At 69.4% G+C, this 56,062-nt stretch carries 59 protein-coding genes (1 of these 59 only partly in view); 13 read left to right on the plus strand and 46 right to left on the minus strand.

The window, feature by feature from the left end; genetic code table 11:
• The 5 genes from glmM to ACWPXV_RS12050 form a co-directional block, all read right to left on the minus strand.
• Window positions 1-158 carry the start of a phosphoglucosamine mutase gene (gene glmM, locus ACWPXV_RS12030; protein WP_454085452.1) on the minus strand. The gene continues 1,195 nt to the left of window position 1, outside the view, so only the first 158 of its 1,353 coding nucleotides appear in the window; the start codon lies at window positions 156-158; its stop codon lies beyond the left edge, outside the window.
• 206 nt (window positions 159-364) lie between these two features.
• On the minus strand, window positions 365-856 hold the full coding sequence (gene rpsI / locus ACWPXV_RS12035; RefSeq protein WP_454085453.1) for a 30S ribosomal protein S9: 492 nt from the start codon (window positions 854-856) through the stop codon (window positions 365-367).
• Between the two features lie 44 nt (window positions 857-900).
• Window positions 901-1,344, minus strand: a complete 444-nt coding sequence (gene rplM, locus ACWPXV_RS12040) for a 50S ribosomal protein L13 (RefSeq protein WP_251304001.1) — start codon at window positions 1,342-1,344, stop codon at window positions 901-903.
• Between the two features lie 223 nt (window positions 1,345-1,567).
• Entirely contained in the window at window positions 1,568-2,032 is a 465-nt protein-coding gene (locus ACWPXV_RS12045; protein ID WP_454085454.1) for a DUF5709 domain-containing protein, read from the minus strand.
• Window positions 2,033-2,082: 50 nt separating this feature from the next.
• On the minus strand, window positions 2,083-2,982 hold the full coding sequence (locus tag ACWPXV_RS12050) for a tRNA pseudouridine synthase A (RefSeq protein WP_454085500.1): 900 nt from the start codon (window positions 2,980-2,982) through the stop codon (window positions 2,083-2,085).
• A gap of 18 nt (window positions 2,983-3,000) precedes the next feature.
• Between ACWPXV_RS12050 and ACWPXV_RS12055 the strand changes: the two genes are divergently transcribed.
• Entirely contained in the window at window positions 3,001-3,798 is a 798-nt protein-coding gene (locus ACWPXV_RS12055) for an ROK family protein (protein WP_454085455.1), read from the plus strand.
• Here ACWPXV_RS12055 and ACWPXV_RS12060 read toward each other — a convergent pair.
• From ACWPXV_RS12060 to rfbF, 14 genes are all read right to left on the minus strand, one after another.
• Entirely contained in the window at window positions 3,776-4,513 is a 738-nt protein-coding gene (locus tag ACWPXV_RS12060; protein WP_454085456.1) for an alpha/beta fold hydrolase, read from the minus strand. The genes ACWPXV_RS12055 and ACWPXV_RS12060 overlap by 23 nt on opposite strands.
• Before the next feature lie 169 nt (window positions 4,514-4,682).
• Entirely contained in the window at window positions 4,683-5,300 is a 618-nt protein-coding gene (rplQ, locus tag ACWPXV_RS12065; protein WP_454085457.1) for a 50S ribosomal protein L17, read from the minus strand.
• 30 nt (window positions 5,301-5,330) lie between these two features.
• Window positions 5,331-6,347, minus strand: coding sequence for a DNA-directed RNA polymerase subunit alpha (locus tag ACWPXV_RS12070; RefSeq protein WP_454085458.1), 1,017 nt, complete (start codon window positions 6,345-6,347; stop codon window positions 5,331-5,333).
• Between the two features lie 136 nt (window positions 6,348-6,483).
• Window positions 6,484-6,891, minus strand: a complete 408-nt coding sequence (gene rpsK, locus ACWPXV_RS12075) for a 30S ribosomal protein S11 (protein WP_152187683.1) — start codon at window positions 6,889-6,891, stop codon at window positions 6,484-6,486.
• 73 nt (window positions 6,892-6,964) lie between these two features.
• The gene (rpsM, locus tag ACWPXV_RS12080; RefSeq protein WP_110851946.1) at window positions 6,965-7,339 is read right to left on the minus strand and encodes a 30S ribosomal protein S13; all 375 of its coding nucleotides are present in this window, start codon (window positions 7,337-7,339) and stop codon (window positions 6,965-6,967) included.
• Between the two features lie 137 nt (window positions 7,340-7,476).
• A complete protein-coding gene (rpmJ, locus tag ACWPXV_RS12085) occupies window positions 7,477-7,590 on the minus strand; it encodes a 50S ribosomal protein L36 (protein WP_110851912.1) in 114 nt (37 codons plus the stop codon).
• A 58-nt stretch (window positions 7,591-7,648) separates the two neighbouring features.
• Complete coding sequence (gene infA, locus ACWPXV_RS12090) at window positions 7,649-7,870, minus strand: translation initiation factor IF-1 (RefSeq protein WP_110851913.1); 222 nt, start codon at window positions 7,868-7,870, stop codon at window positions 7,649-7,651.
• 564 nt (window positions 7,871-8,434) lie between these two features.
• Window positions 8,435-8,578: a hypothetical protein gene (locus ACWPXV_RS12095; RefSeq protein WP_454085459.1), complete on the minus strand. Its 144-nt coding sequence runs from the start codon at window positions 8,576-8,578 to the stop codon at window positions 8,435-8,437.
• Between the two features lie 526 nt (window positions 8,579-9,104).
• The gene (locus ACWPXV_RS12100) at window positions 9,105-16,145 is read right to left on the minus strand and encodes a DUF7927 domain-containing protein (RefSeq protein WP_454085460.1); all 7,041 of its coding nucleotides are present in this window, start codon (window positions 16,143-16,145) and stop codon (window positions 9,105-9,107) included.
• 295 nt (window positions 16,146-16,440) lie between these two features.
• A complete protein-coding gene (lhgO, locus tag ACWPXV_RS12105; protein ID WP_454085461.1) occupies window positions 16,441-17,670 on the minus strand; it encodes an L-2-hydroxyglutarate oxidase in 1,230 nt (409 codons plus the stop codon).
• Window positions 17,667-18,974: an NAD(P)H-dependent oxidoreductase gene (locus tag ACWPXV_RS12110; RefSeq protein WP_454085462.1), complete on the minus strand. Its 1,308-nt coding sequence runs from the start codon at window positions 18,972-18,974 to the stop codon at window positions 17,667-17,669. Before ACWPXV_RS12110 ends, lhgO begins: the two co-directional genes overlap by 4 nt.
• Window positions 18,971-19,513 carry a dTDP-4-dehydrorhamnose 3,5-epimerase gene (gene rfbC, locus ACWPXV_RS12115; protein ID WP_454085463.1) on the minus strand — a complete coding sequence of 181 codons (543 nt, stop codon included), beginning with the start codon at window positions 19,511-19,513 and terminating at the stop codon, window positions 18,971-18,973. The genes ACWPXV_RS12110 and rfbC overlap by 4 nt, the downstream gene beginning before the upstream one ends.
• Window positions 19,510-20,538: an NAD-dependent epimerase/dehydratase family protein gene (locus ACWPXV_RS12120; RefSeq protein ID WP_454085464.1), complete on the minus strand. Its 1,029-nt coding sequence runs from the start codon at window positions 20,536-20,538 to the stop codon at window positions 19,510-19,512. The genes rfbC and ACWPXV_RS12120 overlap by 4 nt, the downstream gene beginning before the upstream one ends.
• A gap of 1 nt (window position 20,539) precedes the next feature.
• Window positions 20,540-21,313, minus strand: coding sequence for a glucose-1-phosphate cytidylyltransferase (rfbF, locus tag ACWPXV_RS12125; protein ID WP_454085465.1), 774 nt, complete (start codon window positions 21,311-21,313; stop codon window positions 20,540-20,542).
• Window positions 21,314-21,556: 243 nt separating this feature from the next.
• Here rfbF and ACWPXV_RS12130 point away from each other — a divergent pair, with 243 nt between their 5' ends.
• The 3 genes from ACWPXV_RS12130 (at window position 21,557) to ACWPXV_RS12140 (ending at window position 24,933) form a co-directional block, all read left to right on the plus strand.
• A complete protein-coding gene (locus ACWPXV_RS12130) occupies window positions 21,557-22,522 on the plus strand; it encodes a glycosyltransferase family 2 protein (protein ID WP_454085466.1) in 966 nt (321 codons plus the stop codon).
• A gap of 89 nt (window positions 22,523-22,611) precedes the next feature.
• Window positions 22,612-23,879 (plus strand): IS3 family transposase gene (locus ACWPXV_RS12135; protein WP_454085467.1). Its coding sequence is split into 2 segments (ribosomal slippage): window positions 22,612-22,954 and window positions 22,954-23,879, totalling 1,269 coding nucleotides; the frame shifts between segments, so codons are not numbered across the junction.
• Between the two features lie 256 nt (window positions 23,880-24,135).
• Entirely contained in the window at window positions 24,136-24,933 is a 798-nt protein-coding gene (locus tag ACWPXV_RS12140; protein WP_454085468.1) for a glycosyltransferase, read from the plus strand.
• A gap of 15 nt (window positions 24,934-24,948) precedes the next feature.
• Here the strand turns inward: ACWPXV_RS12140 and ACWPXV_RS12145 are convergent, their stop codons facing one another.
• The gene (locus tag ACWPXV_RS12145; protein WP_454085469.1) at window positions 24,949-26,487 is read right to left on the minus strand and encodes an oligosaccharide flippase family protein; all 1,539 of its coding nucleotides are present in this window, start codon (window positions 26,485-26,487) and stop codon (window positions 24,949-24,951) included.
• A gap of 231 nt (window positions 26,488-26,718) precedes the next feature.
• Between ACWPXV_RS12145 and ACWPXV_RS12150 the strand changes: the two genes are divergently transcribed.
• From ACWPXV_RS12150 to ACWPXV_RS12190, 9 genes are all read left to right on the plus strand, one after another.
• On the plus strand, window positions 26,719-27,357 hold the full coding sequence (locus ACWPXV_RS12150) for a hypothetical protein (protein ID WP_454085470.1): 639 nt from the start codon (window positions 26,719-26,721) through the stop codon (window positions 27,355-27,357).
• Window positions 27,358-27,409: 52 nt separating this feature from the next.
• Window positions 27,410-28,390 carry a glycosyltransferase family 2 protein gene (locus ACWPXV_RS12155; RefSeq protein WP_454085471.1) on the plus strand — a complete coding sequence of 327 codons (981 nt, stop codon included), beginning with the start codon at window positions 27,410-27,412 and terminating at the stop codon, window positions 28,388-28,390.
• A 288-nt stretch (window positions 28,391-28,678) separates the two neighbouring features.
• Window positions 28,679-29,206, plus strand: a complete 528-nt coding sequence (locus ACWPXV_RS12160; protein WP_454085472.1) for a hypothetical protein — start codon at window positions 28,679-28,681, stop codon at window positions 29,204-29,206.
• Window positions 29,203-30,546 carry an O-antigen ligase family protein gene (locus ACWPXV_RS12165; RefSeq protein ID WP_454085473.1) on the plus strand — a complete coding sequence of 448 codons (1,344 nt, stop codon included), beginning with the start codon at window positions 29,203-29,205 and terminating at the stop codon, window positions 30,544-30,546. Before ACWPXV_RS12160 ends, ACWPXV_RS12165 begins: the two co-directional genes overlap by 4 nt.
• Complete coding sequence (locus ACWPXV_RS12170) at window positions 30,543-31,241, plus strand: acyltransferase (RefSeq protein WP_454085474.1); 699 nt, start codon at window positions 30,543-30,545, stop codon at window positions 31,239-31,241. Before ACWPXV_RS12165 ends, ACWPXV_RS12170 begins: the two co-directional genes overlap by 4 nt.
• Before the next feature lie 32 nt (window positions 31,242-31,273).
• Entirely contained in the window at window positions 31,274-31,816 is a 543-nt protein-coding gene (locus ACWPXV_RS12175; RefSeq protein WP_454085475.1) for an acyltransferase, read from the plus strand.
• Entirely contained in the window at window positions 31,813-34,014 is a 2,202-nt protein-coding gene (locus ACWPXV_RS12180) for a glycosyltransferase (protein WP_454085476.1), read from the plus strand. Before ACWPXV_RS12175 ends, ACWPXV_RS12180 begins: the two co-directional genes overlap by 4 nt.
• Before the next feature lie 257 nt (window positions 34,015-34,271).
• Window positions 34,272-35,539 (plus strand): IS3 family transposase gene (locus ACWPXV_RS12185; RefSeq protein WP_454085467.1). Its coding sequence is split into 2 segments (ribosomal slippage): window positions 34,272-34,614 and window positions 34,614-35,539, totalling 1,269 coding nucleotides; the frame shifts between segments, so codons are not numbered across the junction.
• A 675-nt stretch (window positions 35,540-36,214) separates the two neighbouring features.
• Window positions 36,215-37,657, plus strand: a complete 1,443-nt coding sequence (locus ACWPXV_RS12190) for a sugar transferase (RefSeq protein ID WP_454085477.1) — start codon at window positions 36,215-36,217, stop codon at window positions 37,655-37,657.
• On the opposite strand, the gene ACWPXV_RS12195 is transcribed toward ACWPXV_RS12190, so the two are convergent.
• The 26 genes from ACWPXV_RS12195 to rpsJ all read right to left on the minus strand — a co-directional run bounded on the left by ACWPXV_RS12195 (window position 37,658) and on the right by rpsJ (window position 55,182).
• Window positions 37,658-40,171 (minus strand): LuxR C-terminal-related transcriptional regulator, encoded by a 2,514-nt coding sequence (locus ACWPXV_RS12195; protein ID WP_454085478.1) that lies wholly within the window; start codon window positions 40,169-40,171, stop codon window positions 37,658-37,660. It lies immediately after the preceding gene.
• A 5-nt stretch (window positions 40,172-40,176) separates the two neighbouring features.
• Window positions 40,177-42,561, minus strand: coding sequence for a LuxR C-terminal-related transcriptional regulator (locus ACWPXV_RS12200; RefSeq protein ID WP_454085479.1), 2,385 nt, complete (start codon window positions 42,559-42,561; stop codon window positions 40,177-40,179).
• Between the two features lie 115 nt (window positions 42,562-42,676).
• Complete coding sequence (gene map / locus ACWPXV_RS12205; protein WP_454085480.1) at window positions 42,677-43,504, minus strand: type I methionyl aminopeptidase; 828 nt, start codon at window positions 43,502-43,504, stop codon at window positions 42,677-42,679.
• On the minus strand, window positions 43,504-44,076 hold the full coding sequence (locus tag ACWPXV_RS12210; protein WP_454085481.1) for an adenylate kinase: 573 nt from the start codon (window positions 44,074-44,076) through the stop codon (window positions 43,504-43,506). Before ACWPXV_RS12210 ends, map begins: the two co-directional genes overlap by 1 nt.
• Window positions 44,073-45,377: a preprotein translocase subunit SecY gene (gene secY / locus ACWPXV_RS12215; RefSeq protein WP_454085482.1), complete on the minus strand. Its 1,305-nt coding sequence runs from the start codon at window positions 45,375-45,377 to the stop codon at window positions 44,073-44,075. Before secY ends, ACWPXV_RS12210 begins: the two co-directional genes overlap by 4 nt.
• Window positions 45,378-45,533: 156 nt before the next feature.
• The gene (gene rplO, locus ACWPXV_RS12220; RefSeq protein ID WP_251838717.1) at window positions 45,534-46,010 is read right to left on the minus strand and encodes a 50S ribosomal protein L15; all 477 of its coding nucleotides are present in this window, start codon (window positions 46,008-46,010) and stop codon (window positions 45,534-45,536) included.
• 2 nt (window positions 46,011-46,012) lie between these two features.
• The gene (gene rpmD, locus ACWPXV_RS12225; RefSeq protein ID WP_110852546.1) at window positions 46,013-46,195 is read right to left on the minus strand and encodes a 50S ribosomal protein L30; all 183 of its coding nucleotides are present in this window, start codon (window positions 46,193-46,195) and stop codon (window positions 46,013-46,015) included.
• Complete coding sequence (rpsE, locus tag ACWPXV_RS12230) at window positions 46,195-46,872, minus strand: 30S ribosomal protein S5 (protein ID WP_152187629.1); 678 nt, start codon at window positions 46,870-46,872, stop codon at window positions 46,195-46,197. Before rpsE ends, rpmD begins: the two co-directional genes overlap by 1 nt.
• A gap of 34 nt (window positions 46,873-46,906) precedes the next feature.
• Window positions 46,907-47,278, minus strand: coding sequence for a 50S ribosomal protein L18 (gene rplR, locus ACWPXV_RS12235; RefSeq protein ID WP_251304043.1), 372 nt, complete (start codon window positions 47,276-47,278; stop codon window positions 46,907-46,909).
• Window positions 47,278-47,817, minus strand: coding sequence for a 50S ribosomal protein L6 (gene rplF / locus ACWPXV_RS12240; protein WP_454085483.1), 540 nt, complete (start codon window positions 47,815-47,817; stop codon window positions 47,278-47,280). The genes rplR and rplF overlap by 1 nt, the downstream gene beginning before the upstream one ends.
• 18 nt (window positions 47,818-47,835) lie before the next feature.
• Window positions 47,836-48,234: a 30S ribosomal protein S8 gene (gene rpsH / locus ACWPXV_RS12245; protein WP_110852542.1), complete on the minus strand. Its 399-nt coding sequence runs from the start codon at window positions 48,232-48,234 to the stop codon at window positions 47,836-47,838.
• 54 nt (window positions 48,235-48,288) lie between these two features.
• Window positions 48,289-48,474: a type Z 30S ribosomal protein S14 gene (locus ACWPXV_RS12250; RefSeq protein WP_110852541.1), complete on the minus strand. Its 186-nt coding sequence runs from the start codon at window positions 48,472-48,474 to the stop codon at window positions 48,289-48,291.
• A gap of 1 nt (window position 48,475) precedes the next feature.
• The gene (gene rplE, locus ACWPXV_RS12255) at window positions 48,476-49,042 is read right to left on the minus strand and encodes a 50S ribosomal protein L5 (protein ID WP_454085484.1); all 567 of its coding nucleotides are present in this window, start codon (window positions 49,040-49,042) and stop codon (window positions 48,476-48,478) included.
• 1 nt (window position 49,043) lies between these two features.
• Window positions 49,044-49,385 (minus strand): 50S ribosomal protein L24, encoded by a 342-nt coding sequence (gene rplX, locus ACWPXV_RS12260; protein WP_152187621.1) that lies wholly within the window; start codon window positions 49,383-49,385, stop codon window positions 49,044-49,046.
• A 1-nt stretch (window position 49,386) separates the two neighbouring features.
• The gene (rplN, locus tag ACWPXV_RS12265; RefSeq protein ID WP_110852538.1) at window positions 49,387-49,755 is read right to left on the minus strand and encodes a 50S ribosomal protein L14; all 369 of its coding nucleotides are present in this window, start codon (window positions 49,753-49,755) and stop codon (window positions 49,387-49,389) included.
• A 73-nt stretch (window positions 49,756-49,828) separates the two neighbouring features.
• Window positions 49,829-50,113, minus strand: a complete 285-nt coding sequence (gene rpsQ, locus ACWPXV_RS12270) for a 30S ribosomal protein S17 (protein ID WP_152187619.1) — start codon at window positions 50,111-50,113, stop codon at window positions 49,829-49,831.
• A gap of 8 nt (window positions 50,114-50,121) precedes the next feature.
• The gene (rpmC, locus tag ACWPXV_RS12275; protein ID WP_110852537.1) at window positions 50,122-50,361 is read right to left on the minus strand and encodes a 50S ribosomal protein L29; all 240 of its coding nucleotides are present in this window, start codon (window positions 50,359-50,361) and stop codon (window positions 50,122-50,124) included.
• Window positions 50,361-50,780, minus strand: coding sequence for a 50S ribosomal protein L16 (rplP, locus tag ACWPXV_RS12280; protein WP_110852536.1), 420 nt, complete (start codon window positions 50,778-50,780; stop codon window positions 50,361-50,363). The genes rpmC and rplP overlap by 1 nt, the downstream gene beginning before the upstream one ends.
• Before the next feature lie 5 nt (window positions 50,781-50,785).
• Window positions 50,786-51,613, minus strand: a complete 828-nt coding sequence (rpsC, locus tag ACWPXV_RS12285; protein WP_251304047.1) for a 30S ribosomal protein S3 — start codon at window positions 51,611-51,613, stop codon at window positions 50,786-50,788.
• Window positions 51,613-52,011, minus strand: a complete 399-nt coding sequence (gene rplV / locus ACWPXV_RS12290; RefSeq protein ID WP_110852534.1) for a 50S ribosomal protein L22 — start codon at window positions 52,009-52,011, stop codon at window positions 51,613-51,615. The genes rpsC and rplV overlap by 1 nt, the downstream gene beginning before the upstream one ends.
• A gap of 50 nt (window positions 52,012-52,061) precedes the next feature.
• Window positions 52,062-52,343, minus strand: coding sequence for a 30S ribosomal protein S19 (gene rpsS, locus ACWPXV_RS12295; RefSeq protein WP_110852533.1), 282 nt, complete (start codon window positions 52,341-52,343; stop codon window positions 52,062-52,064).
• Between the two features lie 18 nt (window positions 52,344-52,361).
• Complete coding sequence (rplB, locus tag ACWPXV_RS12300; protein ID WP_152187613.1) at window positions 52,362-53,198, minus strand: 50S ribosomal protein L2; 837 nt, start codon at window positions 53,196-53,198, stop codon at window positions 52,362-52,364.
• 34 nt (window positions 53,199-53,232) lie between these two features.
• The gene (rplW, locus tag ACWPXV_RS12305) at window positions 53,233-53,538 is read right to left on the minus strand and encodes a 50S ribosomal protein L23 (RefSeq protein WP_110852531.1); all 306 of its coding nucleotides are present in this window, start codon (window positions 53,536-53,538) and stop codon (window positions 53,233-53,235) included.
• Window positions 53,535-54,191 (minus strand): 50S ribosomal protein L4, encoded by a 657-nt coding sequence (gene rplD, locus ACWPXV_RS12310; protein ID WP_110852530.1) that lies wholly within the window; start codon window positions 54,189-54,191, stop codon window positions 53,535-53,537. Before rplD ends, rplW begins: the two co-directional genes overlap by 4 nt.
• Before the next feature lie 2 nt (window positions 54,192-54,193).
• Window positions 54,194-54,862 (minus strand): 50S ribosomal protein L3, encoded by a 669-nt coding sequence (gene rplC, locus ACWPXV_RS12315; RefSeq protein ID WP_454085485.1) that lies wholly within the window; start codon window positions 54,860-54,862, stop codon window positions 54,194-54,196.
• An 11-nt stretch (window positions 54,863-54,873) separates the two neighbouring features.
• On the minus strand, window positions 54,874-55,182 hold the full coding sequence (gene rpsJ, locus ACWPXV_RS12320) for a 30S ribosomal protein S10 (RefSeq protein WP_110852528.1): 309 nt from the start codon (window positions 55,180-55,182) through the stop codon (window positions 54,874-54,876).
• Between the last annotated feature and the right edge of the window lie 880 nt (window positions 55,183-56,062).

A 56,062-nucleotide genomic window follows, 5' to 3' on the forward strand; every position in this document is an offset into this window, starting at 1 on the left:
GTGTCGCGGCCGATGACGGCGCGGGGGCGGCGTCCCTCAGCGCCGGCGGTGGCGGTGAGGACCCGTGCCGCTGCCGCTCCGAGGCCGAGGGCGAGCTCCGCGGAGATGTCGCGGTTGGCGAGCCCGCGCACGCCGTCGGTTCCGAACATTCGGGGCATAGCTGTGTTCCTCACATGTATAGGTCAGTGGTGCCAGTCCCATGGTGCCAGGCCAGTCCCCAGCACCCCCTCCCCCCTGTCCGCATATGCGGGCTTTCTGCCGCCCTCAGCCGCGAGCGACCGCAGAATTCGCGCATATGCCGACCAGTGGAGGGGAACGCGGAACGGCCCCGCCTGACGACGGGGCCGTTCCTTCCAGCGCTGGATCAGCGCTTGGAGTACTGCGGGGCCTTACGGGCCTTCTTGAGGCCGGCCTTCTTGCGCTCGACCGCGCGGGCGTCGCGGGTGAGGAACCCGGCCTTCTTGAGTGCCGGGCGGTTGGAGTCCTCGTCGATCAGGTTGAGGGCGCGGGCCACGCCGAGGCGCAGCGCACCGGCCTGGCCGGAGATGCCGCCGCCGTGGATCCGCGCGACGACGTCGAAGCGGCCCTCGATGTCGAGCAGCGAGAACGGCGAGCTCACCAGCTGCTGGTGGAGCTTGTTGGGGAAGTAGTCCTCGAGCGAGCGACCGTTGATGGTCCACTGGCCCGACCCGGGGACGAGTCGGACGCGCGCAACCGCTTCCTTGCGGCGGCCGAGCGCCTGCCCGGGGGCGGTGAGGCTCTGACCGGCACCCGCGGCGGGTGCGTCGGTCTCGGTGGTGTAGCTGCTGGGGACGTTCTCGTCGTCCAGCTCGATCTCGGGAGTGGTCTCAGCCACAGTTCTCCTCGTGTCCTGGTGAGAGGCTGCCGAGTCCTTGCGGACTACTGGGCAACCTGGGTGATCTCGAAGGCCTGCGGCTGCTGCGCGGCGTGGGGGTGCTCCGGGCCTGCGTAGACCTTGAGCTTCTTCAGCTGCTCGCGACCGAGGGTCGTCTTGGGAACCATGCCGCGGACAGCCTTCTCGATCGCGCGCTCCGGGAAGCGCTCGAGGAGCTGGGCGTAGCTCGTGGCCTTGAGGCCACCCGGGTAACCCGAGTGACGGTAGGCCATCTTGTCGTCGAGCTTGCTGCCGGTGAGGGCGACCTTCTCCGCGTTGATGACGATGACGAAGTCACCGTTGTCGACGTGCGGTGCGAAGCTCGGCTTGTGCTTCCCACGGAGCAGGGTGGCGACGTGGGTCGCCAGTCGGCCGAGGACGACGTCGGTAGCGTCGATGACGTACCAGTTCTTCTCGACGTCGCCGGGCTTCGGTGTGTACGTGCGCACGGGCGTAGCCTTCGTTTCTCTGTCGTCGGGCGGCGTCGTGCGCGTTGGCGCAAGGGCCGTCCATGGTCTGGTGGTGCTCGCTGAGCGCATCCGCGCCGCTGCGCCGGCGAGTGGGAGCACCGGGGAGCGCAAAGGGATGCACAACGACATCCAAGAGTACCGCCGTCCGCCGCGCTGGGTCAAAGGCGGCGGACGACGGCCTGAGTGAGACGTGCCACGCGGGTCAGCCGGGCGTGCCGCCCTCACCGGTGAGTCCGATGGGGTCGTCCTCCTCGCGGATGCGCATGGCGGCCTCCTCGGCCGTGGCCGCGCCGCCGGCGACGCCGACGTCCTGGGCCATCACGTCCTGCTCCCGCTCACCGAGCGGCCCGACGGCCTCCTCGGACACGGACTCGATGCGGCCGGCGCGGTCGGGCTCGCGGTGCGCCTCCGGCTGCTGCGGCTCCTCCCACACCTCGGGCTCCTCCTGGTCGAGCCGCTCGGCGATCGTGTCGCCCTCGATCTGCTCGGCCTGGGTGAGGTTCTTGCCGCGCAGCGGGTCACGGTCCAGCGGGACGTAACCCTCGTCCATGACGTCGTCGACGCCACGCTGCTCGAGGGTGTCCTCCTGAGGCAGCTTGTCCGTGTCTCCCTCGCCGGGCAGCGACGGGTCGGGGCTGGTTGCTGGGGTGTCTCCTGGCTCGGTCATGCCCTCCAGGCTGCCACCGCCCTCCGCGTGCCGCACGGGGAGAGGAGCGGCTACCGGGCGGGGAGGGTGCGGACGTTGCGTGCCTGCGCGGCCCGGGTGGCGAGCTCCTCGTCGGCGGGGTAGCCGACCTCCTCGAGGGTGAGCCCGTGGGCCGCGACGACGGTGACCCCGGGGTCCCGGCGCCCGGCAGCGAGGACCGCCGCGGGCCAGTCCACGGGCCGGCGTCCCTCCCCCACGGCGAGGCTCGCGCCGACGAGCGCGCGCACCATGGAGTGGCAGAAGGCGTCCGCGCGGACCGTCGCGACGACCAGCCCGTCGGCCCGCCGCTCCCAGCGCAGCTCCTCGAGGGTGCGGATCGTCGTGGCCCCCTCGCGAGGCTTGCAGTACGCGGCGAAGTCGTGCTCCCCGCGCAGCCACTGGGCGGCGACGTCCATGGCGTCGACGTCGAGCGGGCGCCCGTGCCACAGGACGTCACGGCGCCGCAGCGGGTCGCGGGCCGCCGGGGTGTCGGCCACCCGGTAGACGTAGCGCCGCCACACGGCGGAGAAGCGGGCGTCGAAGCCGGGCGGCGCGACCCGCACACCGTGGACGACGACGTCACCCGCCCCGCGGGGGCGCGCGTCCCGGCCGAGGACGCCGGCGAGGCGGGAGACGAGGGCCTCCTCGGGCGGACGCTCGCTGCGCCCGGGCACCGCCCGCCACGCGGCGGCGGGCACGTCGAGGTGGGCGACCTGGCCGCGCGCGTGCACCCCGGCGTCGGTGCGCCCGGCGACCGTCAGCCGCGCGGGCGCCGGCAGGCGCAGGACGGTGGTCAGTGCCTCCTCCACGGTCCCCTGGACGGTCCGCAGACCGGGCTGGGTGGCCCACCCGGCGAAGTCCGTGCCGTCGTAGCGGAGGTCCAGCCGTAGGCGGACCGTCTCGTCCTCGGGGGCAGCGCTCACGCCTCGCAGGCTAGTACCGTCCCCCGGGTGGACCCCCTGAGCACCGCGCGCCGCGGCCCGACCACGCTCGCCGTCGACTGCGGGGGCGGCGGGATCAAGGCCTCGGTGCTCGACGCGGCCGGCACGATGCACGCCCAGCCGGTCAGGGCCGCTACGCCCTACCCGTTGCCCCCGCAGCGGCTCGTCGACACGATCCGGTCCCTGGCCGACCAGCTGCCGCCCGCCGAGCGCGCCACCGTCGGGATCCCCGGGATGATCCGGCACGGCGTCGTCGTCACGACCCCGCACTACGTCACGCGCGCCGGTCCCAGGACCAAGGTGCTGCCCGACCTCGTCGAGGCGTGGGAGAACCTCGACCTCCAGGAGGCCCTGAGTGCCGAGCTCGGCATGCCGGTGCTGCTCCTCAACGACGCGGAGGTGCACGGTGCGGGCGTCGTCGCCGGGGCCGGGCTCGAGCTCGTCGTCACCCTCGGCACGGGCCTGGGCAACGCCCTGTTCGACGGCGGCCGGCTGGCTCCGCACCTCGAGCTCTCGCGGGCACAGGCCCGGTGGGGCCTCACCTACGACGAGTACATCGGGGAGCACGAGCGGCTGCGGCTGGGCGACGCGATGTGGTCGCGGCGGGTGCGGCAGGTCGTCGACTCCCTGCGCCCGGTGGTCCTGTGGGACCGGCTCTACCTCGGTGGCGGCAACTCGCGCCGCATCACCGGTCCGACCCTGGACCGGCTGGGCGACGACGTCGTCATCGTCCCCAACAGCGCAGGGATCGTCGGCGGGGTGCGGGCCTGGGAGCTGGGCGGGATCACGCCGAGCGGGCGGTCCTGACCGACCCGGGTGCGACCTCCTCGACGAGGTCGAGCATGATCTGGCTGAACTCCTCGGGGCGCACGAGCGAGACGAGGTGGGTGGCCCCGGGAACGATCTCCAGGCGCCCGTCGCGACAGGCGGCGAGGAAGCGCCGCTCCTGGGTGCGGAAGTGGTCCCAGCGGCCGTTGACGAGCCGCACGGGCGCGTCGATGGCGCGCAGGTCGGCGATCGGGTCGAGGCCGCCGACGGCGGCGAGCGCCGCGTCCATCACCCCGAGCTCCATGCCGCCGTCGTGGAGGTCCGCGAGCGCCGCGGGCGGCAGGGCCACCCGGGCGAGGGTGTCGTTGAGCCACCGGCCGCCGTCGGGCAGGCGCGCGATGAGCGCGGCGACCCGCCGGTAGGCGGCCAGGCCGGGGCCGCGCGGCTGCGTGGAGCACCCCGCCGCCAGCACGCCTGCCACCCGCTGCTCGGTCCGTGCCGCCCAGTGCAGGGTGAGGTAGCCGCCGAGGGACAGGCCCACGACGACGACGGGACTGCCGACCGAGCGAGCCGCCTCCTCTACCGCCTCCACGGCGCCGTCGAGCGTGAAGGTCTCCCCCGCGCGCTCGCCGTGGCCGGGCAGGTTCGGGGCGAGTGCCGGTACCCCGGCCTCCTCGAGCGCGGCGAGCTGGGGGCGCCACATCGTGCGCGAGGCGCGGATGCCTTGGACGAGGACGACCGTGGGTTGTTCCATGGCACAACCGTGCCACCAGACGTCTGCCCGGGCTCTACTCCCGTCGCACCCTGCCGTCGTGGGTGCACGCGAGGCCCCACACCCGGGTGAGGGTGAGGGGCCTCGCGACTCGTCGGGGTGACCTCGTGGGTTCCCCGAGCAGGTGGACCGGCAGGGCGCCGGTCGTCAGTCAGCCGCGCGGATTGGCGTGCCCCGTGGGGGACTCGTCGGCCTGCGCGTCGGTGGCGGCGTCGGTCGCAGCCTGGGCGGAGGACTCCGCGGCGGCCTGCTGGGCCTCCTGCGTCTCCTCAGCCTTGGCGTCCTCGACGGCGTCGGCGGCCTCGTCGGAGACGGTGGTCTCGGGGGCCTCGACGGCGGGCGTCGTGGCCTCCTTCGCGGCGCGCTCGACGGCCTTCTCGGCCTCACGGACGGTGGCCTGCTTGGGGCTCACCGGCTCCATGACGAGCTCGATGACCGCCATGGGGGCGTTGTCGCCCTTGCGGGGAGCGGTCTTGGTGATCCGGGTGTAGCCACCCTGACGCTCGGCCATGGCCGGCGCGATCTCCGTGAAGAGATCGTGGACGACGCTCTTGTCGCGGATGGTGGCCAGCACGCGGCGGCGGGCGTGCAGGTCGCCACGCTTGGCGTGCGTGATGAGGCGCTCGACGACCGGGCGCAGGCGCTTGGCGCGGTGCTCCGTCGTCGTGATGGCGCGGTGCTCGAGCAGCGCAGTGGCGAGGTTCGCAAGCATGTGGCGCTCGTGAGCCGGGCTGCCACCAAGACGGGGGCCCTTAGCGGGAGTGGGCATGATCTCTCCTGTTGTGAATCGTTGGTGGCGTCAGTCGCGCGCGTCGTCGCTGAACTCGACGTCGCCCTCGTAGTCCGACTCGTCGTCGACCTGCGAGATGTCGAAGTCGACCGGGCTGTCCTTGAGACCGAGGCCCAGAGCGGCCAGCTTCTCGCGGATCTCGCCGATCGACTTCGAACCGAAGTTACGGATGTCGAGCAGGTCGGCCTCGCTGCGGGCGACGAGCTCGCCCACGGAGTGGATGCCCTCGCGCTTGAGGCAGTTGTACGAGCGCGACTGCAGCCCGAGCTCCTCGATCGGCAGGGCAAGGTCCGCGGCGAGGGCGGCGTCGGTCGGCGAGGGGCCGATCTCGATGCCCTCGGCCTCGACGTTGAGTTCACGGGCCAGGCCGAAGAGCTCGACGAGCGTCTTACCGGCGGAGGCGAGCGCGTCCCGCGGGGTGATCGCGTTCTTCGTCTCGACGTCGACGATGAGGCGGTCGAAGTCGGTCCGCTGCTCGACACGCGTGGCCTCGACCTTGTAGGTCACCTTGAGGACCGGGGAGTAGATCGAGTCGACCGGCACGCGGCCGATCTCCGAGTCGAAGCTCTTGTTCTGGCTCGCCGAGACGTAGCCGCGGCCACGCTCGACGGTCAGCTCGACCTCGAGCTTGCCCTTGGCGTTGATGGTCGCCAGGTGCAGGTCCGGGTTGTGGACCTCGACGCCGGCCGGCGGGGTGATGTCACCGGCGGTGACGACGCCCGGGCCCTGCTTGCGCAGGTACATCACGACGGGCTCGTCGTGCTCCGAGGAGACGACGATGCTCTTGACGTTGAGGATGATCTCGGTGACGTCCTCCTTCACGCCCGGGACGGTCGTGAACTCGTGGAGGACACCGTCGATCCGGATGCTCGTGACGGCAGCGCCGGGGATCGAGGAGAGCAGGGTGCGACGCAGGGAGTTGCCGAGGGTGTAGCCGAAGCCGGGCTCGAGCGGCTCGATGGCGAACCGGGAGCGCTGAGGGCTGACGACCTCTTCGGTCAGGGTGGGGCGCTGTGCGATGAGCACGATGTGTTCCTTTCAGCAGGCATCCGCTATATGACGCCGTGCAGGGCACCCGCCGGGCATCGGTCCGACCGGCGGGAGGGTGAGACGGGGTCTCATGCTGCACGCCGCCCCGTGGGGGCGGCGTGCAGCGTGGGACTCAGACGCGGCGGCGCTTGGGGGGGCGGCAGCCGTTGTGGGCCTGGGGGGTGACGTCCTGGATCGAGCCCACCTCGAGGCCGGCGGCCGTGAGGGAGCGGATCGCGGTCTCACGGCCGGAGCCGGGACCCTTGACGAAGACGTCGACCTTCTTCATGCCGTGCTCCTGGGCGCGGCGAGCCGCGGCCTCCGCAGCCATCTGGGCGGCGAAGGGCGTCGACTTGCGCGAGCCCTTGAAGCCGACCTGGCCCGAGGAGGCCCAGGCGATAACGGCGCCGCTGGGGTCGGTGAGCGTGACGATCGTGTTGTTGAACGTGCTCTTGATGTACGCGTGGCCGTGCGTGACGTTCTTGCGCTGATTCCGGCGCGGCTTGCGGGCCGTGGACGCCGAGCGGGTCTTGGGGGGCATGCGGTGCTTCTCTCCTGGTCGTCGGACCGGTGGCAGTCGGCGCGGTGAGCGCCGGGACGTGCGACCGGACTACTTAGCGGGCCTTCTTCTTGCCGGCCACGGTGCGCTTGGGACCCTTGCGGGTACGCGCGTTGGTCTTCGTGCGCTGGCCGCGGACCGGCAGCCCACGACGGTGACGCAGGCCCTGGTACGAGCCGATCTCCACCTTGCGGCGGATGTCGGCCTGGACCTCACGGCGCAGGTCTCCTTCGACCTTGAAGCTGCCCTCGATGTAGTCACGGAGAGCGACCAGGTCGCTGTCGGTCATGTCCTTGACGCGAAGGTCAGGGCTGACGCCCGTCGCCTCGAGCGCCTGCTTGGCGCGGGTGCGCCCGACGCCGTAGATGTAGGTGAGCGCGATCTCGAGCCGCTTTTCGCGGGGGAGGTCGACGCCGACGAGTCGTGCCAACTTGTGCTCCTTGTGCTGCTCGGAGGTCTTCCGCACCACCTTCCCGTCCGAGCCGGACGGGCCCCGGCCTCCGAGCCGGGGGTTGCTCCGTGGGAGCTAGTGATGCGTTTGGCGGCAGGGTTGCCGCCGTCGTCAGATCAGCCCTGACGCTGCTTGTGACGAAGGTTGGTGCAGATCACCATCACGCGGCCGTGACGACGGATGACCTTGCAGTTGTCGCAGATCTTCTTGACGCTGGGCTTGACCTTCATGGCATTCCTCCGCCGCCGCGCCGGTGCACGGGGCACCGCGACGGCGATTGTCGAGTGGTTACTTGTAGCGGTAGACGATGCGACCCCGGGTGAGGTCGTACGGGCTCAGCTCAACGACGACCCGGTCCTCGGGGAGGATCCGGATGTAGTTCTGACGCATCTTGCCCGAGATGTGTGCGAGCACCTTGTGGCCGTTGCTCAGCTCCACCCGGAACATCGCGTTGGGCAGCGCTTCGACAACGCTGCCCTCGATCTCGATGACGCCGTCCTTCTTCGCCATATCCTCCGCTAACTCTTCTCTCCTGCATGGCCACCGTCGTACTACGACGCCGGCGGGGCGTACCGTGGAACACGCCCGTCCCCCAGGTTCCAGGCAGGGAAGTGGCAGGCACGCTCGTCCAGCGCTCCATCATACGACATGACGCCTGGTGCCGCGTGCATGACCTCCCTCACAGGTGGGGCACGGACGGGGCCGTCCGAGGACGGCCCCGCCCGGCTGGGGAGGCGGGTCGCGCGGCTCGCCCCCGAGACCGATCACAAGCACCGGGGATTCGCGCGACCCTGCCTCACCCTTCACCCCGACCGGTCGGGCAAGACCGGCCGGGGTGGTCTAGTGGCCGAGCGACTGCCCGGCGGTTGCGGTCCGGCGGCGGCCGGCACGCAGCGGACGGCAGTCGTCCCGCTCAGCGCGGCGCCGGAAGGAGGCCGCGGGTGCGGCGCCGGTTGTCGGCGTCGGGACTGCGACGGTCGTGTCCACGGTGCTCCTTCCTCAGGGCGTCTCGGGTGTGGATGGAGGGAGGTGGGGGCACGCCGGGCGGTGCGTGCCCCCACCGTTCGGGGCCGCTCAGGGGCGGCTATTGGCACGCAGCTGCGTGAGCGTGACGTGAAGCTCCTCGAGCTCGGCCTGGGAGAGGCCCTGCAGGCCCTGCCCGGTGACGTCCCTGTGGAAGGTCCGCCCCGCCCAGCCGGTTGAGGCTTGGCACCTCATGGTGTGGCGCTCCGCCCGTGATCGATGCACAGGGAGAGCACACCACCCCCGGACCACGAATCCCGACGCGTCAGCGGCTGACCGGGAGGGGACGTGGCCGCCGGCTTCGGGCTAGCCCCTCGGGCACCAGTCGGCGGGAGGGCGACCACGGACGTCGATGGGCGCCGCAGATCCCGCGGACTCCTGCGAAAGTCGGAGAGGTGACCCCTTCTTTGGGACGGCTCACCCCCTCTCACCCTGTCCGGTCAGCCAGCCGTCCGCGGAGACCTCCGCGCGCCGGACCCCAACGGACGTCGCCGACCCCGCACGTGCGGGGTCGGGACGCGCGAACGGGGCCGTCCAGGGGACGGCCCCGTTCGCCGGCCACCGGGCCGGTGCGGGCCTCGAGCTCGGCGCCGATCACAAACGCCGTGCGGAGGGTCGCTGGCCGTAGGGGCCGCCCGCGTCCCCACCGGCCGGGCGGTGCCGATGGGGCGCGGTGCGCGGGGGTTCCGGCTGGGTCATCGGCCGGGAACCGAGGAGCGGCTCATGCCTCCTTCCGGCGCCTGGAGGTGGCAAGGCTCAGCCCACCCAGGGACACGAGCACCGCCAGCAGCGAGGCGCCGACGACCGCCGCACCGGTGGGCGGCAGCCCCGGCGTGCGCGGCGGGGTGATGTGCGTCGTCGTGCACTCGATGCAGAGGGGCGGCGGGGTCCCGTCACCGGTGACGACGTTGAGCAGCCGCACGTTCCAGGCGTCGTCGTCGACGATCACCCGGTAGGTGAGGGTGGCCGTCTCGCTCAGGCGCGGGACGTCCCACACGAGGTCGTCACCGTCCCAGTCGACGCTGCCCACGCTCGCCTCGATCGCGCCGGTGGTACGGGCGTGCTCGAGGACGTCGGACAGGTCGTCGGTGATCGTCAGGTCCGTCGGGTCCACGTCACCGGTCGGGGAGGCGGTCAGCGTGTAGGTGATCGTGTCACCCGGGTCGACCGTGCTGCCCGACACGGGGTCCGAGCTCTTCGTCAACGTCCAGGCCGGGTCCCCGATCGGGCCGCAATCCTCGGCGACGATCGTGTCGTTTCCGGTGGTGAGCACGGCGCGGTTGAAGAACCCGCGGCCGGGGCCCTCGGGGCCGCAGACGAGGTTCTCGTCCGGGATGTCGGCACCGACCTCGACGACGAAGGTCACCTCGTAGCGCTGCACCTCGCCGGCCTCGATGGCCACGAGCTCGAGGATCGGCCCCTCACCGTCCCACTCGAGGTTCTCAGGGTTCTCCGAGTCGGTGACGTCCCACGCCTCCTGGTCCAGGATCGTCACGCCCTCGGCGAAGCGCGGGGCGTCGTCGAGCCGGTAGTACTTGCGCGCGGGGCTGTGGGAGTTGTCCACGGCCAGCGTGTAGCTGACCTCCCACGTGCCGTCGTCCAGCTCGACCGCCGAGTCGAAGATCTTCTCGAGCCGCTCGAGGGTGGGCGGAAGGCAGTCGCGGTCGGTGCTGTCCTCGCCGTCGACGGTAAGGGTGGCGGCGTTGAGGAACCCGCCCCCGTCGGTGCCGTCCTCACCGGTGCACTGCCCGGCCTCCGTGCCGACGACCCCTGCGGCGACGTCGGCGACGACGGTGACGACGTAGGTGTCGCTGCCACCGGCCGCGAGGGTGCGGTCGGTCGCGAGGGTCACGGTGAGCTCGTCGGGCAGGTCGGTCCACTCCCCTGCGACGTCCGAGCCCTCGAGGGTCCACGTCGCGCTGAGCGGCGTGATGCCCTCGCCGTACTCGAGGGTGTCGGTGAGGTCGTAGACCCCGGCCATCGACGAGGCGTTGGCGGCCACGACCTCGTACACGACCTGCCAGGTGCCGTCGGGCAGCTGGTCCGCGGAGACGGCGGTCTTGTCCACAGACAGCTCCGGCTCGGGGATCGGCACGCAGGCGTCGTCGTCGTACTCGTCGTCGCCGGACTCGATGGTCACCTCGTTGAAGAGGCCCTGACCGCCGGTCGAGCCGTCGTCGTCGCACTCGCGCACGTCCTCGTCCACGGCGACCTCGCTAAGGTCGATGGTGACGGTGACGATGTACGTGTGCGTGGTGGCCGCGGGCAGCGTCACGCCGGTGACGATCTCCGTCTCCTCGACGCCGTCCCAGTCGGGGTAGGTGGTGCCGTCGCGCTCGACCGCCGCGTCGAGGATGTCGACTCCCTCGGCGAACCCGGTGAGGTCGTCGGACAGGTCGTAGCTGACGGCCTGGTCCTCGTCGAGGTTGGCCACGGCGATCGTGTACGTGACGTCCCACGTGCCGTCGTCGTTCGCCACCAGGTCACGGGCCGTCTTCTCGACGGTCGGGGCGACCGGCACGTCACAGGCACGGTCGACTTCCGTGGAGCCGTGGGCGGTGAGGGTGACGGCGTTGAGGAAGCCGCCGCCCTCACTCAGCTCCTCGTCGTCGCACAGCCCGGCCTCGGTACCGACGACGCCGGTGGCGACGGCGGCGGTGACGGTGACGACGTAGGTGTCGCTGTCACCACCGGCCAGCGGCCGGTCGTTAGCCAGGGTCGCGGTGGGCTCGTCGGGCAGGTCGCCCCACGCCCCCACGACGTCCGTGCCCTCGAGCGCCCACCCCGCGGTCAGCGGCGTGATGCCCTCGCCGTACTCGAGGGTGTCGGTGAGGTCGTAGACCCCGCCGACGCTCGAGTCGTTGGAGGCCACCACCGCGTAGACGACTGTCCAGGTGCCGTCGGCAAGCTGGTCGGCGGACACGGCCGTCTTGTCGACCGTGATCTCGGGGTCGGGGACCGGGATGCACGCCTCGTCGTCGTACTCGTCGTTGCCCGAGACGATGGTCGCCTCGTTGAACAGGCCGTGCCCGGCGTCCGAACCGTTCACGCCGCACTCCCTGAGCCCCGTGTCACCAGGGTCGGTCACCTCGGAGAGGTCGACCGTCACGGTGACGGCGTAGACGTGCGTCGTGCTCGGGGGCAGTGCCACACCAGTGACGACGACCGTCTGGGTGACGCCGTCCCAGTCGGGGTAGCTGGTGCCATCGCGCTCGATCGACGCGTCGAGGATGTCGACTCCCTCGATGAAGTCGAACTCGTCGGACAGGTCGTAGCTGACGGTCTGGTCGTCGCTGGCGTTGACGACGACGATCGAGTACGTGGCCCGCCACGTGCCGTCGTCGTTCGCGACGAGGTCACCGGGTGTCTTCTCGATCGTCGGGGCCGCCGGCTCGGCGCACGCGCGGACGGTCTCGTCGTCGTCGAGCACGGCGAGGGTGGCGGCGTTGAGGAAGCCGCCGCCCTCGCTCAGCTCCTCGTCGTCGCACAGGCCGGCCTCGGTGCCGATGACGCCCGCGGCGACGTCGGCGGTGACGAGGACGACGTAGGTGTGCGTGGTGCCTGCGGCGATCTCGACATCGGTGGCCAGCACCGCCGTCGGGTTGTCCGCGACCGGCTCGGTCCAGGCGCCGCCGCCCGTCGGGTCGCCCTGCGGGAACCACAGCGCGCCGAGCGGAGTGATGCCGTCGCTGTACTCGAGGGTGTCACTCAGGCTGTAGACCTCGGTGAACGTCGAGTCGTTGACGACGTCGATCTCGTAGCGCACCAGCCAGCTGCCGTCGGGCAGCTGGTCAGCGCCCACCGCCGTCTTGGTGTGCTCGAGCGTCGAGACGCACAGCTCGGCCGTGGTCGAGTCCTCCGGGTCGTCCCCGGTCACCTCTACCCACGCGGTGTTGGTGAACTCGACGCACTCGCCGGGGACACCGGTGTGGGTGAGGTCGTACTCGAAGACGACCGGCGTGCCCTCGGCGTTCCACGTCGCGGTGCCCAGCGTGACCGGGTTCGCGGGGTCGGTCTGGTCGTCGACAACGTCGACGGTCGCGTCGGTCTCCTCGTCGAGGAGGAACTCGACGTCCGCCGTAGCCGTCGTGGCCTGCACGGCCCCGGCGGTGTCCGTCCACGTCACCGTAGCGGTGTTGGTGCCCTCATCCTCCGGCTCGGCGGTGAAGGTGCAGGAGTAGTCGAGCGTGACGGTGCCGGAGGCCGGGATGACGACGTCCTCGCCGTCCTCAACCACGCAGACCGCGCCGCCTCCGACGTCGACCACGTCGGTCACGGACACCGTGACCGGGGCAAAGTCGTTGGGGTTGGCCACCGTGACGGTGCCGTCGAGCTCCCAGCCGCTGTCGCCGAAGCCAGCGGGGACGGCGGAGACGACGTAGCCGAAGACGGCCTCACCGGTTCCCTCGTCGACGACCACCGAGGTCTGGTCCACGGACTTCTCGACCTGCCAGAGGTACTGCCGGTCGACGGACGCGTCGGCCGTCTTGGCCACGGTCGGCGGGGCCTGCTCACAGACGGTGACGGTCTCGTCGGCCGACTGCTGGGTCTGGTCGATCCACGCGGTGTTGGTGAGCTCGACGCACGTGCCGGGAACTCCCTCGTGCACCAGCGAGTAGGTGAAGACCGTGGGCGTGCCCTCGGCGTTCCACGTCGCGGGGCCGAGGCCGACCGGGTTGGCCGGGTCGGTCTGGTCGTCGACGACGTCGATGGTCGCGTTGACCGGGGTCTCGCTCCAGTCGGTGGGCTCGATGTCGACGGTGCCGGTGGCCGAGCTGCTCGGGGTGGGCACCGTGTCCGCCCAGGTGGCGGTCGCGGTGTTGGTGCCCGAGTAGGCCGGCTGGGTGACGAAGGTGCACGTGTAACTGAGGTCGACGGTGCCGCCCGCGGCAACGACCACTCCCGTGCCGCCGGCCACGGTGCACAGCGCACCGCCGCCGACATCGACGGTATCGGTGACGTTGGCGGTGATGTCGAGCCACTCGTTCGGGTTGGTCACCGTGACGGTGCCCTGCATCGCCCAGCTGCCGTCACTGCTGCCGGTGGGCGTCGCGGTCACGGTGTAGCCGACCGTGGCGGTCCCGGTGTCGGGGTCGGCCGTCCACGTCGTGCCGTCGGCGTCCTTGTCGATCTCCCAGAGGTAGGTCCGGTCGAAGCCCAGGACGACGTTCTTCTCCACCTCGAGATCGAGGCCGGCGCAGACCGTGACGACCTCGGTGCTCGACTGGTTGACGGCCAGCGGCGCTATGCCGGGGCCGACGGCCATCGGTGCGAAGGCCGGGCCCGTGAGGTTGGTGATCGTCGCCGTGTTGTCGTAGACGACGCACTGCCCCGGCACGCTGGGCCAGGTGATGTCGTAGGTGAAGACGGTCTCGCCGTCGGCCGCCGTGACGACGTTGCCGATCTGCAGGCCGCCGTCGTCGTAGTCGGTGAGGTCGATCTCGGAGTCGGTGACGACGACCGACCCGTCGGTCACCGAGATGGCGGTGTCGGCGGCAGCGAAGTCGAACCCGGCCGTCGCCGACGCGGTACCGCTGGTACCGAGGTACTCGGCGGCGTCCCAGGTGACGGTCGCGGTATTCGTCCCGGCGGTGTCCGCGTCAGCGCCATCGAGGTCGCAGGTGTAGCTCAGGGTGAGCGAGTCGCCCGCGGCGATGGTGACGTCGGTACCTCCCGGGACGGTGCACACCGCGCCGGGGATGACGTCGATGACGTCGACGCCCGTGAAGGCGACGTCGTCGTTCGGGTTCGTCACCGTGATCTCGCCCGTGACCTCGAAGCCGGAGTCGAGGGGACCGCTGGGCGTGACCGTGACGTCGTAGGTGAAGGTCGCGTCGGTGCCGGCCGGGACCTCCTGGCGGTCGGAGCCCTGGACGAGCTTCTCGATGTCCCAGTCGTAGTCGCGGTCGAAGCCCGGCACTGCGGTCTTCGTCACGGTGAGGTCGTCGTAGGTCGGGGGCAGCTCGGCATTGCGGACGGTACAGCTGACGACGTCCGCGGCCGGTACGTCGACCGTGAAGCCGAGCGCCCCGGCGTTGACCACCGGCACGCCGGCGCCGGTGGTGGTGTCGGTGCAGACGGCGTTCAGTCCGCCGACCGGGCTCAGCGCGTAGCCCTCCTGCTGAGTCTCGGTGACGGTCACCGCCTGGGTGAAGACGTCCTCGGGATAGGAGACCTCGAAGTTGACCGCACTGGTCTCGTCCGTGGTGGCGGAGGTGGGCGTGACGCCCGCGGTGGCGGTGGTGAAGGTCCAGCCCGCACCGCCGTCGGTGACGGTGCCGTCGAGGCCCGCGACCTCCTTGACGACCGTCAGGGTGCCCGCGCAGTTGGCCGTCGCGATGGCCTCGAGCGTCTCGGCGAGCTCGGCGAACTGCGTGACGAAGTAGTCCTCGCCCGCCGTGGGGCCGGACACCAGCGGGATGCGGATGCCGGCACCCGGAAGCGTGGCGTCGGGCCCGATGCCGACGAGCACGACCTGCGCCCCGGTCGCCTTGACGGCGTTGGCGGAGAGGATCGCCTCGTTGACCTCACGGATGTTGGTCGTGCTGCCGGTCCCGAAGGCGTTGCGGTGGAAGGTGGGCGCTCCGTCGGTGAGGAAGAGGACGACGTCGTACTGCTCGCCCGCCTCCGCAACCTGGGCGAAGCCACGGTCCCAGTTGGTGCCGCCGTCGTTGTTGTCGGGCGTGGCGGTGAAGCCGTCGATCCGGGTGGTCAGCGCGGAGGCGCTGTCCGCCGTGGCGACTGAGGTCAGCGACATGCCGGCGTTGCTCGGCCCGTCGGCCGGGGCGTTCGTGGCGAAGGTGTGCAGCGCCACGCGCGACGGCGTCCCGGTGAGGGCGTCGACGAAGCTCGTCGCCGCGTCCTTGTACTGCGCCAGCAGCGCTGAGGAGTCGGTGACCGAGTTCGACAGGTCCGTGACCATCGCCATGTCCAGGCCACACTGCGGCGGAGCCGTCGGGTTGGGGCGCACGCTCGCCCACACCGGGTCCGGCGCCGTGCCGGAGATCTGCATGGGCAGCAGCCGTGTGCGCTCCGCCACCGTGCCGGAGCTCTCGATGCCGGGCCGCGTCGAGAAGCGGTAGTTGGTGCCGGCCGCCCACTGCTCGGGGATGATCCAGCCCTCCGGAGCACCCGTCTGGACGGCGTAGAAGTAGTTGGTCCCGGGGCTCAGGTCGACGAAGACGCCGCACTCACCGTTCGCGTCGGTGGTGCACTCCTCACCGGTCGGTGTGCCACCGGCGAGGTTGTCGGGCGAGTCCGTCGCGAAGAACTCGAAGGTGGCGCCCTCCAGGGGGGCCACCTCGCTGCTCGTGGGACCGAACCCGGTACGGTCACCGCCTGCCCGGATAATGATCTTCGCCTCGTCCGGCCCGGGGTCGTCCGGCGGGACGAACAGCGGAGTGACGTCCAGGTCCTCCGCTGCGGGAGCCGGCTGCTCCGCATTCTCCGCACTCTCCTCGCCACCCGGTGCCGCGGCGGGTGCCTCGCCCTCCGCGGCGTCACCGTCCTCGACGGCTTCATCCTCCGCAGTGTCAGCGTCCTCGGAGGTTTCGCCCTCCACTGCGACTTCACCGTCGGTGACCACGTCGTCGGCGGCGGCGCCCTCCGCCTGCTCGTTCGTGGGCGCCTCCACCGCCGCCTCGTCGGTGACCATCTCCTCCAGGAGCGCGGCGACCTCGGCGTCGTCCGGCGGTGCGGCGAGCGACGCCGTCCCGCTGACGACGAGCGCGAGGCTCGTGAGGCCGACGAGAAGGCCGCGCAACCTGCGGCGCCACTGTGGATGGGAACGGGAACGGTGGGCTCGACTAGGCATGACAGTGCTCCTTGTGATCGGTAGGGCGCTGTCAGCCCACCACCGGCGCCTGCGTGGGCATAGAGGCCTCTCGGGTGATCGACGGTTGACCCCCTGGGGTCCGGCGGGTGAGCCAAATCGGACAATTCGGACACCGCAGCGAAGGCGACCGCCGGGGTCGACGGCGCCGCCCTCGATCCGGACGGGCCGATGTCCGGCCGGCTGGCACCGCGCCGCGCACGTCGATCCGCCGGGCGTACCCGGGTCAGGCCTTCTGCGTGACCCGGTCGGCGATCAGCGCACCGATCGGCAGGGCGGAGGTCGCCGCGGGCGACGGCGCGTTGAGCACGTGCACCGTCCGGTCGGTGCTGAGCACCATGAAGTCCTCGACCATCGAGCCGTCGGCGCGCAGGGCCTGCGCCCGGATGCCTGCCTCCTGCGGCCCGAGGTCGGCCACGGTGAGGTCGGGGCAGTACTTGCGGACGAGCGAGAGGTAGCCCGGCTTGTACAGCGAGTTCCACTGCTCGGCGACGCCGCTGCGCACCTGGCGCCGGGCGAACTTCCAGAACCCCGAGAAGCCCAGGATGTCGGCCGCGTCCCGCCGGTCGACGGACAGCCGCGGGTAGCCCTCGCGGGACAGACCGAGCACAGCGTTCGGCCCGACCGTCACCCCACCGTCCATCATCAGGGTCAGGTGCACCCCGAGGAAGGGCAGCGACGGGTCCGGCACCGGGTAGATGAGCGTGCTGACGATGTCGGCGCGGAACGCGGGGAGCCGGTAGTACTCCCCACGGAACGGCACCATCCGCACGTCGGTCTGCACACCGGCAAGGCGGGCGAGGCGATCGGCCTGGATCCCCCCGCACACCACGAGACGCCGGCAACGGACCGGCTCGTCGGTGGCCTCCGACCCGTCGGACGGCTGCACGCCGATCCGGACCTCACTGGAGGACTCGGTGATGTCGGTGACCCGCACGCCCAGCCGGAGCTCGCCCCCGAGACGTTCGATCTGGGCGGCCATCGCACGACACACCTCGGTGTAGTCCACGATCCCGGTGTTCGGGGAGAAGAGTGCGCCGACACCGGTGACGTGGGGCTCCCGACGCCGCAGCTCGGCGGCGTCCAGACGCTCCAGGGCCAGCCCGTTGGCCGTGGCCCGCTCGTGCAGGACCTCCATCCGACTCAGCTCGGCGTCGTCGGTGGCGACGATCAGCTTGCCGGTGTCCCGGTAGGCAATGCCGTGCTCGTCACAGAACTCGCGGGTGGCCCGGGCACCGGCGGCGCACAGCCGCGCCTTGAGCGACCCGGGCGCGTAGTAGACACCGGCATGGATGACGCCGCTGTTGTGCCCTGTCTGGTGCCGAGCGACGTCGTCCTCCTTCTCCAGCACCAGCAGGCTGAGGCCGGGACTGCGCTGCAGCAACGTCATCGCCGTCGAGAGGCCGACGATGCCGCCACCGACGACGACGACGTCGTAGGGCGAGGAGCCGCTCATCGCGCGGCTTGGGCGAGGAGCTCGTCGACCTCGGCCCGCAGCTCGTCGGCGAGGCGGCCCTCGGGCACCGTGACGTCGTCGTACCCGATGACCTCGTCCTTCGCGACGTCCCGGACCAGGACGCAGCCCTCGGCCAGCCCAACCGGCAGCAGCCGGTCGCGGTGGACGACTCGCGAGCTCTCGCACTCGCCGTAGTAGGTGTAGCCACCGAGGGCATCGAGGGTCTCGCCCGCCTTCAGGTCACGCTTGGCGACCGTCACGACGTCGACGTGGGGCGGGCCCGGCAGCGGCTTGATGGTGGCGTCCCCGAGCAGCGCCGCCCGCGCGATCGTGTCGGGAACCTCGAAGTGGCACAGGTGGTACGGGGTGTAGAAGCTGTAGAGCGGCCCCTCCCCGAGCTTGTAGAGGTTGAGGTAGTGGCGCTGTCTGGGGTCGTCGTGCTCGGCCAGCACGTAGACGCCCGGACCGGGCTTCGCCCCGACGACGTAGTCGACGGCGCCGCCCAGACGCCGCAGCTCCTCCACGTCGTAGGCCTCGGTCAGCTCGTCGACATGGCCACGGTGCTCCCGCTGGAGCAGTCCTCGCCGGTGCACCGAGAAGCCGGCGGCGTTGGCCACCAGCGCTTGCTCCACCGACACCTTGGTGCCGTCGGCGAAGCTGGTGACCATGTGCGGGTCCTGACCCCACTGACGCGCGAAGCCTTCCTGGGTGGTCGGCGTGCGGTAGGGGTCCTGCAGGCCCTTGACGTTCCCGGCGACGAGGGGGCGCATGCCCAGCCCGCGGACGAACCGGAGCAGGTTCATCTGCACGCCCGGCTGGTCGCCGTCACACCCCGTGTAGACCAGGCCGGCCGCCTCGAACCTCGGGTTGAGGGCCGCGCCCACGGTGGCGTCGACCTCAGCGTTCATCAGCACGAGGTGCTTGCCGCCCGCGAGCGCCGCCAGCGCCAGGTGGCACCCGAACTCGACAGCGCCCGTGCAGTCGACCACCACGTCCACGCAGGCCGCCTCGGTGAGGACCCCGATGCTGGTGGTCACCACGGTCGCGCCGTCGGCGACCTTCCGATCCACGTCCTGAGGCTCGTCGACCCGGACCACCCGGTCGCCGCTGAGCCCTGCCGAGGCGAGGGACTCCACCGCCTGCTCGGGACGCCGGGCGTAGACGACGGCGATCTCCATCCCCGGGACGGTGTTGGCGATGTGGTTGATGAGTCCGGTCGCCATGAAGCCGGAGCCGGCGATGCCCACGCGCACCGGGGCGCCCTCCTCGGCGCGCCGGGCCAGCAGGGTGTCGGTGACGATCACGACAGTGGCCGTCCGTCCCAGTCCGGCCAGCTCCGGTCCTTGTCCGAGATGACCGTCACCTCCAGCGGCCACCGCAGACCGAAGGCCGGGTCGTCGAAGCGCTGCCCCCGCTCACCCTCCGGGGCGTAAGGGCCGGAGACCTGGTAGAGCACCTCGGTGGCGTCGACGAGGGTCTGGTAGCCGTGAGCGACGTAGGGCGGCACCCACAGCGCCCGACGGTTGTCGGCGGTGAGCTCGACCATGGCGTGCTTCCCGAACGTGGGGCTGTCCTCGCGCAGGTCCAACGCCACGTCCACGATGGCCCCGCGAATGCATCGCACCAGCTTGCCCTCGGCGTGCGGCGGGATCTGCCGGTGCATCCCGCGCAAGGTGCCCGCCCGATGGTTGTACGAGAGGTTCGCCTGCACCACCTGCGTGTCCAGGCCCTGTGCGGCGAACTCCTCGGTGCAAAAGGTCCGGGCGAAGAAGCCGCGGTCGTCCGCGCGCTCCTCGAGCTCGACGACCATGCACCCCGCGACGTCCGTGGGCTCGAACCTCATACCGTCAGCTCCTTCCAGAAGAGCGACCCGTCGACCTGTCCGGTGTCGAGCAGGTGCTGGATCTGCTTGAGGCGGGTGTGCCCGCGCCCGTAGAACGTCTCGCGGTCCAGAGCAATCGCCGAGAACACGCCGTGCAGCTGACGGGCCCCGCGCGCGAGGTCCCAGTCGCACGTGAAGCCCAGCTCGTCGTGGATCCGGTCGAAGTTGACCCGGTAGGACCGGTTGTCCTGTCCCGGCGGTCCGAAGGACAGCTCGCAGCCCTCGAACTCGCGGGCCACGGTCTCGGCAATCTGGCGGACCGTGTAGTTGTTGTCGTTGCTCCCGACGTTGTAGACGCGGTCGTGCACCGTTGCGACGTCGGCGCCGAGCACGGTGCGGATCGCCTTGACGATGTCCAGGGCGTGGACCATGGGTCGCCACGGCGTCCCGTCGGAGGTCATCGCGATGTTCTTCTCCACCCAGGCCAGGCCGCTGAGGTTGTTGAGCACGATGTCGAAGCGCTGCCGAGGGGAGGCGCCGAACGCCGTGGCGTTGCGCAGCGAGGTGGGGTGGAAGCTGTCGTCGGCTAGTTCGTGCAGGTCCGACTCGGTGAGCGCCTTGCACTCGGCGTAGGCGGTCTGCGGGTCGATCGGCGAGGACTCGTCGACCCAGCCGTCGGCGACGCCGTACACCGAGCAGCTGCTCATGTAGACGAACCGCCCGACCCCGGCCTCCTTGGCGAGGCGCGCCACGTGCGCCGATCCCTTGTGGTTGATGTCGAAGGTGATCGGGCCCACCAGGTCGCCCGTCGGGTCGTTGGACAGCTCGGCCATTGCCACGACTGCATCGACCCCAGCCAGGTCGGCCACGGTCAGGTCGCGCATGTCCTTGTTGAGGGTCCGCGGGGTCGTGGGCAACCCGTTGTAGAGCCAGCCGTTCTTGAAGTAGCCGGTGTCGAGTCCGACGACCTCATGGCCGTCCGCCATCAGTGCAGGGGCCAGCAGGCACCCGAGGTACCCCTCCGTGCCGGTCACGAGGATCTTCATGTCACCACACCTTCCACGGGGCCCGCCCGGAGGCCCACAGGTCTTCGAGGTAGTTCTTGTCCCGCAGCGTGTCCATGGGCTGCCAGAAACCGGCGTGCTTGAATGCGTTGAGCTGTCCCGCATGCGCGAGCTCGCGGAGGGGCTCCTGCTCCCAGACGGTGTCGTCGCCGGCGACGGTGTCGATCACCTCCGGCTCGAGGACGAAGTAGCCACCGTTGATCCAGGCGCCGTCGCCGCCGGGCTTCTCCTGGAACTGGGTCACCTCCGTCTGCCCCTCTCTGAGTACCAGCGCCCCGAAACGACCCGGGGGCTGGACCGCCAGCATCGTCGCGGCCAGGCCCGCTTCCTGGTGGAAGGCGATCTCGGCGGTGATGTCCACGTCGCTGACGCCGTCGCCGTAGGTGAGGCAGAACGTCTCGTCCCCGATGTGGTCCCGCACCCTGGCCAGCCGGCCGCCTGTCATCGTGTCGGCGCCCGTGTCCACGAGCGTCACCCGCCACGGCTCGGCGTGCGGCGTGTGCACGACGACCTCGTCGCGGCTCAGGTCGACGGTGAGGTCGGACATGCGGTTGCGGTAGTTGACGAACCAGTCCTTGATGACGGTTCCCCTGTAGCCGCAGCACACGATAAAGTCCTCGATGCCGTGCGCGGCGTAGGTCTTCATGATGTGCCAGAGGATCGGCAAGCCGCCGATCTCGACCATCGGCTTGGGCCGCAGCGCGGTCTCCTCGCTCAGGCGTGTGCCCAGCCCACCGGCCAGGATGACGGCTTTCATGCTTGTGTGTCCCCACTCTCCCCTGCGGGGCGCTCGCACTCGGATGTCTGGCACGCTGCACGCAGCATAGTGGTTCTCGTTCTGTTCGCCGTCCACATCAGGCACCTTCGCCCGCGCTGTCGCCGATCGAACGCTAGCCTGGACGTCATCGAGAACATGCATCCCGACCGGTTGGCCAGGGGTTCGCCACTAGTGCCAGCTCGACGTGAGCCTCCGCGCGGGGGCTGAAGGAAGGAAGCTGCCGTGGCGGGGCGTATCAGCGTCATCATTCCCACCTACAGGCGACCTCATCTCCTCGTCGACGCGCTGGAGTCGCTCACGCGTCAGACGATGGGCGAGTTCGAGGTACTCATCTGCGACAACGCTGCGGACGAGGAGACCAGGGACGTGGCCACCCGGTTCGACGATCCTCGCTTCCGCTACTGTCCGCGGCCGACCAATCTCGGCATGCTGAGGAACGCGCTGCTGGGGTTCCAGGACGCACGTGCCCCCATCGTCATGAAGCTTGACGACGACGACGTTCTCGTCGCCGACGCCCTGGAACGGCTCGTCCATCCCTTCGACCACCACCAGGAGGTGACGCTGAGCTTCGGCGGCGTCCTGCCGGTCGACGAGGACGGCCGGCCGCTGGAAGAGGTGCGCCGGGAGCTGGATCGTACGAGTGGCAGGGCATGGTTCCCGGAGGGCTTGATCCGACCGGCAACCTGGCTCGTCGCCCAGGGAGGGGTGCAGCTCGCCGGCGGTGCAATCCGCAAGGACTGCGTCGACTGGTCGACCTTCCCTGAGGACGTGGCGACAGCCTATGATCTGCATCTCTGCCTCCTCGCTGTCCAGCACGAGAATGCGGCCTGGTTCACGCGCGCGCCGGTCGTCAGGTACCGCCTGCACGGCCTGAGCGACTCCCACACTCAGCACGCACGGCAAGCCGTCGGTGCGGTGAGAGCGTTGGAGCGAGCGATAGCGTCCAACGCCCACGGAGACACGCCCGCTCTGGAACGTCGCCTGACACGCGCCGCGCTCGACGCCGGCAGGGCCACTCTCCAAGCAGGTGAGCAAGAGAGAGCACGAGGCTTGCTCCGTCGGTCCCTCGAGCTACAGCCGACAGCTGCGGCGGCCCGGTTGCTGGCGCTCACCGCGCTCCCCAACGGCGCATCCCGACGACTTCGGTCGGCCAGGGCGCGGATCAGCAGCGTCACGGGCACCCGGTAGGAACCTCCACGGCACCGGGGCCTGACCCCGGTTCTTGGACACGCTGAATCCAGCACGTGGTGCTGGGGAAGCGAGATGATTCGAGAACCATGGCCAGGAAGAACTACTCCGAGGAGTTCCGTCGTCAGGCCGTCGACTTGTACGAGACCACGCCAGGGGCCACGGTCCGGGGCATCGCTGAGGACTTGGGCATCGTGCGCGGCACGCTGCGGCACTGGCTCCAGGCGTACGGGACGGGCAAGAAGACCGCTGCCGACGGGACGCTGACCTCCAGCCCCTTGCAGTCCAAGGCAGCGCCACCCGGGCCTAGCGAGGACGAGTCGCTCGAGCAGCGGGTGGCTCGGCTCGAGGCCGAGAACGCGGCGCTGAGGGCCCAGGCGACGAAGCTGACCACCGAGCGGGAGATCCTGCAGAAGGCGGCCAAGTATTTCGCCGGGGAGACGCGCTGGTGAGTCGCTTCCAGTTCGTCGCCGACCACTCCGCCACCTACCCCCTGAAGCGACTGTGCGAGCTCCTCGAGGTGAGGCGTTCATCGTTCTACGCCTGGCAGGCAGGCGCACCAGCCAGAGCGCAGCGGGCTGCCGCGGACGCCGAGCTCGAGGCTCGGATCCGCAAGGTCCACGCCGCCGACAACACCGTCGGAGCCCCGCGGATCACAGCCGAACTCAACGACGGTGTGCCCGAGGCTGAGCGGGTCAACCACAAGCGGGTGGCTCGGGTCATGCGCAGCGCGGGAATCGCCGGCTACGTCAAGCGGCGCAAGGTCCGCACCACGATCCCCGAACCGGCCGATCAGAAGGTGCTTGACCTGCTCAAGCGGGACTTCACCGCCACCGCGCCGAACCGGCGCTACGTCGGCGACATCACCTACCTGCCGCTGTCCGAGGCAGCCGGCGGTGGGAATCTCTACCTCGCGACCGTGATCGACTGCTACTCCCGTCGCCTCGTCGGCTGGGCCATCGCCGATCACATGCGCACCGAGCTCGTCGAAGACGCACTCAAGGCCGCCGCCGCGACCAGAGGATCGCTCGCTGGGGCAATCTTCCACAGCGACCACGGGTCGGTCTACTGCTCGAAGGACTACGCCGCGCTCTGCAGCAAGCTCGGCGTCACTCAATCGATGGGCGCCGTCGGCTCCTCGGCCGACAACGCACTGGCGGAGTCGTTCAACGCCGCCCTGAAGCGCGAGGTCCTCCAAGACGCCAAGACCTGGCCCGAGGAACTGACCTGCCGCCGGCAGGTCTTCAAGTGGCTCACCCGCTACAACACCAAGCGCCGCCACACATGGTGCCGCTACAACACGCCGATCGCCTACGAGACCGCCGCCGCCACCGCTACGCTGCAACCTGCTGCGTAATCACACCCCGTGTCCACGATCCGGGGGTAGGGCCCACCAGCACCGTCGATAGAGCACGAACTACTGGACCCGGACAAATGAGAAATTGAAGGCTGTGACTGGTAATCGGACACCCCCCATCGTTCTGGTGGCTACTCCTGGCGGCCACCTCCACGAGCTGTTCGAGCTCGCCCGGCGCCTTCCTGCCGGCCAGCCCCGAGTCTGGTTGACGGCCCGCACCGCACAGTCGGTCAGCCTTCTCGAGGGACAACCCACCGTGTTCATCCCGAAGGTCGGAGCGCGACAGGCTGGCAGGGCGCTTGCGTCGTTGCCACGGGCGGTGTCGTTGATGCGTCGCATCCGGCCGAGCGCCGTCATCTCGACCGGCGCTGCGCTCTGCCTGCCCTACCTCATGGCGGCCCTGCTCCATCGTGTTGACACTCACTACATCGAGAGCGTCACCAGGACGGACCAGCCGTCCCTGACCGGGAAGATCCTGGCGCAGACCCCGGGAGCCAGGCTCCACCACCAGGGTCTGGAGTCTCCCGGTGACAAGTGGAGCTTCGTCGGCAGCAGTCTTGACAGGTTCACAACGCTGCCCGCAGCACGCGACCGCGGCATCAAGCGCGTCCTTGTGACGGTCGGCGGTGAGCGCTTCCCGTTCACCCGGTTGATCGACACCGTCCGCGCCGCACTACCACCCGACGTCGACGTGGTCTGGCAGACAGGCCACACGGAGGTGCCGCCAGGCCTACCCGGACGGGTGCAGCCATGGCTGAGCTACGAGGAGATGGTGCGCGAGATCGACCGTGCCGACGCTGTCGTCAGCCACGCTGGGGTCGGTTCCGTGCTGAGCTGCCTCAGTCGGGGCGTCATGCCCGTCGTGCTCGCACGCTCCTCGGCCAGAGGCGAGCACGTCGACGAGCACCAGGAGTCTCTCAACCAGCAGCTGCGGCAACGAGTACTGGCGGTAGACCTCAGCAAGCAGGAAGCATGGGCCGCTCTACGTGAGGCCGCCTCTTACCGAGTAACCGCGCAGGCGCCCCCACCCCTGAACCTGCTGAGACGAGCGTGACGGGCACTCGCGCGCTCATCGGCGATGCCGACGGAGGACGAGGTCTCGAGCCGTGTGCCGCTCTGCTCGTGGCACCAACATGAAGAACGCCAGCACGGCGCTGGGCAGGGCGAGCACACCGGCTGCGACGATGCCCGGAAAACCTCGGGGCAAGTAGGCTTCCACACTGAGCTCGACGGCCGCCGTCAGGCCGAGGAGAAGCAGCAGTGTCCCGAGCGGGACGTCTTTCCAGAAGGATCGCAACGGCTGGTCCAAGACGGCCATGGCACGCCACTGCATGTACAGGGCACCAACAGCATGGCCAACCGTCGTGCCAAGCACGACCCCGATCATCCCCAGCACCGGGTAGAGGCCGATGCTCACCGCGACGTTGACGACGAACGCGACGGCCAAGGTCTCCAGCTCCAGACCGGCCCGCCCCACCGTGAGACACCACAACCGCAGAACCGTCGTGGCGAGATGGAAGAACAAGCCCACCATGAGGATGCTCGCGACCGCCCCGGCGGTGGCGTACGACTCCGGCAGCCACGCACGGACCCCGACGTAGACCGCAGGAACTCCGACCGCCACCCATACGACGCTGAGACGCACCCAGATGCGCTGCAGGAGCTCGGTTCGCTGCACCGAGCTCTTCTCGCCGAGTCGGCCGACATCCTGGCCGACGACGGACTGCATCGGGGAGAACGCATTCATCGGAAGTCTCACGAGCTGCGCTGCGAGGTTTGCTCCTTGCCCGAAGGGCCCCGACGCCTGAGCCCCCAGAAGGCGCCCCGCGACGAGCTGATCCTTCTGACCCGACACGAGGGTGAGGACGGAGGACAGCTGGAGCTTCCAGGCATACCCCATGAACTCGCGGAGGTGCGTCCAGCCGAACCATCCGAACTGACGACGATCCACCAGTCGGAGGGCGAAGGGCACGTTGACGGCGGAAACGAGCACCTGCACGGAGATGAGCGTGACAGCGACCCCGTAGAGCCCCCAGCCGAGCTCGACCGAGGCGATCATCCCGGCGGCGAACAGCACGTGGGACGCCATGGCAGCGCCAGCCGTCACGATGAAACGGCGATGCGCGAACAACAAGGAGTTGAAGAGGTTGCGAATGACGAGAACCCCGGTGAGCGCGATGAGAGACCGCAGAAGAAACACCGTTTCTGCCTCATATTGCGCCTCCACGCGGAAGAATTGCAACAGCCGGGGGGCAAGCACGAGGGCCACAGGAAACACGCATGCTGTGACGATCGCGGTCAGCCCTATCAGGCTGGCCAGCGTCCGGGAACGAGCGTGGACGTCCCCGGTGCCGGCATACAGGGTGAAGAATCGCTGAGCCGCTGCACCGATACCGCCGTCCATCGTGGCCATCAGCACACTCACAGAACTCACGAGCAAGTAGATGCTGAACCTCTCGGGACCGAAGCCACCGATGACGTACGGGGTCAGCGCCAGGTTGATGACCACCAGCATGACCTGCGCCGTCGCCTGCAAGCTGCTGCCGACGACGAGCGTCCGACGACGAGACGCCCCGCTACCGTCGCCCCGGCCCTGGGGGTTCTTCATTCGTCTCCTCGCGATTGGGCAGCCCACCAAGGCGAGGGCGGCGCACATTTGCCGTAAGATGGAGTCATGCGCTTCAGGAGAAGTTCTGCGGTCGCTATGACTCTCTTGGTCGCCTCGTGCAGCGCAGCCGCCCCGGGCGAGGGTGAGCTCCCCCCCGCTACCCACGCCACAGCGTCTCACGGCTTAAATGCGTTTGGCCAAACCACCTCTGAGCAGGCGTCTCCCGTTGCTTTGGCTCTCGCCTCCACTGAGGTCGTTCGGGCGCAGCTCGACCTGACGTCCGCCGGGCTCACGGCCGAGCTGGTGCGGGACGACTCCGGCCGGATCCACCGCGCCGAGGCGCTGTGGGGGCGGGCCGACCATCCGTCCGACGATCCCGTGAAGCTCCGGGCGGGCGACCTGGTCGAGGCCTCCTTCACCACAACGCTTGACCTCGGGGGAGCTGACGGAGCGAGCATCTGGGCGGTGTCGTGGCAGCTCATCGGGCCCGACAGCGCCGGCACATGGCCACCACCACCGTTGGCGCTCACTGTGGGCAACGGTCGATGGCGCGTCGGAGGCGGAGACGGCTACCCCGGCGGCTCGAGGGAGGCTTACGCCGATACCGGCGTCCCGTTCCGGGACGGTGAGACGATCAGATGGGACGTTCGGGTCGCGCTGGAACACGGCGCCGGGTCGGTGGACGTATGGGCAGACGGAGCTCATGTCGTCGAGGGCTGGCGGCCGCCGGGTGGAACCATGCACCCCGACCAGCCGCACGTTCTGATGAAGACGGGGATCTACACTGGTGGAGGGGGAGCAGCCGGCCTGCGATCGCGGATGCAGATCGCGGACGCCGCTGCCGCACTTTACAGAGCACCCGAAAAGTGACTGTTTGAATCACGTCGCCACACCATGAGCCCCTCGAAGGACGGAGACACCGATGCGCGCCATCGCCAGTGTCTCCGTGGTCATCCCGGCGTTCAACGCCGCCAACCTGGTCGGCGGGGCGATCAGCAGTGCGTTGACCCAGTCGCGAGCGCCCCGCGAGATCCTTGTCGTCGATGACGGCAGTACGGACGCGACATCCGACGTCGTCGGCGCTTACCCCCCACCGGTCCGGCTTCTGCAGCAGGCTAACGGCGGTGTGTCGCAGGCGCGAAACACCGCGTTGCGCGAGGCACGAGGTGACTTCATCGCCTTGCTCGATGCCGACGACCAGTTCTTGCCGGACCACCTTGAACGCTGCCTCGCGGTATGGAAGTCCCACGTGGCTCGCGTCGGCCACGAGCGAGTCGTCGTGACGGGGAACGCCTGTCGTCTGACTCGACATGGGATCACGACCTCGACCATCCTTCGTCCAAACTTCCCACCGCCAGGGCGACAGCGCGAGCGGATCATGCAGGGCAACTTCACCGGGATCTTCGCCGTCTATCCACGACAGTTGCACGAGGAGGTCGGCCTGTTCGACCCCGCACTGCGACGAGGGGAGGACCGGGATCTGTGGACACGAGCGATCTTCTCCGGCTGGCACATCGTCCCGCAGCGCGAGCCGCATGCGATCTATCGGATGGGTGAAGCCAGCCTGAGCGCCGCCCACGATCACATGGCGTCGGCGGAGCTCCACGTCCTTTCGAAGACTCGCGATCTTTTCTCTTCCACTCTCACCGCGGCAGAGAAGGACTACCTCGACCTGCGGCTGAGCTCGCCGGCTCCACGGGTACTGGTGCGTGAGGCCAATGACCTCATCCGTACCTCCTCCTGGCCCGACGCTGCGGCTCACCTGCGCCAGGCTGCACGGATGTTGCCGTCCGACCGCCGGATCAGACTGCGGGCGTGGATGGCCAGGCACCGTTGGGCGCATCCCGCGTTGTCCGTGCACCTGCGGATGAGTGACAGAAGACTGAGGCGTGTGTCCGAGTAGCAGGAACCGTATGTCTTCGGGCGGCAGGCGCCGTCCGTCATGTGAAGGGGAAGAGAACTGAGTAATCATCGGTCGATCGAACGTCTGGGGACGCGTCAAGTTTTCACGTACGCCGCGGTTCTCGTCCTCGTTCTCACACTCGTCGGCGCGGGGATCGGTGCGCTGCTCGGACCCCGCGAAGTCGCGTACGAGACACGTCTGGTCGTCGGGAGTCGTGATCTCGCCGCCCAGCAGGTCCCCTACTACTCAACTGCGACCGTCTCCCTCGCCGAGACGTATGCGCGGTACGTGACCGAGGAGAACGAATACGGCCCGGCCGCCAACGCCAGTGTCACGGCCTCGGTCATCGCTGACACCCCGGTCATCCGTATTCGCGCCACGGCGCCGATAGACGACGATGCGAGAGTGGCGGCGGAGCAGACAGCCGAGAGGCTGACCACAGAGGTCAACGAAGGGATCAGCTCGCGCACCGACGGCCTGGCCGAGGACATCGCCGAGCTGACGCGTGACCTCGCCGAGCTGACGGTCCAGGCCGATTCCCTGGAGGCCGAGAGCGACGTTGACGAGCTTGTGCGCGTTCAGACCGATGTCCGACTTGCAGAGTTGCGGCTCGACGCACTGAGCAACGCATATCGCGAGGCGCTCACCACAGAGGTCAATCCGTCGACCCAGCTCTCGCTCATCCAGCCGGCACAACGCGTCACCGAGACAGTACCGAGGCCCGTTCTCGTCGGTGCGCTGGCCGGGGCCCTGGCCGGAGGCCTCGCGACGCTCGGCTTGCTCGCCCTCCGGGCAAGGCGCCCGACGCAGGAATGACGGCCATCGCGCGTCGTGGACGACGCCTCGACGCGCCGCCGCCCGAGGTCTACCTCGTCACCGTCGGAATGCTGCTGCAGTTCATGGCGGGCCACAGCAGCAACTACTTCTTCCCCGTGCCGCTGGACCGACCTTTGGTGCTGGCCGGCCTCGGTCTCGCTCTCTACAGGGCTGCGAAAGAGGGACGGACCTGGCGCCCCACCCTCATCCACTTCGTCGTGCTGACGTTCTTGGGCTGGATCCTGATCTCCATGGCGTGGTCAGGTTCGCTGACCTCGTCCCTCGCGCTCTTTGCCTGGGTCGACGCGGTGGGTCTCATCCCCTTCGCGATCTACTTCATGGCGCCTCTGGTCTACTCGACACCTGCACGTCGCAGGGTCCTCCTCGGTGGGCTGACTCTCCTGGGCCTCTACCTCGGCCTCATCGCACTGCTGGAGGGGCTGGGGGCCTACCAGCTGGTCTGGCCTCAGTACATCTACGATCCTGACCACCCGCACTTCGGACGGGCGGGGGGCCCAGCACGCCAGGTCGCCAGCAACGGCCTGCAACTGATGGGGTGCGGACTGGCTGCCGTGGCGTTCAGCGTCACCTCGCGGACGCGCCGTACGGCGATCCCTGCAATGCTCGTAGCAGCGCTGTGCCTCTTCGGTACGTTCTTTACCTTGACCCGGTCGGTGTGGATCGGTGTCGTGGTTGGACTCGTCGCGGCTCTCGCCCTCGACCGCCGGTCTCTGAAATGGCTCGGCTTGACGGGGGCAAGCGTCGTCGCCTTGCTCGTACTCGTCCTCGCGGTCGAGCCGGACCTGCGAGATGCCATCGACTCGAGACTGTCGGACAGCCGCTCCGCCTTCGACCGTATCAACGCCAACTCTGCGGCGTTCAGGGTGCTGCTGGCGAGGCCGTTGGAGGGCGTTGGCTTCACACAGTTTGCGCCTGCCCACGCCGACTGGTTGTGGCAGTCGCCCTCCGTCCCGGTGACGACGACCGGTATCGCCGTCCACAACGTTCCTCTGGGCTACGCCGCGGAGCTGGGCCTACCCGGCGTTGCGCTGTGGCTGGGCTGCCTCCTGGTCGCCTTCCTGTTCCTGCGGCGTTCTCCCGCCATGGCTGACGACAGCTACGTCCTCCGCCGGGTTGCCGTCGCCTACGTTGTCTGCTGGCTCGTCGTCGGAATGCTGGTGCCCATGACCTACGCTCTCCCCGCCACCCTGTTCTGGCTCTTCCTCGCCATGCCGACGCATCCGAGCTGGCTGGGGTACGGAGACGCACCGCGGCCTCCCGGTCCTGGACGACGCCGCCGAGCTCGAATGATCAGTGCATCGTCAAGGAGCCCGGAATGAGCACAAGCCTGGTTCAGTTCATTCGGTATCTCACGACCCGGGCAGTGCTGAGCCGCTGGGTCGCATCAGCGAGACTCCGAGGGATCCGGCTGGTCGTCAAGGCCCATCCCACGGCTCGTGTCGAACCCGGCGTCATTCTTGAAATTTTCGCCGGGTCATCGAAGCAGGTGAGGGTGGAACTCGGCCCACAAGTCCGCCTCGAGAGCGGCGCTCTGGTGCGGCTCACAGGAGGGGCGGAACTCGTGCTGGGACCGACCTCGGTCGTCCGGCGATTCTCTGTCCTCAACGTCTCGGGAAGATTGTTGATGGAGGGACACAACCTTCTTTCCTGGCACAGCGTCGTGCACTGCGCCGAGGAGGTGGTCTTCGAGCCGCGCGCAGGGACGGGCGAAGGGGTCACTGTCGTGGACGGAAGGCATTTCCGCCACGACCCAGAGGATCACTGGTACCACAACAGCGTCTGCTCGCCGATTCGGATTGAGGCCAACGCCTGGTTGGCCTCGCACAGTACCGTTGGGCCTGGAGTCGTGGTCGGACGTGCTGCCACAGTGGCCGCCGGTAGTGTCGTGCTCGGCGATGTTCCTGCCGATACTTTGGTAGCCGGGGCTCCTGCTCGTGTGATCCGGACGTCCATCAACACACCGGAAGATCGCGTCAGGCGCCGCCCTGCGCGGGAAGGCCAGACTGAGACGTGACAACCAGGGTCCCCACCGCTCTTGAGCGGGGCGTGCGTCTTGCTCTCTACTACGGGTTCGCCGACAAGCTTCCTTACTCGCCCACGCCGATATTCGGCTCTCTCAGTCGAGTGGTACGGCGTCACCTGACGTCCCGCCTCTTCGACTTCGCCGGCGCGGGCGTAAACGTCGAACGAGGCGTCTGGTTCGGCTCCGGGCAGGGCCTGAGCATCGGTACCGGATCCGGTCTTGGCCTCGACAGCGTCGTCATGGGCCCCGTCTCCCTGGGAGCGAACGTCATGATGGGCCCGAGGTGCCTGCTCGTCAGCTGGGGGCACAACACCGCAGACTTGACGAAGCCGATGTCAGAGCAGGGCATGACTCCGGCTCAGCCCATCACCGTCGAGGACGATGTGTGGCTGGGGGGGCATGTCGTCATACTCCCCGGGGTCACCGTTGGGACCGGTGCCGTTGTCGCTGCGGGGAGCGTCGTCACCAAAGACGTCCCCCAATATGCTGTGGTCGGTGGAAATCCCGCTCGAGTCCTTCGCTACCGCAGGCTCGCTTCTGATATCGAGAAAGATGGGTTGCTGTGAGCCGCCGCTACGTCGTCGTCACTCCCGTGCGCGATGAGGAGAAGTACTTACCGAGCACGATCGCAAGCATGACGGCGCAGCGCGAGCGGCCCACGACCTGGGTCATCGTCGATGACGGTTCCACCGACCGAACTCCGCTCATCGCCGACGCTGCCGCTCGCGAGCACGCGTGGATCCGTGTTCACACCATGCCTCCTCGGTCTCAGCGGATCCTGGGCGCCGGAGTAGTCCAGGCATTCAAGGCAGGCCTTGCCACTGTCGACCTGGACGGCATCGACTTCATCTCGAAGCTGGATGCGGATCTTGAGCTCGACCCTCTGTACTACTCGATGCTGTTGGACCGGATGGACCGGGATCCTCGTCTCGGGATCGCAAGCGGTCAGGCGTGGGTCCGCGACGAGCACGGGTCCGAGTCGTACGAACGCGGCGCGGAGGAAATGAGCATCGGTCAGGCGAAGCTGTACCGGCGGGAGACGCTCGAGGACATCGGAGGACTGGCCGAGACGCTGGCGTGGGACGGGATCGACTCGCACGAGGCACGGTCTCGGGGCTGGAGGTCGCGTGCCTTTGCGGACCCTGAGCTGCGGGTGATGACGCTGCGACCCGAGGGTGCCAGTGATCGCAGTGTGCTCCGTGGTCGGAGGAGGCGCGGGCGCGGGCAGTGGATCTTGGGTACTGATCCACTCTTCATGCTCGCCAGTACACTGCTGAGAGTCCGTGATGAGCCCGCTGTTCTGGGCAGCCTCCACACGCTCTACGGCTACGCCGAGGCAGCGCTGACCAAGGTGCCGCGACACGGCTCGGCGAGCTACGGCACTCAGGTTCGGCGCTTCCAGCGCGAAGCCTTGGTCCTGGGAAAGAAGAGTGCCACCCGGCGGTTCGAGCAGAGGACGGCGGCCCGATGGCAAGGTGCTGCGCAGAAGCAGATAGCCGTACTCGTGAGTCAGCACCCCACTCTCTCGCACACCTTCATCGACCGGGAGATATACCAGCTCCGGGAGCTGGGGTGGGACGTTCACCCGTTCTCGCTGCGCCAGGGCGACCTGGTTCATGCGGACGCCACTGAGACGACGACGATCCGCCGCCTGCCGAGGTCCCGGATGCTGCAGCACCTCGGACGTGCGGCGGCACACCCGTGGGCGCTTCTCGTTACCGCTCGGGAATCGATCCGACCTGCGGGGAAGGGCGCCCGGCCCATCGGTTTGGCATACCTGGCACAAGCCGTGCTGCTGCTGGGAGAGCTCCGGCGAAACGACCTGGACCACGTGCACGTCCACTTCGCCAACAACGCGGCCGAGGTCGCTCGACTCGCTTCCCACCTCGCAGACCGCGACACCGTAGGCCGCCCCGTCAGCTTCAGTCTGAGCATCCACGGCCTGTCCATGCACGGTGCCACGTCAGACGTGGAGACAGACACCTTCCCGGACGAGAACGCCGACCGATGGGGGCTGCTTCGTGACAAGGTCGTGCGCGCAGCGTTCGTGCGCGCGGTCGACCCCGCCAGCGCCGAGCGCGTGGCCGCGGTCACTCGCAGAGGCGACGTCGAGGTCGTCCCTGTGGGGATCGACCCTGAGCGTTTCGATCAGCTCAGGCCCGACCGGCGTCCCGACGAGCCGTTCACGGTCGGGTTCGTGGGGCGGGTCGCACCGGAGAAGCAAGTTCCGCTGCTCGTCGAGGCTTTCGCCCGAATGCAGCACATGCCGCGTGCACTCCGTGTCGCAGGTTCAGGCCCGTGTGTCGCAGAGTCCCGCGCGATGGCCGAGAAGTTGGGTGTCGACGTCACGTGGACGGGGTCGATCCCGCAGGACGAGCTTCCCGGGTTCCTCGCCGGCCTCGATGTCCTGGCGATGAGCAGTAGTCACGAGGGCACCCCGATCGTCCTCATGGAGGCGATGGCTTCCGGCCTCCCCGTCGTTGCGCCACGAGTCGGTGGGATCCCTGAGGTCATCGAGCACGGCGTGTCCGGCCTGCTGGTTGCGCCGAACGACGTCGAGGCGTTAGCCGGCGCTCTCGACCGCCTGGCGACCGACCCGGAGCTGCGTCGAAGCCTGGGCACTGCAGGCCGTGCTCGTGTGCGCGTGAAGTTCAGCTCCGCGCAACTGGCGACGGGGTTGTCAGACTTGCTCTCTCGGGCCACTACGGCTGACCGCGCAAGCGTGGAGACCACCGCCTCGGTGGCACCGCAGGAGTCGACGTGAGGTCGGCGCGGATGTCGCCCAGACCTCGGTCGTGCGCCCGCCCGTAGCCAGGCAGGAGACCAACGGTCCAGCACGTTTGGGTGCACCTAAGCGGTGCATCGCTCGGGTGCTGCCGCATCAGTCATGCCACCCGGTGAATCGCCCCGGGTCTGGTGGAGGCTCTCAATCCATGGAGGATGAGAGTGAGGCCTGACCCCGGTTCTTGGACACGCTGAATCCAGCACGTGGTGCTGGGGAAGCGAGATGATTCGAGAACCATGGCCAGGAAGAACTACTCCGAGGAGTTCCGTCGTCAGGCCGTCGACTTGTACGAGACCACGCCAGGGGCCACGGTCCGGGGCATCGCTGAGGACTTGGGCATCGTGCGCGGCACGCTGCGGCACTGGCTCCAGGCGTACGGGACGGGCAAGAAGACCGCTGCCGACGGGACGCTGACCTCCAGCCCCTTGCAGTCCAAGGCAGCGCCACCCGGGCCTAGCGAGGACGAGTCGCTCGAGCAGCGGGTGGCTCGGCTCGAGGCCGAGAACGCGGCGCTGAGGGCCCAGGCGACGAAGCTGACCACCGAGCGGGAGATCCTGCAGAAGGCGGCCAAGTATTTCGCCGGGGAGACGCGCTGGTGAGTCGCTTCCAGTTCGTCGCCGACCACTCCGCCACCTACCCCCTGAAGCGACTGTGCGAGCTCCTCGAGGTGAGGCGTTCATCGTTCTACGCCTGGCAGGCAGGCGCACCAGCCAGAGCGCAGCGGGCTGCCGCGGACGCCGAGCTCGAGGCTCGGATCCGCAAGGTCCACGCCGCCGACAACACCGTCGGAGCCCCGCGGATCACAGCCGAACTCAACGACGGTGTGCCCGAGGCTGAGCGGGTCAACCACAAGCGGGTGGCTCGGGTCATGCGCAGCGCGGGAATCGCCGGCTACGTCAAGCGGCGCAAGGTCCGCACCACGATCCCCGAACCGGCCGATCAGAAGGTGCTTGACCTGCTCAAGCGGGACTTCACCGCCACCGCGCCGAACCGGCGCTACGTCGGCGACATCACCTACCTGCCGCTGTCCGAGGCAGCCGGCGGTGGGAATCTCTACCTCGCGACCGTGATCGACTGCTACTCCCGTCGCCTCGTCGGCTGGGCCATCGCCGATCACATGCGCACCGAGCTCGTCGAAGACGCACTCAAGGCCGCCGCCGCGACCAGAGGATCGCTCGCTGGGGCAATCTTCCACAGCGACCACGGGTCGGTCTACTGCTCGAAGGACTACGCCGCGCTCTGCAGCAAGCTCGGCGTCACTCAATCGATGGGCGCCGTCGGCTCCTCGGCCGACAACGCACTGGCGGAGTCGTTCAACGCCGCCCTGAAGCGCGAGGTCCTCCAAGACGCCAAGACCTGGCCCGAGGAACTGACCTGCCGCCGGCAGGTCTTCAAGTGGCTCACCCGCTACAACACCAAGCGCCGCCACACATGGTGCCGCTACAACACGCCGATCGCCTACGAGACCGCCGCCGCCACCGCTACGCTGCAACCTGCTGCGTAATCACACCCCGTGTCCACGATCCGGGGGTAGGGCCCCACCTGTCCGCTCACAGGGAAGCCCCACTGTCCCTTGACACCCCGCCCGCCACTGTCACCCCGCCCGTCGACGGGGCCGGGCCTCGGCCCAGAGCCTCATGACGCGTACCTGGAAAGGCACCGCTCAGGCGGACGGCGCACCGGTCCCTCCGCCCGGCTCGTGCGAAGGTCCAGCTGACAGAGACCTGCAGTGTGCCGTCGCGAGACACGTCGAGCTGCTCTCACGAAGGGCAAGCAGATGTCCTCACCTCACACCGCAGCGTAGGGCGGTGATCCGCAGCGGATGCCGTCCTCCGTGGAGAGCTGATGCCCGTCGCAGCGCGTCACCCCTCACCCTGGCTCCCTCACCAACCTCGCATCGCGCTCACCTCGCTCACCCGTCTTGGTCAAAGAGCGCTCATCCTGCGGTCACCTGATCGCACAGCCATTCGGGCCTATGAGGCGTGCGAGATTCAGAACCAGACACGGAGCCCTCCCGCCCTCCACATGCGGTAGCGGCGCCCCCTCCCGTGGAGCACATCAGCTTCACCGACACGCGACTTGGAGTTGGCGTGCGTTTGCCTTTTCACGACAGTCGGCTCGGTCGTCGAGCCGTCGGCACGTCCTCCCGTCGATCTGTTCACCCGCCCCGGTGGCTGGGATGACCCTCCGAACCGAGGCGCGCACCCTGGCGCGCAGCACCCGTCTTCAGTGGCTTCCTCGTCGCGAGACCACGTGGCGACGTGCCAGCATCCGCTACGTCGGCGTCATGTCCACCACGGACTTCGTCGTGGCGATGGTTGTCACCTCCGCGATGTCACACGGTCACTACGGCGCGGCAGACGCCCTTGCTCTCGGGCTACTGGCCGCCGTCGTCCTCGTCGTCGTGACCGCCCTCAACCGTGGGTACCGCCGTGAGAACGCCGCCATCGGCACCCAGGAGCTGCGCAGCATCGTGCGCGTGGCCGGTATTCTCGGCGTGGCGTCGCTGACGATCCAGGGGCTCGGCATCGTCGACCTTCCTCATGCGCTGGTCCTCCAGGTGCTCCTCGCCACCATCGCGCTGGCGCTGCTCACCAGGCTCGTGCAGCGGAAGATCGCCCGGCATCTGAGAGCCGACGGCCGGCTGGCACGCCGGACGCTGCTCATCGGTCCCCTGCCCGGCCTCCAGCCGGTCTTGGACTCACTGGACGACGCACAGGTCGACGGTCTGAGGGTGGTGGGCATCTGCACACCCGACCAGTCCCGCGCTGATGGGCGTGGCCCGATCGTCGGGACCTACGACGCCGTCCCGCAGACCGTCATGGACCTCGACGTCGAGACCGTGGTCGTGTCTGCCGACGCGATGGACGCCGCGGAGCTGCGCCGGCTCGGGTGGACCCTGCGCGACCTCGGGGTCGAGCTGCTGGTCCTACCCCCGCTCGTCGACGTCATGCCGCATCGCCTCCGTATCGAGACGATGGCCGGTACGCCGCTGCTCGCCGTTTCCCTCACCGAGTCGCGGGGCCAGCGGCTGGCCAAGTCGCTCGTCGACCGCACCGTGGGCAGCGCGCTGCTCATCCTCGCGCTGCCTGTCATCGCGTGCGCGGGTATGGCCGTACGGCTGACGTCGCGCGGGCCCGCGTTCTTCTCCCAGACGCGCGTCGGGCTTAACTCCCAGCCTTTCGAGATCTACAAGCTGCGGTCGATGTACATCGACGCCGAGGCCCGCCTCGCCGAGCTGCACAAGCGCAACGACGGCAACGGGATGCTCTTCAAGATGCACGACGACCCGCGGGTGACACGCGTGGGTCGGACCCTGCGTCGTCTGTCCATCGACGAGCTGCCGCAGCTGTGGAACGTCGTGCGGGGCAACATGTCACTCGTCGGTCCCCGCCCCGCCCTTCCGCACGAGGTCGCGGCGTACGAGGGCGACGTCGTGCACCGGCTCGCGGTGAAGCCGGGCCTCACCGGTCTGTGGCAGGTCAGCGGGCGTTCCAATCTCAGCGCCGAGCGGTCCGTCGGCCTCGACCTCCGCTACACCGACAACTGGACCATGGGGATGGACGCCCACATCCTGTTGCGGACGGCTCACGCGGTCGTCAGTGGGGACGGAGCCTACTGATCACTCGAGCAGCAGCAGCTCCCGGGCCCGCCGGAGCGCGTGGGCGCGGTCGGAGACACCGAGCTTGCGGTAGATGCGCCGCACGTGCGTCTTGACCGTCGACTCCGAGAGGTACAGGCTGCGGCCGATGCGGGCGAGGGAGGCGCCGTGCTCCAGCTCGCGCAGCACGCGCAGCTCGGCGGCACTGAGCTGCCCCGCGCGCAGCGGCTCGGGGAAGACGGTGTCCATCCCCGCGAGCGGTGGTTCGTCGAGGAGTCGCCGGGACCACGTCTCAGGAGGCGCGATCGCCTCGAGATCGGATCGTGGCACCGTGAGAAACGGCATGAGCACCCGGGAATCGGCGGCGATCCCGACCGCGGTGGCCAGATGGTCGACCGCCCTCTCGTGCTGCCCCAGCCGCCACGCGGCGCACGCGTGGATGAGCAGCAGCTCGAGCCCGGCCCGCGGGCGCGCACCGGCGACGGAGGACGCGTCCCCGGTGAGACGCAGCGCCTCGGTGTAGGAGCCGACGTAGAACGCGTGGCGCGCCCGCGCCGCGCGCGTCCACGCACCGCCGTGGTCCGCGGCGGCAAGCATGGCCCCGGCGCCATCGATGTCTCCCTCCGCGAGCGCGAGGTCCACCCCGAGGGCACCGAGCGAGGCGCGCACGACCTCCTCCTGGTCACCGACGTGGTCCGCGGCGTGCCGCCGCAGCTCCACCCGGACGCGGTCGTGCCGGCCGGTGAGCACCTCAAGGAAGGCACCTGCCACGCGACTCAGCTCGACAAGCGGGACGAGTCCGGGCTCGACTCCGGTCCGGGGCACCTCCGGCCAGGTGACGCGCTCGAGCTGGAGCCCGGCGATGACCGAGCGGGTCAGGGGCGCAGCGACGACCTCGAGGGCGGACGGAACTGCGGTCAGCTGCTCCGCGTAGGCGCGCCACTCCTCGGCGGGGCCGACGTGCCCTAGCAGTGCCAAGGCCAGCGCCGTGGCGCTCGCGGCTTCTCGTGCGGCCGGGACGTCGCCGGCTGTCAGAGCCTCCTGGCATGCGGCGGAGAAGCCGTAGGCGGCACCCACGCCGTCGTTGTCGTAAAGCATCGACAGCCCCCACTGGGTGAGCAGCTCGGGCAGGGCCCCCTGGATGACAGGATCACGCCGAGGGATGTCGGCTCCCCCGAGGGTGCTGTCGAGTCGGCCCAGCAAGACCTCCGCAGCGCCGTAGGTCGTGGTGCCGTCGAAGCGCAGGGCGAGGCGCTGGGTCGTTGTCAGCGACCGCATCGGTAAGGTGCCGCCGGGCACGAGCAGACCGGTGCGCAGGGCGTTCTCGGCTTGGCGAGTGGTGTCCGCCTCGAGGATGTAGTCACGCGTGACGATGAGCTTGGGGCTGGAGTCGACCAGCTCCTGGGGCAGGGCACGCACCGCGGCGTTGACGGCGTCGGTGTGCCGGCGGAGCAGCTGTGCCCAGTTCTCCTCCAGGACCGCGAGGACGAGTGGCCACACCCCCGCGCGTAGGGCGTGGTGAAGGGCCTCGGCCGGTCTGCCCTGCTCCCGGCGGCGCCGGCTCATCCGTTCGTTGAGCTCGCGGTAGCGGCGCGGGTCCTCGGTCATGAGGTTCTCGAGCAGAGCCCGACGGATGCCCGCGGGGTAGGCCGGGGCGCCGCTGCCCCGCAGCACGGCGAAGGAGTTCGCGAGGAGCGTGTCCGCGGCCTCGTGCTGCTCGGGACGGTCGAGGATCGAGGGCAGATCGTCGGGATCTAGGGAGTCGGGGACGGCGAGCGCCGTGGCAACGTCGAACCAGCTGCCGTTCTCGGGGTCGGCGAGGATGAGGCCGAGGTAGCCGGCGGCTGCCGCGGCGTCGGTGACGAGCCGCCCGTCCCCGGCGCGACGCGTGTGGATGAGCGCGGCACGGACGAGCGCCGGCCAGCCCGCGTAGTCCGTGACGAGCTCCGCGACCTCGCGCGGTGCCAGCTCCAGCCCGAGCCCTGACGCGAGAAGGGTCGTCTCGTTCACGGTCAGCAGCAACTCGGGGATGCCGAGCACGGCGGTGTCGACGACGGCGGGGCCGAGCCCGGTGATCGGTCGCGCCACGCGCGCGGTGACGACGAGGTGGAGCAGGTCGTGGGCCTGGGCGAGGTCGACGAGCTCGGCGTCGACGTCGGTGGCCTCGACGTTGTGGAGGCCGTCGAGGACGAGGACCACCCGGCGGGTGAGCCTGCTCAGCGCGCGGTCCAGCGACGCCCGGTCCGGCGCCTCCACCGGGTCGCAGACCCCGGTCATCACGAGAGAGTCGTGCAGCGCCACCCACAGCTCCTGCGCGGTCGTCCCCGGGGGGATGGTCAACCACCCCGCGGACCTGTCGTTGAGAGCCCCGCTGCGCAGCCAGTACGCGACGGTGCTCGTCTTGCCGAAGCCTCGGGGTGCCTGGAGGACGACCAGCGCCGGGAGGTGCCGGACGACCTGCTCCGTGGCGGGTGTCGGGCAGAAGATGCTCGGGACCCGGGGCAGCTTGCTCCGGTAGCTTCCTCGCTCCGCCATCGCTGCTACCGCAGGTCGGGCACGAGGCCGCGGCTGAGCAGAAGGGCCTCATCACGGCTCGAGGCCCCGAGCTTGCGGTAGACGTGCCGCAGGTGCGTCTTGGCAGTGTTGACGGACATGCCCAGCGCTGCCGCCACTCCTGCGGGACCGGCACTGTCCTGGAGCGCGGCCAGGACCTGCAGCTCCCGGGCGCTGAGCTCGCTCGGCGCAGAGGCTGCCCACAGCGCAGCCGGCGCCACCCGCGCGACGTGAGAGGACTGCGGCGCCTGGGAGGTGGAAGCCAGCGGGCGCAGCGCGAGCAGCTCGGGGTCGTTGCCGGCAAGCGCCGTGAAGACGTCGGCGCTCATCAGGGCGAAGGGGCGGCGCTGTCCGGACTCGTAGGCGAGCCGTACACTGCGGGTGAACCGGCGGTGCGCCGCCGTGCCCTGGCCGAGGCGGTAGAGTGCTGCGGCGATGACGAGCTCGTTGATGAGCCGACTGCGAGCCGTCAGGCGGCGGTCCCCGAGATCGCGGGTGGCGATGTCGATGGCCTCCTGCTCACGGCCCTGAGCGTGGAGCAGGTAGGCCCGGGTGGAGCTGGAGACAAGGCTGTCGGCGAGGCGGTCGAGAACCTGTTCGCCGACGTCGCTCATCCCGCCCGCGATGAGCAGCTCGACGAGCTGGGTGCCGACCGTCGACTCGGCGATGCTCCCCGGCTCGAGGTGGCGCAGTGCGGCCCGCAGCTGCCCCACCGATCGCGCCTGGTTCTCCGAGGACCCGTAGACGGAGGCGTACAGCCCACGGGCGTAGATAGCCAGTGCCCACAGCTCGTCGCGGCGGCCCGGCTCGAGGATGGCCGCCACGTACTCGTGGGCCTCGGGTTGCATCGCGTCGACGGCGGCGATCGTACGCATGATACGTGCAACGGTCCGCACGAGCCTGCTGACCTCGTCGTCCTCGCCCCCGGCGATGACGTCGGCGAGCTCGACGTCGTCGAGCAGCTGGAGCGCGAGGTCGGCCTCACCGTGGAACGTCTTAGCGGTGAGCATCCCGGCGATGCCGAGTAGGCGGGCGTTCCGGTCGTCGTGCTGCAGCCCGTAGTCCCGGACCCGCTCGAAGGCGTACGCGGCTGCCTCCTGCTCGCCGGCAAAGACGGAGGCGACGCCAGACTGGATGAGGACATGAATCTCATCGGTGGTCCCCCGCATCTCCTTCCAGCGCTGCATCACGGCTGCGTCGGCGAAGTGGGCGCTACTGGGTACCCACTCGCTGGCCTTTGTCGGGGCAATCCGCGGGAGGTGCCGGCGCACGACCTGCAACCGCGGGTCTCCGTCGGCGATCTCCCGGGGGAAGGTGCTGGCGAGGTCGATGAGCATGTGGGGATGCTGGGTGAGGAGTGAGGACCACTCCTCCTCGATGATCTTCAGCGCCGTGTCCCACTCCTGGGCTTGGACGGCGTGGCGGATGACGCCGATCGGTCCCACCTCCTGGGCCGCAAGCACCATGAGGGCGACGTGCACCTCTCGCTCGAGCTCCGGGCGGAGCTCGCTGCCCACGCGGCGGAGAGCGTCACGAATGGCGGGCGGGTAGGAGTAGCGCAGGCCGTCAACCGTCTCGCGCTCGCGGAGCAGCCCACCGAGACGGAGGTTGCGCAGCTCGCGGATGGCGGTGCCCTCGGGAACCATCGCCCGGGCGGCGGCGGCGGAGAACTCGTCGGGGACGGCGGTGCGCATGAGAAACTCCCGCAGCGCCGTGGAACGGACGTCGTCGAGCAGCGCTTCGATGAACCCGTCCACCGTCCCCGCGTCCACCACTGCCCGACGACCGCCGACGATGGCAGCCGAGATGCAGGTCCGAATGGCGGACGGCCAGCCGCCCAGCTCGATGGCGAGGTCGCTGGCATGGTCCAGCGTCATCGTGATGCCGTGCTTCTCGGCGAGCGCGACGACGTCTTCACTCTGCATAGCAAGGTCACCCGGGCGGACGACGGTGAGGTCGACCGACAGCGCACCCGCGGTCTCCAGGGTACGCAAGGAGCGCGTGGCGACGACGAGCTCGAACCCCGGGCTCGACCGCACCACGTCGAGGAGAGCCTCGTCGACCTCGGCGCGCCCGTCGAGGTGGCCCGCCTCGTGGTAGTTGTCGACGATGAGTCGCAGCGGCTCCTCGTGGCGGACGAGCGCCCTGACCACGGCGGCGCGGTGCGGGTCGGCGTGGTCCGGCTCGGACTCATCGGTGGCGGGGCCCAGCCCGGCGTCCTCCAGCGCGCTGTCCAGGGTGGCCCAGAAGCCGGGGGCGAGCCGCGAGCCCGCGTCGAGGGGGACGTAGATGGTGGGGACGTCGTCGTCGGCGGCGCTGAGCCAGTCGACCAGCGCGGTGGTCTTGCCGTAGCCGCGCGGACCGCGCAGCACGGTCAGCGGTGCCCGGGAACCGAGTGCCGCCAGCAACCGCGGGGCGACGTGCGCGGCGCGAGTCGCGCGCGGAACTGGTCCGTAAACTCGCCGCCCCAAGCTGTGCATTCCAATATCATGCCAGAGAAACGACGCGCACGTTCCTACTTTCGAGTTCAGTCACTCCTCCGTCGGACGCAGTCAGCACACAGACGCCCTCCTCCAAAAGTGCCACCGAGTGCTCCCAGTGGGCCGCCCGGGCCCCGTCGGCGGTGACGACGGTCCAGTCGTCGGCCAGGACACGGGTCTCGATGGTGCCGCGGGTGAGCATCGGCTCGATCGCCAGGCACATCCCCGGGCGCAGCTTCGGCCCGCGCCTGGACGCGCGGTAGTTGAGGACGTCGGGCGGCTGGTGCATGGCGGTGCCGATGCCGTGGCCCACGTAGTCCTCGATGATGCCGAGGGCCTCGTTGCCGGCGGCCACGTGCGCGGCGACGGCGTCCTCGACGGCCTCACCGACGACGTCGAGCCGGCCGCCGCCCGCCAGCGCCGCGATGGCGTCCCACATCGCGGTGCGGGTGGCCTCGCTCAGCGCGTGGTCGCGCGGGTCACCCTCACCGAGGACGACGGTGAAGGCGGCGTCACCGTGCCAGCCGTCGACGACGGCCCCGCAGTCGAAGGAGACGACGTCGCCGTCGGCGAGGACGCGCTCCCCCGGGATGCCGTGGACGACCTCGTCGTTGACGGAGATGCACACGTGCGCCGGGTAGCCGTGGTAGCCGAGGAAGTTCGACCGCGCGCCGGCCCGGTCGAGGACCTGCCGGGCGACGTCGTCGAGCTCGGCGGTGGTCCGCCCGGGTGCGGCGGCCTCCCGCAGCGCCGCGTGGATCTCGGCGACGACGAGACCGGCGCGGCGCATGACCCGGATCTGCTCCGGGGTCTTGTACTCGATGCGCTCGCGCATCAGCCCGCGTTCAGCGCGGTGAGCAGGCGCTCGGTGACCTCCTCGACGGCGCCGATCCCGTCGACCCGCACGAGCAGCCCGCGCTCGGCGTAGTGGTCGGCCAGGGGCGCGGTCTGGTCGTGGTAGACCTCGAGGCGGCGACGGATGACCACGTCGGTGTCGTCGGCGCGGTTCTGCTCGGCCGCGCGGCCGAGCAGGCGCTGCACGACGACCTCGTCGTCCGCGGTGAGCTCGACGACGGCGTCCAGGGCCGTCCCGCTCGCCTCGAGCATCGCGTCGAGCTCGCGGACCTGGTCCAGGGTGCGGGGGTAGCCGTCGAGCAGGAAGCCGTCGGCGGCGTCCTCCTGGGCCAGGCGGTCCCGGACCATGTCGTTGGTGATCTCGTCGGGCACGTACTCCCCGGCGTCCATGTACCGCTGCGCGCGCTGGCCGAGCTCGGTGCGTCCGGCGACGTTGCTGCGGAAGATGTCGCCGGTGGAGATCGCCGGGATGCCGAGCGTGGAGCTCAGGCGGGTGGCCTGGGTACCCTTGCCCGCTCCGGGCGGGCCGAGGAGGACAAGACGGCGGCTCATCGGAGGAACCCTTCGTAGTGACGCTGCTGGAGCTGGGAGTCGATCTCCTTGACGGTCTGCAGACCGACGCCCACGACGATGAGGATCGAGGTGCCGCCCAGCGCGAAGCCGACGGTGTCGGGCAGGTTGAGCGCCGCGAACACGATGACCGGGAAGATCGCGATGAGCGCGAGGTACAGCGCGCCCGCCGTCGTGATCCGGGTGATGACGTACTGGAGGTACTCCGCCGTCGGGCGCCCCGCGCGGATGCCGGGGATGAAGCCGCCGTAGCGCTTCATGTTGTCCGCGACGTCGTCGGGGTTGAAGGTGATCGACGTGTAGAAGAACGCGAAGAACAGGACGAGGACGAAGTAGATCGCCATGTAGAGCGGCGCCGTGGGCGACAGGAGGTTGAGGCTCACCCACTGCACCCAGCCCTCGGTCTGGTCGCCGAACTGGGAGAACAGGCCCGGCAGCGCGAGGAGCGAGGAGGCGAAGATGACCGGGATGACACCGGCCATGTTGATCTTGATCGGGATGTAGGTGCTCGACCCGCCGTACATGCGCCGGCCCACCATGCGCTTGGCGTACTGGACGGGCACCCGACGCTGGGACTGCTCGACGAAGACGACGAGCAGGGTGATGACGAGGAGCAGCGCGATCACGATCGTCACGTTCGCGACGCCGTTGGCGGCGCCGCCGACCGACCACAGCGCCGACGGGAAGCCGGCCGCGATCGAGGTGAAGATGAGCAGCGACATGCCGTTGCCGACACCGCGCTCGGTGATGAGCTCGCCCAGCCACATGATGAGGCCCGTGCCCGCCGTCATGACGATGATCATGATGACGATCGTCATGACCGAGTCGTTGGGGATGAGGGGGACGGAGCAGCCGGGGATGAGGTTGCCGCTGCGGGCCATCGTGATCATCGTCGTCGACTGGAGGACGGCGAGGAAGATCGTCAGGTAGCGGGTGTACTGCGTGAGCTTGGCCTGCCCCTGCTGGCCCTCCTTCTGCAGCGCCTCGAAGCGCGGGATGACCACGCGCAGCAGCTGGGTGATGATGCTCGCGGTGATGTAGGGCATGATGCCCAGCGCGAAGATCGACAGCTGCAGCAGGGCGCCGCCGGAGAAGAGGTTGACGAGGCCGAGGAGGTCGTTGGTGCTGCCGACGGCCTCGAGACACTGCTGCACGTTCGGGTAGGAGACCCCCGGGGTGGGGATGACGGACCCGAGGCGGAAGATCGCCATGATCCCCAGCGTGAAGAGCAGCTTGCGCCGCAGGTCCGGCGTACGGAACGCCTGGGCGAATGCGCTGAGCAATCTTCCTCCTGCAATGGTGACGACGGCGGGCGACATAGCCCGCGTCGGCGGTCTGGACCGCAACGTACTGTACCTGTTCCGAGACGTGGCCTGTGCCACGTCCCGGGAGAGCACGAACGGGCGGCCCGGCGTCCGGACCGCCCGTTCGTCGGCGACTCAGGCCTGGGTCAGGGACCCGCCTGCTGCCTCGATCTTCTCCTGCGCCGAGACCGACCACGCGTTGGCCACGATGTCGAGCTTGACGGTGATCTCACCGCTGCCCAGCACCTTGACCAGCTGGCCGGAGCGCACGGCGCCCTTGGCGACGAGGTCGTCGACCGTCACGGAGCCACCCTCGGGGAAGAGAGCGGACAGACGGTCGAGGTTGACGACCTGGTACTCGACGCGGAAGGGGTTCTTGAAGCCGCGGAGCTTGGGCAGCCGCATGTGCAGCGGCATCTGCCCGCCCTCGAAGCCGGCCGGCACCTGGTAGCGGGCCTTGGTGCCCTTGGTGCCGCGACCCGCGGTCTTGCCGCGCTTGCCACCCTCACCGCGTCCGACGCGGATCTTGGCGCTCTTGGCACCGGGGGCGGGACGCAGGTGGTGCACCTTGAGGGTGCGTGCCTGCTCGGGAGTCTGCTTGGACTCTGCCATGGTTACTTGACCTCCTCGACGGAGACCAGGTGGGCCACCGTCGTGATCATGCCGCGGACCTCGGGACGGTCCTCACGCACGACGCTCCGGCCGATCCGGCCCAGACCGAGCGTGCGCAGGGTCTGGCGCTGGTTCTCCTTGCCGCCGATCGCGGACTTCGTCTGCGTGACCTTGAGCTGTGCCATCACGCACCGACCTTCCCGGCAGCCTCAGCCTGCTTCTCCTCGCGAGCCGCAGCCTCGCCAGCCGCGCGGTTGCGCAGCATGACGGCGGGGGCGACACGCTCGAGCGGCAGACCACGGCGGGCCGCGACGGACTCGGGCTGCTCGAGGTTGCGCAGCGCCTGGGCGGTGGCGTGCACGATGTTGATCGCGTTCTCCGAGCCGAGCGACTTGCTCAGCACGTCGTGGATCCCGGCGCAGTCGAGGACGGCGCGGACCGGACCACCGGCGATGACGCCGGTACCCGGGGCGGCGGGGCGCAGGAAGACCACGCCTGCCGCGGCCTCGCCGGTGACGGCGTGCGGGATCGTCTTCTGGATCATCGGGACGCGGAAGAAGTTCTTCTTCGCCTCCTCGACACCCTTCGCGATCGCGGCCGGCACCTCCTTGGCCTTGCCGTAGCCGACGCCGACCGTCCCGTTGCCGTCCCCGACGACGACGAGAGCGGTGAAGCTGAAGCGACGACCACCCTTGACGACCTTGGAGACGCGGTTGATCGTGACGACGCGCTCGATGAACTCGTTCCTCGGCTCGGCGGCGCCGCGACGGCCCTCGCCCCGGCGACCGCCGGAACGCTCGCCGCCGGCGGCGGGGCCGGCGCCGGTACCGGAACCGGTCCTGCTTCGCTGCGGTGCAGCCATCAGATGTTCCTTTGCTCTCGTACGTTCACGCTGGTCACAGGGCGAGCCCGCCCTCACGGGCGCCGTCGGCGACGGCGGCCACGCGGCCGTGGTACCGGTTGCCGCCGCGGTCGAACACCGCGGTCTCGACACCGGCAGCCTTGGCACGCTCGGCGACGAGCTCGCCGACGCGACGCGCCTTGGCGACCTTCTCGTCGTCCGACGCCCGAAGGTCGGCCTCGAGGGTCGAGGCGGACGCGATGGTGGTGCCGCTCGTGTCGTCGACCAGCTGCGCGACCATGTGGCGCGAGGAGCGGGTGACGACCAGGCGGGGACGCTCGGCCGTGCCGGAGACCTTCTTGCGGACACGGAGGTGACGGCGCCCGCGAGCGGCGTTCTTGCCCTTGCCCTTGACGGACAGTGCCATCACTTACCTGCCTTTCCGGCCTTGCGGCGGACCTGCTCGCCGGCGTAGCGCACGCCCTTGCCCTTGTAGGGCTCGGGCTTGCGGATCTTGCGGATGTTGGCGGCCAGCTCGCCGACCTGCTGCTTGTCGATCCCGGAGACCGTGAGCTTGGTGGGGGCGTCGACGGTGACCGTCACACCCTCCGGCGGCTCGATGACGACCGGGTGGGAGAAGCCGAGCGCCAGCTCGACGGCGGAACCCTTGGCGACGGCGCGGTAACCCGTGCCGACGATCTCGAGCTTGCGCTCGTAGCCCTGGGTGACGCCGGTGACGAGGTTGGCGATGAGCGTGCGGGTGAGGCCGTGCAGCGAACGCGACTCGCGCTCGTCGTTCGGCCGGGTCACGAGGATCGCACCCGCGTCGTCGCGAACGACGGCGATGGGGGCGGGAACGGTGTGGGTGAGGGTGCCCTTGGGCCCCTTGACGGTCACGACCGAGCCCTCGATGGTGACGTCGACACCTGCGGGGACCGGGACGGGGACCTTTCCGATACGGGACATGTCTCTACTCCTTCCCGGCTACCAGACGTAGGCGAGGACTTCCCCGCCAACGCCCTTGGTCTGTGCCTCGCGGTCGGTGAGCAGACCGGAGGAGGTGGACAGGATCGCCACGCCCAGGCCGCCGAGGACTCGGGGCAGGTTGGTGGACTTGGCGTACACGCGCAGTCCGGGCTTGGACACGCGGCGCACACCGGCGAGCGAGCGCTCGCGCTGGGGGCCGAACTTCAGCTGGAGCGTGAGGTTCTTGCCCACCGGGGCGTCCTCGACGTCCCAGCCGGCGATGTAACCCTCGGTCTTGAGGATCTCGGCGATGTTCTGCTTGAGCTTCGAGTACGGCATGGTCACCGACTCGTGGTACGCCGAGTTGGCGTTACGCAGACGCGTGAGCATGTCTGCGATGGGGTCTGTCATTGTCATCGGGCCTCGGCCCTTCCTCGTCGGGGTTTCCTACGGGACCTACGACGTAGTCGTTTACCAGCTGCTCTTCGTGATGCCGGGGAGCTGGCCGGCAAGGGCCATCTCCCGCAGGCAGATCCGGCACAGGCCGAACTTGCGGTAGACCGAGTGCGGACGGCCGCACCGCTGGCACCGGGTGTAGGCGCGCACCGCGAACTTGGGCTTGCGGTTCGCCTTCTGGATCAGGGCGGTCTTCGCCACGTCAGTTCTCCTTGAACGGGAAGCCGAGGTGCTTGAGCAGCGAGCGTCCCTCGTCGTCGGTCTTAGCGGTGGTGACGACCGTGATGTCCATGCCGCGCACGCGGTCGATCTTGTCCTGGTCGATCTCGTGGAACATCGACTGCTCGTTGAGACCGAAGGTGTAGTTCCCGTTCCCGTCGAACTGCTTGGGCGAGAGCCCACGGAAGTCGCGGATACGGGGCAGGGCGATCGACAGCAGGCGGTCGAGGAACTCCCACATGCGGTCGCCGCGCAGCGTGACGTGGGCGCCGATGGGCTGACCCTCACGCAGCTTGAACTGGGCGATCGACTTGCGGGCCTTCGTCACCTGCGGCTTCTGGCCGGTGATGAGAGCCAGGTCGCGGATCGCGCCCTCGATGAGCTTGGAGTCGCGTGCTGCGTCCCCCACGCCCATGTTGACGACGATCTTGGTCAGACCGGCGACCTGGTTGACGTTCGGGTGCTGGAACTCCTCACGCAGCGCGGCGAGGATCTCCTCGCGGTAGCGCAGCTTGAGGCGCGGGCTCGTTGCGGTGGTGGTCTCGCTCATGTCAGATGTCCTTACCGGAGCGCTTGGCGACGCGGACACGCTGCGTGCGCTCCACGCCGTCGCGCTCGACCGTCTCGGTGCGGATCCCGACCCGGGTGCCCTTCTTGGTCTCCGGGTCGACGACCATGACGTTGCTGGCGTGGATAGCCGCCTCGATGGTCTCGATGCCACCGGTCTTGGCGCCGCGGCCGGACTGGCCGACCTTGGTGTGGCGCTTCATGCGCTGCACACCCTCGACGACGACGCGGTCACGCTCGACGTCGACCTCGAGGACACGGCCCTGCTTGCCCTTGTCGCGGCCTGCAATGACGACCACGAGGTCGCCCTTCTTGATCCGAGCCATCTCAGATCACCTCCGGAGCCAGGGAGACGATGCGCATGAACTTCTTGTCGCGCAGCTCGCGGCCCACGGGGCCGAAGATGCGGGTTCCGCGCGGCTCGCCGTCAGCCTTGAGGATGACGGCGGCGTTCTCGTCGAAGCGGATGTAGGAACCGTCGGGGCGACGACGCTGCTTGGCAGCGCGCACGACGACAGCCTTGACGACGTCGCCCTTCTTGACGTTGCCGCCGGGGATGGCGTCCTTGACGGTGGCGACGATGACGTCACCGATACCGGCGTAGCGCCGGCCGGAGCCTCCGAGCACACGGATGCACAAGATCTCCTTGGCACCGGTGTTGTCGGCGACCTTCAGTCGCGACTCCTGCTGGATCATTCGATGTACTCCTGTCGTCGAGCCGGTTCTCAGCCAGGGCCGAGCCTTGCCGAACGGATGGGGGGCTGGTGGGCTACTTGGCCTTCTCGACGATGTCGAGAAGTCGCCAGCGCTTGGTCGCGCTCAGCGGCCGCGTCTCCATGATGCGGACGAGGTCGCCGACGCCGGCCGAGTTGGCCTCGTCGTGCGCCTTGACCTTGCTCGTGCGGCGGATGACCTTGCCGTACAGCGGGTGCTTGACGCGGTCCTCCACCTCGACGACGACGGTCTTGTCCATCTTGTCGGACACCACGTAGCCACGGCGCACCTTGCGGTCGTTACGCTCCTGCGTGGTGGTCTCTTCGGTGTTCTCGCTCATGGCCTCGATCACTTCTCGCTGCTGGGCGCGGTGCGGATGCCGAGCTCGCGCTCGTGCACGATGGTGTAGATGCGGGCGATGTCGCGACGCACGGCCTTGAGCCGACCGTGGTCCTCGAGCTGCCCGGTGGCCGAGGAGAAGCGCAGCTTGAACAGCTCCTCCTTGGCCTTCGCGAGCTCTTCAGCCAGGGTCTCGTCGGTCATCCCGTCCAGGTCGAACGGAGTCAGGCCCTTGGAACCGATAGCCATCAGCCTTCACCACCCTCACGGCTCACGAAACGAGTCTTCATGGGGAGCTTGTGCTGCGCGCGGGACAGGGCCTCGCGTGCCAGCTCCTCGGGGACACCGGCCAGCTCGAAGAGCACGCGGCCGGGCTTGACGTTGGCGACCCACCACTCGGGCGAGCCCTTGCCGGAACCCATGCGGGTCTCAGCCGGCTTCTTGGTCAGCGGGCGGTCGGGGTAGATGTTGATCCACACCTTTCCACCACGCTTGATGTGCCGCGTCATGGCGATACGGGCGGCCTCGATCTGCCGGTTGGTGACGTACGCGGGCTCGAGAGCCTGGATCGCGAACTCACCGAAGGCGATCTCGGTGCCACCCTTGGCCACGCCGGAGCGCTTGGGGTGGTGCTGCTTGCGGAACTTGGTCCGCCGGGGGATGAGCATCTCGCTCAGGCCTCCGTTCCTGACTCGGCGGGGGCTGCGGCCTGCTCGGCAGGCGCGCCCTCGGTCTGCTCGGCCTGGCGAGGACCACGGGCACCCTCGGGCCGGCGGCCACGGGGACGGTCGGCGCCGCCACGCTCGCCGGCGCGGCCACGGCCACGCGGGGTGGCGTCGGCCTGCTCACGAGCGAACTCGCGCTCGGTCTGGTCGCCCTTGTAGATCCACACCTTGACGCCGATGCGCCCGAAGGTGGTGCGGGCCTCGAAGAAGCCGTAGTCGATGTTCGCGCGCAGGGTGTGCAGCGGCACGCGGCCCTCGCGGTAGAACTCCGAGCGCGACATCTCGGCGCCGCCGAGACGGCCGGAGCACTGCACCCGGATGCCCTTGGCGCCGGCGCGCTGGGCGGACTGCATGCCCTTGCGCATCGCACGACGGAAGGACACGCGGCTGGCGAGCTGCTCGGCGATGCCCTGGGCGACGAGCTGAGCGTCGATCTCGGGGTTCTTGACCTCGAGGATGTTCAGCTGCACCTGCTTGCCCGTGAGCTTCTCGAGCTCCCCGCGGAGGCGGTCGGCCTCGGCGCCGCGGCGGCCGATGACGATGCCCGGACGCGCGGTGTGGAGGTCGACGCGGACCCGGTCACGGGTGCGCTCGATGTCGACCTTGGAGATGCCGGCGCGCTCGAGACCAGAGGCCATGAGCTTGCGGATGGCGACGTCCTCGCGGACGTAGTCGCGGTACCGCTGCCCGGGCTTGGTGCTGTCTGCGAACCACCGCGAACGGTGGTCAGTGGTGATGCCGAGCCGGAACCCGGTCGGGTTGACCTTCTGACCCACTATCGGGTCCTCCCCTTCGTTCCAGCGGCGGATGAGCTCGCGCCGACCTTGCTGTCGTCGCCCACGACCACGGTGATGTGGCTCGTGCGCTTGAGGATCCGGCTCGCGCTGCCCTTGGCCCGGGGCCGGAAGCGCTTGAGCGTCGGTCCCTCGTCCACGAATGCCGCGCTGATGACGAGAGCGTTCTCGTCGAACGCCTCACCGGCCTGGTCGGCCTTGACGCGAGCATTGGCGATCGCGCTCTCCACGACCTTACGCACCGTCTCGGCTGCCGCCTGAGGGGCGAACCGCAGCACGGTCACGGCCTCGGAGGCGCGCTGACCGCGGATGGTGTCCACGACGCGCCGAGCCTTGAGGGGCGTGACGCGCACGTATCGCGCCTGCGCCTTGGCTTCCATCATTCCTGCCTTACTTGTCGGATGTGCGGGTTGCTGGGTCACCAGACGCCTCAGCGGCGTCGGGCCTTGCGGTCGTCCTTGTCGTGCCCGCGATAGGTGCGGGTCGGGGCGAACTCCCCCAGCTTGTGGCCGACCATCGACTCGGTGATGAAGACCGGGACGTGCTTGCGGCCGTCGTGCACCGCGAAGGTGTGGCCCAGGAAGTCGGGCGTGATGACCGACCGGCGGGACCAGGTCTTGATGACGTTCTTGGAGCCCGTCTCGTTGGCCGTGTCCACCTTCTTGAGCAGGTGGCCGTCGACGAAGGGACCCTTCTTGAGGCTGCGAGGCATCTCGTCGCTCTCCTACTCTCAGCGCTTCTTGCCGGTGCGCCGGCGGCGCACGATGAGCTGGTCGCTCGGCTTGTTCGGACGGCGGGTCCGGCCCTCGGGCTGACCCCAGGGGCTGACCGGGTGGCGACCACCGGAGGTCTTACCCTCACCACCACCGTGGGGGTGGTCGACGGGGTTCATCGCGACACCACGGACGGTCGGGCGCTTGCCCTTCCACCGCATGCGGCCGGCCTTGCCCCAGTTGATGTTCGACTGCTCGGCGTTGCCGACCTCACCGATGGTGGCGCGGCAGCGCGAGTCGACGTTGCGGATCTCACCGGAAGGCATCCGCAGCTGGGCCATCGTGCCCTCACGGGCGACGAGCTGGACCGACGCACCGGCCGAGCGGGCGATCTTCGCGCCGCCACCGGGCTTGAGCTCGATGGCGTGGATGACCGTACCGACGGGGATGTTGCGCAGCGGCAGGTTGTTGCCCGGCTTGATGTCCGCGCCGGGGCCGTTCTCGATGACGGTGCCGACCGAGATCTTGTTCGGCGCGATGATGTAGCGCTTCTCGCCGTCGGCGTAGTGCAGGAGCGCGATGCGCGCCGTGCGGTTGGGGTCGTACTCGATGTGCGCGACCTTCGCCGGCACGCCGTCCTTGTCGTGACGGCGGAAGTCGATGACGCGGTAGGCACGCTTGTGGCCACCACCCTTGTGACGGGTGGTGATGCGACCGGTGCTGTTACGGCCACCGCTCTTGCTGAGCGGACGGACCAGCGACTTCTCGGGCTGCGACCGGGTGATCTCGACGAAGTCGGCCACGCTCGAGCCACGACGGCCCGGCGTCGTCGGCTTGTACTTACGGATTGCCATGGGTGTCGATCCTCAATCTCTCCAGCGCGCGGCGTCAGCCGGCAACTTCACCGAAGATGTCGATGGTGCCCTCGCGCAGCGTGACGATCGCGCGCTTGGTGTCCTTACGCTTGCCGAGGCCGGTGCGGGTCCGCCGGGTCTTGCCCTGACGGTTCGCCGTGTTCACCGAGCTGACCTTGACCTGGAAGATCGCCTCGACGGCGTTCTTGATCTCGGTCTTGTTCGAGCGCGGGTCGACGAGGAAGGTGTACTTCCCCTCGTCGATGAGGCTGTAGCTCTTCTCGGAGACCACCGGGGCGATGATGACGTCCCGGGGGTTCTTGTTGTGCTCGATGCTCACTTGCCATCCTCCTCGCGCGGCGCGGCGGTCCCGAGGAACTCCTCGAGGGCGGCGGCCGTGAACACGACGTCGTCGTTGACGAGGACGTCGTAGGTGTTGAGCTGGTCGACCCAGATGAGGTGGGTGCTGGGGACGTTGCGCAGCGACTTGAGCGTGAGCTCGTCACCGCGGGCCAGCACGACCAGGGCGCTCCGCTCGGCCACGACGTTGCGCAGCGCGGCGAGTGCGGCGGACGTCTTGGGCACGTCGCTCGAGACGAGCTCGCTGACGACGTGGAGACGGCCGGCGCGAGCGCGGTCCGAGAGGGCGCCACGGAGGGCGGCGGCCTTCATCTTCTTGGGGGTGCGCTGGGTGTAGTCGCGCGGGACGGGCCCGTGGACGACGCCACCGCCGGCGTACTGAGGCGCACGGATCGAGCCCTGACGGGCGCGGCCGGTGCCCTTCTGGCGGTACGGCTTCTTGCCACCACCGCGGACCTCGGCCCGCGTCTTGGTCTTCGCGGTGCCCTGGCGCGCGGCGGCGAGCTGGGCGACGACGACCTGGTGGATGAGCGGCACGTTCGTGGGGACGTCGAAGATCGCGGCGGGCAGCTCGGCGGAGCCGGACTTCTTGCCCGTGGCGTCCAGGACGTCGACAGTCTGGGTGTCAGCCATGGTCACGCCCCCTTCACAGCGGTACGGACGACGACGACGCCGCGCTTCGGGCCGGGGATCGGGCCGGCAACGAGCAGCAGGCCCCTCTCGACGTCGACGGCGTGGATCGTGAGGTTCTGGGTGGTCTGGCGCTTGTGGCCCATGCGACCGGCCATCCGCTGGCCACGGAACACGCGGCCGGGCGTCGAGGCCCCGCCGATCGAGCCGGGCTTGCGGTGGTTGCGGTGCGCACCGTGGGAGGCGCCGACGCCGGAGAAGCCGTGACGCTTCATGACGCCCGCGGTGCCCTTGCCCTTCGTCGTGCCGATGACGTCGACGACGGTGCCGGCCTCGAACGCGTCAGCGCGCAGCTCCTGGCCGACGGTGTAGCTGTCGGACTCGGAGGTGCGGACCTCGGTGACGAAGCGGCGCGGCGTCGTGCCGGCCTTCTCGAAGTGGCCCTTGAGGGGCTGGGTGACCTTGCGCGGGTCGATCTCGCCGAAGGCGAGCTGTACGGCGCTGTACCCGTCAGTCTCGGGGGTCCGCAGCTGGGTCACCACGTTGGTGCCCACCTGCACGACGGTCACCGGGACGAGCTGTCCGTCCTGGTCCCAGACCTGGGTCATGCCGAGCTTGGTGCCGAGCAGGGCCGTGACGGGCCTGCTCGCAGCCTGCTTGGTGAAGGTAGTCATTGTGGCGAACCTCAGAGCTTGATCTCGATGTTGACGTCAGCGGGCAGGTCGAGCCGCATGAGCGAGTCAACGGCCTTCGGCGTCGGGTCGATGATGTCGATGAGGCGCTTGTGGGTGCGCATCTCGAACTGCTCGCGGCTGTCCTTGTACTTGTGCGGTGAACGAATGACGACGAAGACGTTCTTCTCCGTCGGCAGCGGCACCGGACCCACGACCGTCGCACCAGCGCGAGTCACCGTGTCGACGATCTTGCGCGCCGAGCTGTCGATGACTTCGTGGTCGTAGGACTTGAGCCTGATGCGGATCTTCTGTCCCGCCATGGCGTCGTCTAACCTCTCTCGTACCGCTCTGTTACCGTCCCCCGCGCTCGGGCGTGTCGCGCTGTGCGAACACACCTGAGCACGGCGCATCGTCGATGCGGGGCCCTTGTGCTTGCTTGTGGAGCCAGGGCTCGGGGCCCGACTCAGCCTGACACCCGGGGGCACGCCCCCAGGCAACCGGAACAGTCTGCCAGACCGACCCACCTCATGGCGAATCGTCCCGGCATTGTCCGGTGTGTTCTTGGTCATCGGCGAGCCGTAGGCCCTCCGACAAGCTTGTCGGCGCTCGTGGTGCGGTCACCGCGAGCACGCATGCCGGGCTCTCACCCGACCCGATCTACCCTACCAGCCCGCGCGCCTCCTTGACGAGGCCGGTCGCGTGACCTCCCGCACCGCGTCTGCTGGCCCCCTCCCCGACCGGCAGCCGGGTCCCTCCGCCCTCCCGCCGGCCGCCGCACCCTCCGCCCCCGCCGCCGACAGTCGGATCGCGCCCCCTCACCGCCGACAGCCGAATTCCTCCGCCCACGGCTGGCAGCCGGATGCGTCCCCCGCCCGCCGACAGCCGGATTCCTCCACCCACGGCTGGCAGCCGGATGCGTCCCCCTGCCCGCCGACAGCCGGATTCCTCCACCCACGGCTGGCAGCCGGATGCGTCCCCCTGCCCGCCGACAGCTGGATCCCGCCCGTGCACCAACGCCGATGCCGCAGGTCCGGCTGCCGGCGCGAGGACGTCGAGTGCGCAGCGACGCAGGGGCCCGGCCGCCGCGGCGCGAGGCGCGGAGGGGTGGGGTGCGACGTGGGGCGCGGCACGGCGCGGGGCCCGGTCCGCCGCCGCGAGGCGCGCATGGGTGGGGTGCTGCGTGCGGTGCGGAGCGGCGCG

Source organism: Georgenia sp. Marseille-Q6866 (assembly GCF_965111665.1).

What these genes read in the sequence shown, in the direction of transcription:
- ACWPXV_RS12045 (WP_454085454.1), bottom strand. Translation starts at nt 2,032, where the DNA reads ATGACCGAGCCAGGAGACACCCCAGCAACCAGCCCCGACCCGTCGCTG.
- ACWPXV_RS12060 (WP_454085456.1), bottom strand. Translation starts at nt 4,513, where the DNA reads ATGGAACAACCCACGGTCGTCCTCGTCCAAGGCATCCGCGCCTCGCGC.
- rplQ (WP_454085457.1), bottom strand. Translation starts at nt 5,300, where the DNA reads ATGCCCACTCCCGCTAAGGGCCCCCGTCTTGGTGGCAGCCCGGCTCAC.
- rpsK (WP_152187683.1), bottom strand. Translation starts at nt 6,891, where the DNA reads ATGCCCCCCAAGACCCGCTCGGCGTCCACGGCCCGCAAGCCGCGCCGG.
- rpmJ (WP_110851912.1), bottom strand. Translation starts at nt 7,590, where the DNA reads ATGAAGGTCAAGCCCAGCGTCAAGAAGATCTGCGACAACTGCAAGGTC.
- infA (WP_110851913.1), bottom strand. Translation starts at nt 7,870, where the DNA reads ATGGCGAAGAAGGACGGCGTCATCGAGATCGAGGGCAGCGTTGTCGAA.
- ACWPXV_RS12095 (WP_454085459.1), bottom strand. Translation starts at nt 8,578, where the DNA reads ATGAGGTGCCAAGCCTCAACCGGCTGGGCGGGGCGGACCTTCCACAGG.
- lhgO (WP_454085461.1), bottom strand. Translation starts at nt 17,670, where the DNA reads ATGAGCGGCTCCTCGCCCTACGACGTCGTCGTCGTCGGTGGCGGCATC.
- rfbC (WP_454085463.1), bottom strand. Translation starts at nt 19,513, where the DNA reads ATGAGGTTCGAGCCCACGGACGTCGCGGGGTGCATGGTCGTCGAGCTC.
- ACWPXV_RS12120 (WP_454085464.1), bottom strand. Translation starts at nt 20,538, where the DNA reads ATGAAGATCCTCGTGACCGGCACGGAGGGGTACCTCGGGTGCCTGCTG.
- rfbF (WP_454085465.1), bottom strand. Translation starts at nt 21,313, where the DNA reads ATGAAAGCCGTCATCCTGGCCGGTGGGCTGGGCACACGCCTGAGCGAG.
- ACWPXV_RS12145 (WP_454085469.1), bottom strand. Translation starts at nt 26,487, where the DNA reads ATGAAGAACCCCCAGGGCCGGGGCGACGGTAGCGGGGCGTCTCGTCGT.
- ACWPXV_RS12155 (WP_454085471.1), top strand. Translation starts at nt 27,410, where the DNA reads ATGCGCGCCATCGCCAGTGTCTCCGTGGTCATCCCGGCGTTCAACGCC.
- ACWPXV_RS12165 (WP_454085473.1), top strand. Translation starts at nt 29,203, where the DNA reads ATGACGGCCATCGCGCGTCGTGGACGACGCCTCGACGCGCCGCCGCCC.
- ACWPXV_RS12170 (WP_454085474.1), top strand. Translation starts at nt 30,543, where the DNA reads ATGAGCACAAGCCTGGTTCAGTTCATTCGGTATCTCACGACCCGGGCA.
- ACWPXV_RS12190 (WP_454085477.1), top strand. Translation starts at nt 36,215, where the DNA reads ATGACCCTCCGAACCGAGGCGCGCACCCTGGCGCGCAGCACCCGTCTT.
- ACWPXV_RS12195 (WP_454085478.1), bottom strand. Translation starts at nt 40,171, where the DNA reads ATGGCGGAGCGAGGAAGCTACCGGAGCAAGCTGCCCCGGGTCCCGAGC.
- map (WP_454085480.1), bottom strand. Translation starts at nt 43,504, where the DNA reads ATGCGCGAGCGCATCGAGTACAAGACCCCGGAGCAGATCCGGGTCATG.
- ACWPXV_RS12210 (WP_454085481.1), bottom strand. Translation starts at nt 44,076, where the DNA reads ATGAGCCGCCGTCTTGTCCTCCTCGGCCCGCCCGGAGCGGGCAAGGGT.
- rplO (WP_251838717.1), bottom strand. Translation starts at nt 46,010, where the DNA reads ATGGCAGAGTCCAAGCAGACTCCCGAGCAGGCACGCACCCTCAAGGTG.
- rpmD (WP_110852546.1), bottom strand. Translation starts at nt 46,195, where the DNA reads ATGGCACAGCTCAAGGTCACGCAGACGAAGTCCGCGATCGGCGGCAAG.
- rpsE (WP_152187629.1), bottom strand. Translation starts at nt 46,872, where the DNA reads ATGGCTGCACCGCAGCGAAGCAGGACCGGTTCCGGTACCGGCGCCGGC.
- rplR (WP_251304043.1), bottom strand. Translation starts at nt 47,278, where the DNA reads ATGGCACTGTCCGTCAAGGGCAAGGGCAAGAACGCCGCTCGCGGGCGC.
- rplF (WP_454085483.1), bottom strand. Translation starts at nt 47,817, where the DNA reads ATGTCCCGTATCGGAAAGGTCCCCGTCCCGGTCCCCGCAGGTGTCGAC.
- rpsH (WP_110852542.1), bottom strand. Translation starts at nt 48,234, where the DNA reads ATGACAATGACAGACCCCATCGCAGACATGCTCACGCGTCTGCGTAAC.
- rplE (WP_454085484.1), bottom strand. Translation starts at nt 49,042, where the DNA reads ATGAGCGAGACCACCACCGCAACGAGCCCGCGCCTCAAGCTGCGCTAC.
- rplX (WP_152187621.1), bottom strand. Translation starts at nt 49,385, where the DNA reads ATGGCTCGGATCAAGAAGGGCGACCTCGTGGTCGTCATTGCAGGCCGC.
- rplN (WP_110852538.1), bottom strand. Translation starts at nt 49,755, where the DNA reads ATGATCCAGCAGGAGTCGCGACTGAAGGTCGCCGACAACACCGGTGCC.
- rpsQ (WP_152187619.1), bottom strand. Translation starts at nt 50,113, where the DNA reads ATGAGCGAGAACACCGAAGAGACCACCACGCAGGAGCGTAACGACCGC.
- rpmC (WP_110852537.1), bottom strand. Translation starts at nt 50,361, where the DNA reads ATGGCTATCGGTTCCAAGGGCCTGACTCCGTTCGACCTGGACGGGATG.
- rplP (WP_110852536.1), bottom strand. Translation starts at nt 50,780, where the DNA reads ATGCTCATCCCCCGGCGGACCAAGTTCCGCAAGCAGCACCACCCCAAG.
- rplV (WP_110852534.1), bottom strand. Translation starts at nt 52,011, where the DNA reads ATGGAAGCCAAGGCGCAGGCGCGATACGTGCGCGTCACGCCCCTCAAG.
- rpsS (WP_110852533.1), bottom strand. Translation starts at nt 52,343, where the DNA reads ATGCCTCGCAGCCTCAAGAAGGGTCCCTTCGTCGACGGCCACCTGCTC.
- rplB (WP_152187613.1), bottom strand. Translation starts at nt 53,198, where the DNA reads ATGGCAATCCGTAAGTACAAGCCGACGACGCCGGGCCGTCGTGGCTCG.
- rplD (WP_110852530.1), bottom strand. Translation starts at nt 54,191, where the DNA reads ATGGCTGACACCCAGACTGTCGACGTCCTGGACGCCACGGGCAAGAAG.
- rplC (WP_454085485.1), bottom strand. Translation starts at nt 54,862, where the DNA reads ATGACTACCTTCACCAAGCAGGCTGCGAGCAGGCCCGTCACGGCCCTG.
- rpsJ (WP_110852528.1), bottom strand. Translation starts at nt 55,182, where the DNA reads ATGGCGGGACAGAAGATCCGCATCAGGCTCAAGTCCTACGACCACGAA.